The 52,030-nt window shown below is 62.1% G+C and carries 46 protein-coding genes and 1 pseudogene (1 of these 47 running past the window's edge); 15 read left to right on the top strand and 32 right to left on the bottom strand.

Features of this window, described 5'->3' with window-relative positions; translation table 11 throughout:
- Positions 1-175: 175 nt before the first annotated feature.
- Positions 176-1,366, bottom strand: coding sequence for an MFS transporter (locus AYK65_RS28620; protein ID WP_081162685.1), 1,191 nt, complete (start codon positions 1,364-1,366; stop codon positions 176-178).
- A gap of 98 nt (positions 1,367-1,464) precedes the next feature.
- Here AYK65_RS28620 and AYK65_RS28615 point away from each other — a divergent pair, with 98 nt between their 5' ends.
- On the top strand, positions 1,465-2,514 hold the full coding sequence (locus AYK65_RS28615; protein ID WP_081162682.1) for a GlxA family transcriptional regulator: 1,050 nt from the start codon (positions 1,465-1,467) through the stop codon (positions 2,512-2,514).
- Between the two features lie 261 nt (positions 2,515-2,775).
- Here AYK65_RS28615 and AYK65_RS28610 read toward each other — a convergent pair whose 3' ends face one another.
- The 5 genes from AYK65_RS28610 to AYK65_RS28595 form a co-directional block, all read right to left on the bottom strand.
- Entirely contained in the window at positions 2,776-3,135 is a 360-nt protein-coding gene (locus AYK65_RS28610) for a VOC family protein (RefSeq protein WP_081162679.1), read from the bottom strand.
- A 637-nt stretch (positions 3,136-3,772) separates the two neighbouring features.
- A complete protein-coding gene (locus tag AYK65_RS32830; RefSeq protein WP_210190428.1) occupies positions 3,773-4,027 on the bottom strand; it encodes a hypothetical protein in 255 nt (84 codons plus the stop codon).
- Positions 4,018-4,866 carry a class I SAM-dependent methyltransferase gene (locus tag AYK65_RS28605; protein ID WP_210190427.1) on the bottom strand — a complete coding sequence of 283 codons (849 nt, stop codon included), beginning with the start codon at positions 4,864-4,866 and terminating at the stop codon, positions 4,018-4,020. The genes AYK65_RS32830 and AYK65_RS28605 overlap by 10 nt, the downstream gene beginning before the upstream one ends.
- 109 nt (positions 4,867-4,975) lie before the next feature.
- Entirely contained in the window at positions 4,976-5,518 is a 543-nt protein-coding gene (locus tag AYK65_RS28600; protein ID WP_244560139.1) for a class I SAM-dependent methyltransferase, read from the bottom strand.
- 98 nt (positions 5,519-5,616) lie between these two features.
- Entirely contained in the window at positions 5,617-6,420 is an 804-nt protein-coding gene (locus AYK65_RS28595) for an alpha/beta fold hydrolase (RefSeq protein ID WP_172402081.1), read from the bottom strand.
- Between the two features lie 104 nt (positions 6,421-6,524).
- Here AYK65_RS28595 and AYK65_RS28590 point away from each other — a divergent pair, with 104 nt between their 5' ends.
- Complete coding sequence (locus tag AYK65_RS28590; protein ID WP_081162670.1) at positions 6,525-8,063, top strand: bifunctional AfsR/SARP family transcriptional regulator/alpha/beta hydrolase; 1,539 nt, start codon at positions 6,525-6,527, stop codon at positions 8,061-8,063.
- A gap of 192 nt (positions 8,064-8,255) precedes the next feature.
- On the opposite strand, the gene AYK65_RS28585 is transcribed toward AYK65_RS28590, so the two are convergent.
- From AYK65_RS28585 to AYK65_RS28575, 3 genes are all read right to left on the bottom strand, one after another.
- Positions 8,256-9,185, bottom strand: coding sequence for a cysteine peptidase family C39 domain-containing protein (locus AYK65_RS28585; protein ID WP_081162668.1), 930 nt, complete (start codon positions 9,183-9,185; stop codon positions 8,256-8,258).
- A gap of 380 nt (positions 9,186-9,565) precedes the next feature.
- Positions 9,566-9,994 (bottom strand): GFA family protein, encoded by a 429-nt coding sequence (locus tag AYK65_RS28580; protein ID WP_081162665.1) that lies wholly within the window; start codon positions 9,992-9,994, stop codon positions 9,566-9,568.
- Positions 9,995-10,069: 75 nt separating this feature from the next.
- Positions 10,070-10,933 carry a GNAT family N-acetyltransferase gene (locus tag AYK65_RS28575; RefSeq protein ID WP_081162662.1) on the bottom strand — a complete coding sequence of 288 codons (864 nt, stop codon included), beginning with the start codon at positions 10,931-10,933 and terminating at the stop codon, positions 10,070-10,072.
- A 228-nt stretch (positions 10,934-11,161) separates the two neighbouring features.
- Between AYK65_RS28575 and AYK65_RS32195 the strand changes: the two genes are divergently transcribed.
- Positions 11,162-12,106: a LysR family transcriptional regulator gene (locus tag AYK65_RS32195; RefSeq protein ID WP_172402080.1), complete on the top strand. Its 945-nt coding sequence runs from the start codon at positions 11,162-11,164 to the stop codon at positions 12,104-12,106.
- Between the two features lie 85 nt (positions 12,107-12,191).
- Here AYK65_RS32195 and AYK65_RS28560 read toward each other — a convergent pair whose 3' ends face one another.
- Entirely contained in the window at positions 12,192-13,160 is a 969-nt protein-coding gene (locus AYK65_RS28560; RefSeq protein ID WP_081162656.1) for an SDR family oxidoreductase, read from the bottom strand.
- A gap of 12 nt (positions 13,161-13,172) precedes the next feature.
- Positions 13,173-14,252 (bottom strand): alkene reductase, encoded by a 1,080-nt coding sequence (locus AYK65_RS28555; RefSeq protein WP_081162653.1) that lies wholly within the window; start codon positions 14,250-14,252, stop codon positions 13,173-13,175.
- A gap of 97 nt (positions 14,253-14,349) precedes the next feature.
- Between AYK65_RS28555 and AYK65_RS28550 the strand changes: the two genes are divergently transcribed.
- The gene (locus AYK65_RS28550) at positions 14,350-15,225 is read left to right on the top strand and encodes a LysR family transcriptional regulator (RefSeq protein ID WP_046116803.1); all 876 of its coding nucleotides are present in this window, start codon (positions 14,350-14,352) and stop codon (positions 15,223-15,225) included.
- Positions 15,226-15,561: 336 nt separating this feature from the next.
- On the opposite strand, the gene AYK65_RS28545 is transcribed toward AYK65_RS28550, so the two are convergent.
- The 4 genes from AYK65_RS28545 to AYK65_RS28530 are packed head-to-tail and all read right to left on the bottom strand — an operon-like array spanning position 15,562 to position 19,546.
- Positions 15,562-16,635, bottom strand: a complete 1,074-nt coding sequence (locus AYK65_RS28545; RefSeq protein ID WP_081162651.1) for an ABC transporter substrate-binding protein — start codon at positions 16,633-16,635, stop codon at positions 15,562-15,564.
- A 40-nt stretch (positions 16,636-16,675) separates the two neighbouring features.
- The gene (locus AYK65_RS28540) at positions 16,676-17,542 is read right to left on the bottom strand and encodes an ABC transporter permease (RefSeq protein ID WP_081162648.1); all 867 of its coding nucleotides are present in this window, start codon (positions 17,540-17,542) and stop codon (positions 16,676-16,678) included.
- Positions 17,532-18,431, bottom strand: coding sequence for an ABC transporter permease (locus tag AYK65_RS28535; protein ID WP_081162645.1), 900 nt, complete (start codon positions 18,429-18,431; stop codon positions 17,532-17,534). Before AYK65_RS28535 ends, AYK65_RS28540 begins: the two co-directional genes overlap by 11 nt.
- On the bottom strand, positions 18,428-19,546 hold the full coding sequence (locus AYK65_RS28530; RefSeq protein WP_081162642.1) for an ABC transporter ATP-binding protein: 1,119 nt from the start codon (positions 19,544-19,546) through the stop codon (positions 18,428-18,430). Before AYK65_RS28530 ends, AYK65_RS28535 begins: the two co-directional genes overlap by 4 nt.
- Before the next feature lie 284 nt (positions 19,547-19,830).
- Here AYK65_RS28530 and AYK65_RS28525 point away from each other — a divergent pair, with 284 nt between their 5' ends.
- From AYK65_RS28525 to AYK65_RS28505, 5 genes are all read left to right on the top strand, one after another.
- Positions 19,831-20,520, top strand: coding sequence for a GntR family transcriptional regulator (locus AYK65_RS28525; RefSeq protein ID WP_081162639.1), 690 nt, complete (start codon positions 19,831-19,833; stop codon positions 20,518-20,520).
- 112 nt (positions 20,521-20,632) lie between these two features.
- Entirely contained in the window at positions 20,633-21,994 is a 1,362-nt protein-coding gene (locus tag AYK65_RS28520) for an aspartate aminotransferase family protein (protein WP_081162636.1), read from the top strand.
- Positions 21,991-23,703, top strand: coding sequence for an acetolactate synthase catalytic subunit (locus AYK65_RS28515; protein ID WP_081162633.1), 1,713 nt, complete (start codon positions 21,991-21,993; stop codon positions 23,701-23,703). Before AYK65_RS28520 ends, AYK65_RS28515 begins: the two co-directional genes overlap by 4 nt.
- Positions 23,700-24,476, top strand: a complete 777-nt coding sequence (locus AYK65_RS28510) for an SDR family oxidoreductase (protein ID WP_081162630.1) — start codon at positions 23,700-23,702, stop codon at positions 24,474-24,476. The genes AYK65_RS28515 and AYK65_RS28510 overlap by 4 nt, the downstream gene beginning before the upstream one ends.
- 13 nt (positions 24,477-24,489) lie before the next feature.
- A complete protein-coding gene (locus AYK65_RS28505) occupies positions 24,490-25,191 on the top strand; it encodes a response regulator transcription factor (RefSeq protein ID WP_081162627.1) in 702 nt (233 codons plus the stop codon).
- Between the two features lie 165 nt (positions 25,192-25,356).
- On the opposite strand, the pseudogene AYK65_RS28500 reads toward AYK65_RS28505, so the two are convergent.
- Positions 25,357-25,852: pseudogene (locus tag AYK65_RS28500) on the bottom strand (nucleotidyltransferase domain-containing protein); the annotation flags it as partial.
- Positions 25,853-26,095: 243 nt separating this feature from the next.
- On the opposite strand from AYK65_RS28500, the gene AYK65_RS28495 reads away from it, so the two are divergent.
- From AYK65_RS28495 to rctB, 3 genes are all read left to right on the top strand, one after another.
- A complete protein-coding gene (locus AYK65_RS28495; RefSeq protein ID WP_081162624.1) occupies positions 26,096-26,839 on the top strand; it encodes a winged helix-turn-helix transcriptional regulator in 744 nt (247 codons plus the stop codon).
- Between the two features lie 177 nt (positions 26,840-27,016).
- A complete protein-coding gene (locus AYK65_RS28490) occupies positions 27,017-28,279 on the top strand; it encodes an 8-amino-7-oxononanoate synthase family protein (protein ID WP_046116795.1) in 1,263 nt (420 codons plus the stop codon).
- Between the two features lie 58 nt (positions 28,280-28,337).
- The gene (gene rctB, locus AYK65_RS28485; protein ID WP_244560138.1) at positions 28,338-28,751 is read left to right on the top strand and encodes an SMa0974 family conjugal transfer regulator; all 414 of its coding nucleotides are present in this window, start codon (positions 28,338-28,340) and stop codon (positions 28,749-28,751) included.
- Positions 28,752-28,906: 155 nt separating this feature from the next.
- Here the strand turns inward: rctB and AYK65_RS28480 are convergent, their stop codons facing one another.
- Genes AYK65_RS28480 through AYK65_RS28465 form a run of 4 tightly spaced genes read right to left on the bottom strand, consistent with a single transcriptional unit; the run spans position 28,907 to position 33,571 of the window.
- Positions 28,907-29,689: a sugar phosphate isomerase/epimerase family protein gene (locus AYK65_RS28480; RefSeq protein ID WP_081162621.1), complete on the bottom strand. Its 783-nt coding sequence runs from the start codon at positions 29,687-29,689 to the stop codon at positions 28,907-28,909.
- On the bottom strand, positions 29,686-30,696 hold the full coding sequence (locus tag AYK65_RS28475; protein ID WP_081162618.1) for a hydroxyacid dehydrogenase: 1,011 nt from the start codon (positions 30,694-30,696) through the stop codon (positions 29,686-29,688). The genes AYK65_RS28480 and AYK65_RS28475 overlap by 4 nt, the downstream gene beginning before the upstream one ends.
- Positions 30,693-32,546 (bottom strand): DUF2264 domain-containing protein, encoded by a 1,854-nt coding sequence (locus AYK65_RS28470; protein WP_081162615.1) that lies wholly within the window; start codon positions 32,544-32,546, stop codon positions 30,693-30,695. Before AYK65_RS28470 ends, AYK65_RS28475 begins: the two co-directional genes overlap by 4 nt.
- Positions 32,543-33,571, bottom strand: coding sequence for a LacI family DNA-binding transcriptional regulator (locus AYK65_RS28465; RefSeq protein WP_046116791.1), 1,029 nt, complete (start codon positions 33,569-33,571; stop codon positions 32,543-32,545). Before AYK65_RS28465 ends, AYK65_RS28470 begins: the two co-directional genes overlap by 4 nt.
- A 148-nt stretch (positions 33,572-33,719) precedes the next feature.
- Between AYK65_RS28465 and AYK65_RS28460 the strand changes: the two genes are divergently transcribed.
- Positions 33,720-35,006 (top strand): ABC transporter substrate-binding protein, encoded by a 1,287-nt coding sequence (locus tag AYK65_RS28460; protein WP_081162612.1) that lies wholly within the window; start codon positions 33,720-33,722, stop codon positions 35,004-35,006.
- 185 nt (positions 35,007-35,191) lie between these two features.
- On the opposite strand, the gene AYK65_RS28455 is transcribed toward AYK65_RS28460, so the two are convergent.
- From AYK65_RS28455 to AYK65_RS28405, 12 genes are all read right to left on the bottom strand, one after another.
- The gene (locus tag AYK65_RS28455) at positions 35,192-36,376 is read right to left on the bottom strand and encodes an SGNH/GDSL hydrolase family protein (protein WP_244560137.1); all 1,185 of its coding nucleotides are present in this window, start codon (positions 36,374-36,376) and stop codon (positions 35,192-35,194) included.
- Positions 36,373-36,525, bottom strand: coding sequence for a hypothetical protein (locus AYK65_RS32650; protein WP_172402079.1), 153 nt, complete (start codon positions 36,523-36,525; stop codon positions 36,373-36,375). Before AYK65_RS32650 ends, AYK65_RS28455 begins: the two co-directional genes overlap by 4 nt.
- 113 nt (positions 36,526-36,638) lie before the next feature.
- Positions 36,639-37,526, bottom strand: a complete 888-nt coding sequence (locus AYK65_RS28450) for a UTP--glucose-1-phosphate uridylyltransferase (protein WP_081162609.1) — start codon at positions 37,524-37,526, stop codon at positions 36,639-36,641.
- Between the two features lie 37 nt (positions 37,527-37,563).
- The gene (locus AYK65_RS28445) at positions 37,564-38,907 is read right to left on the bottom strand and encodes a glycosyltransferase family 4 protein (protein ID WP_081162606.1); all 1,344 of its coding nucleotides are present in this window, start codon (positions 38,905-38,907) and stop codon (positions 37,564-37,566) included.
- Positions 38,904-41,114 (bottom strand): hypothetical protein, encoded by a 2,211-nt coding sequence (locus AYK65_RS28440; protein WP_081162603.1) that lies wholly within the window; start codon positions 41,112-41,114, stop codon positions 38,904-38,906. The genes AYK65_RS28445 and AYK65_RS28440 overlap by 4 nt, the downstream gene beginning before the upstream one ends.
- Before the next feature lie 14 nt (positions 41,115-41,128).
- Positions 41,129-41,860, bottom strand: a complete 732-nt coding sequence (locus AYK65_RS28435; RefSeq protein ID WP_046116786.1) for a hypothetical protein — start codon at positions 41,858-41,860, stop codon at positions 41,129-41,131.
- 10 nt (positions 41,861-41,870) lie between these two features.
- Positions 41,871-43,133, bottom strand: a complete 1,263-nt coding sequence (locus tag AYK65_RS28430; protein WP_081162600.1) for a glycosyltransferase family 4 protein — start codon at positions 43,131-43,133, stop codon at positions 41,871-41,873.
- Positions 43,130-43,975, bottom strand: coding sequence for a class I SAM-dependent methyltransferase (locus AYK65_RS28425; protein WP_081162597.1), 846 nt, complete (start codon positions 43,973-43,975; stop codon positions 43,130-43,132). The genes AYK65_RS28430 and AYK65_RS28425 overlap by 4 nt, the downstream gene beginning before the upstream one ends.
- On the bottom strand, positions 43,972-46,227 hold the full coding sequence (locus AYK65_RS28420) for a glycosyltransferase family 2 protein (protein WP_081162594.1): 2,256 nt from the start codon (positions 46,225-46,227) through the stop codon (positions 43,972-43,974). The genes AYK65_RS28425 and AYK65_RS28420 overlap by 4 nt, the downstream gene beginning before the upstream one ends.
- Positions 46,228-46,353: 126 nt before the next feature.
- Positions 46,354-47,013 (bottom strand): calcium-binding protein, encoded by a 660-nt coding sequence (locus tag AYK65_RS28415; RefSeq protein ID WP_026615158.1) that lies wholly within the window; start codon positions 47,011-47,013, stop codon positions 46,354-46,356.
- Between the two features lie 377 nt (positions 47,014-47,390).
- Positions 47,391-48,806: an HlyD family type I secretion periplasmic adaptor subunit gene (locus AYK65_RS28410; RefSeq protein WP_081162710.1), complete on the bottom strand. Its 1,416-nt coding sequence runs from the start codon at positions 48,804-48,806 to the stop codon at positions 47,391-47,393.
- Positions 48,806-50,572 (bottom strand): type I secretion system permease/ATPase, encoded by a 1,767-nt coding sequence (locus tag AYK65_RS28405; RefSeq protein ID WP_081162591.1) that lies wholly within the window; start codon positions 50,570-50,572, stop codon positions 48,806-48,808. The genes AYK65_RS28410 and AYK65_RS28405 overlap by 1 nt, the downstream gene beginning before the upstream one ends.
- A 211-nt stretch (positions 50,573-50,783) precedes the next feature.
- On the opposite strand from AYK65_RS28405, the gene AYK65_RS28400 reads away from it, so the two are divergent.
- Positions 50,784-51,356 (top strand): MarR family transcriptional regulator, encoded by a 573-nt coding sequence (locus AYK65_RS28400; RefSeq protein ID WP_026615155.1) that lies wholly within the window; start codon positions 50,784-50,786, stop codon positions 51,354-51,356.
- A gap of 42 nt (positions 51,357-51,398) precedes the next feature.
- A protein-coding gene (locus tag AYK65_RS28395; RefSeq protein ID WP_081162587.1) for a glycosyltransferase family 4 protein crosses the window boundary here: on the top strand, positions 51,399-52,030 show its 5' portion. 619 nt of this gene lie beyond the right edge of the window; the window shows 632 of its 1,251 coding nt (coding positions 1-632); its start codon is at positions 51,399-51,401; its stop codon lies beyond the right edge, outside the window.

The raw sequence follows: 52,030 nt of genomic DNA, 5'->3' as shown, positions 1-52,030 counted from the left end.
TTTTTACACAGCCAGGGTCGATCCTTCCGGTTCCAATCTGTCCTGGCAGGCTGGGACGAGGGACGGCCGCTTTGCGGACGAAGCGGACATAAGGACGGGGGATCTGCTTCGACCTTTGCGGTCGTCTTTCAAATACGACCGAAAGACAGGAATCGCTTTGCAAGCGGTCACGACTTTAGCGGGCGTCTCGAATAGAAACGACGAGCGCCAACAGCGTGCCGACGAGTGTCACGCACGCGCCGACGAGAGGGAGTGAAGCGAGGCCTGGACCACTGTCGATGACCTGACCGCCGGTCCACGCCGCGAAGGCGGCGGCGATCTGGAACCCGGAGGCGTTCAGGGCGATGCCGAGTGTTGGCGCGGCCTTGGCGGTGACCAGAACCCTTGTTTGCATGCCGGGGATCACCGAGAAGGCAAGGGCGCCGACCACGAACATCATGACAGCAGCGGCAGGCTGCAGTTGCCCGGCGAACCAGAACAGCGCCAGCGCAGCGGCCAGGCTCGCGAGAAGGCCGATGATGGAGGGCATCAGCGCCCGGTCCGACAGCCATCCGCCGGCAAGGTTTCCGAAGGCGGCACCGACGCCGTAGATTAGAATCAGCACCGGCACGGTCTCGGCGGCGAAGCCACCAATCCCGGTCAAGAGCGGCGCGAGATAGACGAAGACCATCAGAACACCGGCATTGCCGACTGCGGTCATGGCGAGGGCAAGCAGCAAATCGCGGCTCTTCAGGACGCGGAGCTCTCCGGCTACCGAGCCTGTGGTAGGCACGCCGCGGACCGGGACGAGCTTCACCAGAAGGGCGAGCGCGACGGTGGCAAGAACGGCAATGGCCAAGAATGTAGCGCGCCACCCGAATTGCTGGCCGATCAAGGTGCCGAGCGGCGCGCCGAGGATCATCGCCAGATTGAAGCCGAGCGCCACCTTCGCCACGGCTGAAGCCTGCTTGCCGGGTGCGACGAGCGAAGCGGCGACAACCACGGCCATCGCGAAGAAAGTCGAGACGACGATTCCGCTGACGAATCGCGCCGCGAGCAGTGTAAAATAGTTCGTGGCCGCCGCCGCGACGAGATTTCCAATGATGAAGACAGCGAGGAGTGTCACGATCAGTGGCTTGCGCGCGATGCCGACGGTGAGCAACGTGAGCACCGGTCCGCCGACGATCATGCCCACTGCATAGGCTGTCACCAGATGGCCTGCCGAGGGGATCGAAACCGATAGGCCGGCCGCAACCTGCGGCAGGATGCCGGCGATGACGAATTCGGCCGTGGTAACCGCGAAGGCGCAAAGGGTAAGCGTCAGGGTTGACCGCAGTGTCGACGGCTCGCGCCGGTCATCGGCGGTTTCGACGGTGTGGGTATCCATTCTTGGCCTCTTTCGGGATGTCATCGTGGGAAACTAGCCAGCGGTGGTGTTGTCCGATATGACATTTGTCCCTCGTTTTCTGCCAAAGAGGTGCCTCCATGAGCGACCGTCGCACGATCGCTTTCATCCTGTTCGACCAAGCCTTGGCGCTGAACCTCAACGGCCCGGCCGAGGCCTTCAGTGTCGCAAGCCACCTGCTTGCCCGCGAAGGTGCCGGATATGATCTCCTGTTCCTGTCGGAAGCCGGAGGTCTGGTGCGGACGAGTTGTGGCCTTGCGGTCGAGACCAAAGCCCTGGATTCGGTTGATCTTGCCACGCTCGACACGCTGATCGTCGTCGGCGGTCTGGAGTCCTGGACCTTCACGCCCGACACGCCGCTTGTTCGATGGATCGAACAGGCCTCCAAGGCGGTGCGGCGGATATGCAGCATCTGCAACGGCGCCTTTCTGCTCGCGGCAGCAGGGCTGCTCGACGGGCGCCGTGCGGTGACGCACTGGTGCGAGGTCGAGCGCCTGAAAGCCATGTATCCGGAGGTGCGCATCGAGCTCGATCCGATCCATCTCAGGGACGGCACGATCTGGACCTCGGCGGGGATGAGCGCCGGAATCGATCTCGCGCTCGCCCTTATCGAAGACGACTACGGCCGGCATACCAGCCTATCGGTGGCGAAAGAACTGGTCGTCTTCCTTCGCAGGCCCGGCGGACAGGCGCAATTCAGCAGTGCGCTCGCCGCTCAGACGCGACTGGGCACCACGCCGCCGGCGGCAAAGCTGGCGGAACTTCCGGTCTGGATCGCGAACAATCTGAATGCCCATCTCACCGTCGAGGGACTGGCAAAGGCGGTTGGCATGAGCCCGCGGACCTTTGCCCGCAACTTCGCCCGGTGGTATGGGGGCACACCGGCAAAGCTGGTTCGGGAACTGCGCATAGAGGCGGCCTGCCAGCATCTTGAGGAGGCTTACAGCGAGATCAAGCGGATAGCCGATCTCTGTGGATTCGGCGACGAGGAGCGCATGCGCCGAGCCTTCGTGCGCCGCCTCGGCATTCCGCCCACGGTCTACCGTGAGCGGTTTGGGCGCGGCAGCCCCAAGCCCAGTTTGGATCGCCACCAGCCAAAGCGGCGCCCGCTTGTTTCTGAGCCTGTATGAAGTGCTCCCCGGTGGATCTCAAGCAACGGCCGGTCATTGGTGGCACGGTCACTTCCCGCCGGAGGAATTTATCGGCTGGATCCCACCCGGTATAGTCGCCGACAGATCTGATGGACGACGGCTAAGGACTCAATCGAGCCGCCCGTCGTTAGCGTCTCGATCGGCGATTACGCGGTACAAAGGGGCACATCTGTAAAAGCGGCCACATCGAAATTGGACCGCAACTCCGCCGTCCGAGTATCGATGGAGAGCCGTTCGCCATCACTCCTTCGTCGGCTCCCAGAGCTCGAGCGGATTGCCTTCGGGATCGTGAATGCGGGCAAAGCGACCGACTTCTGAGTTCCACTCGGCCCGAGTTTCCACCGCGATCCCGCTTGCTCTCAGCTCTGCCATGAGCCCATCAAGATCATCGACGCGGAAGTTGATCATCCACTGCTGTTCAGTTCGTCCAAAATAGTCGGTGTTCTCAGAGAACGGCCCAAAAATCGTTGCCCCTGCCTCTTGCTGCCATACGGACTTGTGCAGATCGTCAATCCCAAGATGCTTCTCGTACCATTGGGCGAGCCCAGCCGGGTCCGCCGCCCTGAAGAACACACCACCAATACCAACGACCTTCGGCATGGGTTTCTCCTTAGTAGTCTAGAAAGGACAATGCCGGTGCAGGCGCTCACATGCAACTCGAAGATCAAGCTTGAAGTGACGTTCGCTTAGGACTCAAACTTGCCGTTCATCGCGCGAACGGCAACGGCAGCAGTGTCGACAACGCCCGATCTCGCGCAATGTGCTCGCCCAAGACATCTTGCCACAAGCGGCGCGAGTAGATAGCGGGAGTAGATAGCGGGTGATTCTCCCGGAATGCGCGTGACATAGGCTCCGGGGACAGGAATGATCTTGCCTCGAGAGATAGGTCAATGATGCTGCCCTAAAGGCAACGTAGTGGCCAAAAAGGCAAAATAGCGTGGCAATCGACAATGTTGTCGATTGCCAAAGTATCTTGCCCTCGCGCTGGGGCTAACGCGTTCCAGATCGTCAGCAATCTTGCCCTTTTGCCAAGGTAAATTGTCCTTGAACGGAGCTGGGCGCTGTTCCAGAGCGTCTTAGATGGGTGGGGGCGGAAGTTGTAGTCGCAAAAACCAGCTAACGCTGTCACGAACTCAGCGGACATTCCGCGAAACAACGTAACGCAGACACTCGACGCCTTGTGGCCTGATCGCCTGGGGCGAATGGTGGTGTCCGGGAGTGCGCTCATTTCATCCTCCTAGGGACGCGCCACGAAGTAGGCGTTGAAGGCGTCGTGCGGCAGGCGGGAAACTTGAACGTCGCCGAAGCCCGCCAGCGCGAGCATCTCCGAAGCCAAATCGACGCCCCACATCGTGCCGAGGGCTTCGCCGCCCTGGCCGAGCGATACGGGCATGCAGTGCATGACCGACATCATGTAGAGGAACGGCGCGATCGGGTGGGAGAGGTTGTTTTCCAGCCGGCTCGATCCGCCGAACTCGACCATCAGGAACACGCCGTCCTCTCGCAATGACCGCCGGATCGTCCGCAGCATCGCCGGCGGACTCTTCTGGTCGTGGACGGCGTCGAAGGCGAGCGCGAGATCGTAGGTGCCAGGCACTCCCACCCGGAAACGTCCTGCTGTCGGAACGAAAGGTTGCGCAGGCCCTTCGCACGTGCCGTTTCCGCAGCGGCGGCAAAAGCGTCGGCGCAGAGGTCGATGCCGAGGAAGCGGCTTTCCGGGAATCTCTCCGCAAGCATCAGCAGCACGCGCCCGCCGCCGCAGCCCACATCGATAACGTCGATGCCCTGCTCTAGGCGCTCGCGGAGACCTGGCGCAAGCGGCAGCACTCGCGCCACGAGCGGTACCACGATCGACTGATAGCTTGCCTCGGCCATTACATCGTGGAACCGGCCGTAATGGTGGTAGCAGAGGCCTTTGCCGTCGCGGAAACGGGCAACGATCTCCTCCTCCACCGCGCCGACCACCCCTGGAAACTGGGCAATCACCGCCATGTTCTTGATCGACCCCGTCCGGGTGAGGAAGGCCGCATGCTCCCTAGGCAGGAAATAGGTAGCGGCCTCGGGGTCGTAATCGACGACGCGCGCGGTGGTCATCACCGCAAGCCATTCACGGACATAACGCTCCGAGAGATCGGCCTCTGTCGCGAGGTCCTGGGCGGTGCAGGGTGAGATCGCGGCAAGATGGTCGAAGAGCCCGGTGCGGTGGCCGATCAAGGCCATCAGCGCGAGTGCGGCGCCGTTGAGGGCGCTGAGCATCTGGCCTGCGAAGGCTTTTGCCTTATTCTCGTCAAAGGTGGCCGACTGCCGAAGCACCGTTGCTGGCGTGCACATGATAGGACTCCTAGTTGGCTGTATCACATTGCGCTGAGATGGCCGCGATTGAGCCGCACGCATCCCTCGTCGTTGCGGTCTCGCACATGCAGGTCTTGACAGCGCCCCCTCAGGCTGTTGGTCGTGTCGCTACACCGGCGTAGTGGGTTCCCAATTGCCAGAAGGATAGCGGGAACCGTTGGCGCTCCTCTTCGAGGAGCCAAAAGCCGGCCTGGCGAACCAGGCACAACGGATCGCGGTTGAGCTGGCAGCCCCCAGCGAACCACCCCCACGGCCGGTTGAGGCGCTCCTGCCACCTGCGGCGGCGCGGCTCCTCTGCCTGGCCGTGCTCGATGAAGATGAGCCGACCCGTAGGCTTCAGGATGCGTTGGATTTCCCTCAGCGCCGCCAGAGGTTGCGGAATGCTGCATAAGGCATAGGTGACGACGACCGTGTCGGCAAAATCATCGGTCAACGGCATGCTCTCGCCGCAAGCCCGAAGGGGTTCGACTTCGAACGGCAAGGAACTGCTTCGGCGTTTCGCCAGGGCGAGCATCGTGATGTCGGGATCGACACCGACCAGTCGCGCCACCTTGGCCGCGTCGTAATAGGGCAAATTCAGGCCGGATCCGAAGCCGACCTCGACTACAATGCCTTCGGCCAGCGGCAACATACGCTTTCGCATGGGCGTGAACGCGTTCGCCGAACAGCCGGCGTGGATGACGTAAGGGGCAATGCGGCGTCCATACCAGGAGAGACAGGACCGGCACATCACTCAGCCTCCTTGTTTTGCGCACCGGCACGGTCCAGGAAATCATTGACGGCGGACGCGACGGTGCCGACATCCAGAAAGGCCGTGACATGGTTCCTGTCCGCAAGGGGCAGAAACTCGCCACCCGCCAGTTCCGCGAAATTCCGGACAAGCTCGCAGCGGGGGTCCAACGTGCCGCTGATCGCCAGCACTGGTACTTGCAACCGCGCGAAGGCCGCCGAAAAATCAGACCTGTCCTTGGCGAGGGTTGCCTGAACAGCGGCTAGATCGTTGGCCCGGATCCGCCGGCATGTGGCCTGCGAAAGGTGGGGTGCCAGGTGTGTCAAGAAAGCGAGCCAGGCCTCGAAATCGTTTTTGAGCACGGCTCGGAAAGGGGCGAGTTCCTCCGCGAACGGATGCGCGCCATTGCAAACCAGCGCGCTAACGCGCTCGGGGTGGTAGAGAGCTGCGGCCAACGCGACTACGCCGCCCATCGAATGTCCCATCAGCGCGGCGTGCTGGAGACCGGCACGGTCAAGCACGGCAGCGACATCGGCTGCGAGCCGGCGACCGGAATAGGCGGCTGGATCGTGCGGCTTTCCGCTCCGGCCATGGCCACGGCAATCGATGAGGATCAGCCGGCGTCCGCGCCGCAGGAACTGCTCGACGTAGCCCGACTCGTGCCAGGACTCGCTGCTTTCGGTCAGGCCATGCAGTAGCACGAGCGGCATGCCGTGACCTAGGTCCTCGTAGGCGATAGGGATGCCGTCCTCGGCAACTGCCTCAAACGTGCGATGGTGGATGAGAGTATTGACCAGGGACATTTCCCGCTCCATGAGTGTTCTGACCGGGCCTGATTGGCCCGACGTCGTGGGGATCAGTACACGGCCAGCGTCCCCTCAACGTCCCCGCGGCCGCACAAGTATCGATGGAACGATTGGAGTTCCGACTTCTGGGCTTTCCGGAGTTCCGCCTGAGCGGACGGCCGGTGAAGCTCGAACTGCGCAAGGCGGCTGCGCTCCTCATCTATCTCGCCGAGGCCAGTAGGCCTGTCGCCCGCGAGGTCGCCGCTACACTTCTATGGCCCGAAGCCGACGAGGAAACTGCACGGGCACGCCTCCGGCGCACGCTGTACAAAATCCGTGTTGCGTTCGGCGAAGAGGTCATTGCTGCTAGTGGAACGTCACTCTGTCTGCAGCCGGCGCTTTCCGTCGAGGCCGACACCAAGGTCTTCGAGCATGCCTGCAATTTCGGCCGTCTTGATGAGGCAGGCGACATCTATGGAGGCGACTTTCTCGCCGGCCTCTCACTCCCGGATTGTCCCGAATTCGAGGAGTGGGCCTTCTTCAGGCGCGAGGGCTTGCGCAGCCTTTTAGTTCAGGCGCTGGAGCGACTCACTGAAGCAAAGATAGCCGACTGTGAACCGCGCGCCGCGATCGTGCATGCGAGGCGGCTCGTGGGACTGGACCCTTTGAGCGAAAACGCGCACCGTCACCTGATCCGTGCCTACCTTTTGGCAGGCGACCGGGCCGCCGCCGAGCGCCAATACGAGACATGCTGCAAGTTGCTTGCAGAAGAGCTGGGCGTTCCGGTGAACCGCGAGACCACGGAACTTCTCGAGGTTACGGAGAAGCTGGCGACCTCCGTCCAGACGCGATACGCGGCGCGCAATGGAATTCATCTCGCATATCAGACCGTCGGCGAAGGTGCACTCGACGTCGTATTCGTGCCCGGCTTTGTTTCTCACGTGGAGCGCGCTTGGGACGACCCTCGCGGTCGCGCGTTCCTGATGAAGCTCGCGGGACTTGGGCGGCTTGTCTTCTTCGACCGCCGGGGCGTCGGCCTCTCGGACCGAATTGGCGCGCCACCTACTGTGGAGGCGACGGCTGAAGACATTCTCACCGTCCTTGACGCGATTGGCAGCCGCCGCGCGCTTCTGATCGGTGCGTCGGAAGGTGGCCCGGGCTGCATCCGGTTTGCCGCAGGATGGCCGAAACGGCTTGCCGGCCTCGTGCTTTACGGATCACTCGCGCGGGGAAGCAGGTCCGAGGACTATCCCTTCGTTCTCACTCCCGCCCAGTACGACGCCTGGCTGGCGCGGCTGGTTGCCCAATGGGGCGGGCCGTCGGAGATCGAGACGTTTGCTCCCGGGCTGGCGGACGACCGGCAGGCGCGAAGCTGGTGGGCTGGCCTGCTGCGCGCCGCCTCAAGCCCGGGTGCCATTCGGGCCGTGCTGGCGGCGCTGCGCGACACCGACGTGAGATCTTTGCTGTCATCGATCCGCGTTCCGACACTTGTCCTGCACCGACGCGGTGACCGAGCTGTTCGCTTCGACGCAGGCCGTCATTTGGCTGAAGAAATCCCATCCGCACGTTTCGTCGAACTCGACGGGATAGACCACTGGGCATGGGCGGGCGATCAGGATGCGGTGATCGATCGGATTCGCACTTTCGCGGCCCAGCTTTAGCTATTGGCACGGCGCGAATAACTGATCTGGGTCAGAGCGGCGGGTTTACCGACTACTGTCGGAACCAAAATGAGATCGGGAGCGGCCGAAATCGGTCAACTTGCGACGTAGCGTGAGCGAGCCCAGATCACTGCTGTGGGTCGATTGTTGCGGTTCCTGTTGGTCTCAGTTTGGAACACTCACAGCACCGCATTACTGTGCTCGTTGTAAGGCTGACAGCAATCGGCCGTATGCAGGCGCGAGGGCCCTCAATATGGCGGCGGCCTCTCCATTGTCACCCGTCACCAGCGGGTGCTGTAGTGATCCGACCAACTGAGCCTGTTCGGATGCGATGCGGGTTGCTTCAGCATCGCCGATTCGTGCCAGGCACGTGGCTGCGTCTGCGAGCCGCCTAGCGCCGACGCGCACGGCAAAGTGGATCAGGTGTCCACGCAGATCGTCATTGCAACCGCCTTCGATCATGTCTGCCAAGAGCTTGGCCGCCTCCGCATTGCCGACCGTTCCCTTCGGTAAATGCGTCGCGTTCTCCATTGAAAGCCACCGTATCGCATTCGGCAGCGATGCTCGGATCACGTCATCCTCCCGGACCTCTCGATCGCGCTGGAAATTGATCCGCATCGTAAAGGGCGCGCCGTAGTCGATGGTTTCGGCACGCCACGCGGTCAGAAAGTTGTCTACCGGCAGTGACGCGAAAGGATACCCCTGCGGATCGTGCATCCGCACCCGCCCATCTTCGATGGCAAGCACAACCAGGTAATGATCCGATCCGATGGGACCGCGCACGCCTGGGCGATGCCTAAGATGCCCGATTTCGACGGGACCAACCCATACGGGGCCACCGGCGAGTGCCCTTCGAAGCTGGTCAAGCGCCTCATCCTCGCTCGTGCTCTTGATGACTGTTGAAGACCACCCCATCGCCTCAAGGGCTTTGTCAAAGCCAGCCTCCGGCGTCCATCCGTAGGGATCGAAGAACGGCAGACTTCCGCCGACGAGTTGCAACCCAAAGGGGCTGCCGGTAGCGAACTCAATGACCGCCGTCGATGGCGCATGCGCGCCGAACAGCATGGCGAAGGAATTTGTGTAGCAATATGGGCCGGAGCCAATATACGGCATATGCTCCATGGTAATGCCTCCAAATTTCAAACTGGGAGGCACGACAAGAGCGGCAAATTTCGAGATATTGTCAACACACAAAGGCAACGTACAATTGTGCCGCCGTTACTGTCCGGAGCTGTCTGAGATTTGGCAGGCCGCCCTGACAATCAAATTCATGCAGGCTGAATGCTGCTCACGGCTGAGGCGATCTTGGCGGGAGACCAGCGCGAGCGCCGTGCCAAAAACGCTGCCAACCGCGTGGGAATGGTCCCCTATTACACGCAGACCGGTCGTTCGCCGAAAGATAGCTGAACTACTGCAACGCGCCGAATGCTGCAATTTCGCGCGCTCCGCCACGGTGCCAATTTCAGGCGGCAACCTGCGCGATGCCCCTTCCGCGGACAAAGCTATTCGGGCATAGCCTCGCCGGATCCGCCGGCCTCGGCGGGGAAATCCCTCAATTTCGGAAGCCCGTCCTTCATCGGCAGCACTGCTTCGGCGTAGTTCAAGTGGACAGCCGGCTTGAAGGCCATGGTCGGGATCGCTGCGGCATAAACATCGGTCAAGCCGAAGGTCGGGTGGACCGTCATAAGATGACCGCCGCACTTAATGCAGAAGTGCCAATCACTAAATCCGATCTTGTTGAACCGGCCGAGGAACTCCGCTCCCCTGACGATTTTTACGCTTTCTGCCTTCCACAGGGTGAAGGCAGTCACCAGCGCCCCCGAATAGGATCGGCAGGAGCTGCAATGGCAGTACCCCATTTCTTCCGGTGCGCCAGAGACCTGGATCTCGACTGCCCCACAAAAGCAGGTACCCTTATGCGTGTCGGCCATGTCGCGCTCCCCTCCCTGGCAGTGCGGAACCCTGGTAACCAGTGGCGATCCAGCTTGTCTTTTGAGGTGCCGGGCTTAGTAGAAAACGGATGGCATGTAGGCACCCTCCGGCGCGTGATATTCCCCCATCGTCATGATGGTCATGGGCTTCACCGCCTGCATGCCGTGGCGTACGCACCAGCGGAAAAGAGTGGTCTGACGCGTCGGCAGCAGGAACGAGACAGGCGCGCCAGTGACGGCCACCGCCCCTGCGATCAGGGCCTGCATCTCGTCCGCGGATTCCGCGACTCCATGGTTGGGGATCCAGAAACTCGGCGCCGACATGTAGGCGGTTATGCGGCCCTCGCGCTCGGCGACCAGCGGAGCGAAAAAGCGCAGCGCGTCCGTAAGATCCCTGCGGCGGGAGATGCCGTGCACCTTTATGCAAAGCGCATCGCAGGCTTCGAGATCGTGTTCGCCCATGGGGCGTACCGCGGTGCCGGCAGGTAAGTTTCCGCGGGGCTGTCCCGCCATCACAAGCGCCGGCTCGCGGACCTCGAAGCCGAGCGAGGCATAGAGCGCGATCGAACGCATGTTGAAGGCGTCCTGAAGCAGGCGGACGCCTGGCGCGCCGTTCGACCGCACGAGCACTGCCTCCATCAGCCGCCGACCGATCCCGCTGCCCTGCAGCCGCGGATGCACGGTAATCGGGCCAACTCCCCGAATGGCGTCACCTTCGTTGAGGAAGTTCGAGCCCACGACCCGCCCGTCCTCTTCGGCGACGACACCGAAGACCGAGGGGTTCCCGGCCAAGCTTTGGGCTAGCGCAATCGCGGCATCGGTTCCTGGAAAATCGGGCGGGAAGCCATGGCGACGCGCGATTTCCTCGAACGCCTCATAGATGATGCGGCCGCAAGCCTCGGCATCCGCTGTCGTCGTCAGGCGTATGTGTACGGTCATGCTGTCCTCTCCTCCTCACATATGTCGCGTCCGTTAAGCGCGCACGAAGCCAGTCACTCACGTGCGCCTTCCGCGAGCGGGATGGCTCCACGGGAAAAACGCGGGGTATTCCGCGAAATGATCAAGTTGGGGGCTTGCCTCAGCGCCGCCCAGGAAATTACGCGCGCTCACCGATCTCGCCAATCATTGTTATTGCGCGGCCGTTCTGCGGAAATGCAGAATGTGCGCATGTACGACTGGAACGATCTGCGCTACTTCCTTGCCGTCGCGCGCACCGGCAGCACGCTGGCGGCATCTCGCACGCTCGGCGTGAACCAGAGCACCGTCGCCCGAAGGATCGCCGTGCTGGAGCGGGCGGTCGGGATGAAGCTATTTGACAGAAAGCAGGCCGGTTACGCCCTGACGGATTGCGGATCGGAGCTGCGGTCGGTCGCCGAACGCGTCGAGGTCGAGGCGCGCGCATTCGCGGATCAGGCCAGCGCCATAGGACGACGCGTGTCCGGCGTTATCCGCGTCACCACGAACGAGGGGCTCGCCAATGGGGTCATGGCCCCGGCACTCACTGCGTTCCGCAGGCTCCATCCCGAGGTGCGGGTGGATCTCGTTGTCGATGAGAGGCGCCTCGACCTCGCCCGCGGCGCGGCCGATGTGGCGCTGCGGACGGGAGCCCGCCCAACGGAGGCAGGTCTGGTCGGGAGGCGGCTAAACCCGGTAGCCTGGGCCGCCTATTGCAGCCGGGAATACGTCGAACGGCATGGTCGCCCCACGTCGGTCGAGGCACTCGGCCAACATGCGGTTGTCGGGGCCGACGGACCCATTGCAGTCCTGCCGGGCTGGACCTGGCTGCGGCGGGTGGCTCCCGACGCGGAGGTGGTGGCGACCTCCAGTTCGGTTACCAATCTGATCTCGGCTGTCAAGTCCGGGCTGGGAATAGCGGTCCTGCCGTGCTTTCTGGCCGATTCCGATCCTTCGCTGGTTCGCTGCTTCGGTCCAATCGAAGGAGCGCAATCCGATCTGTGGCTCCTGACCCGCGAGAATCTGCGAGACGTTCCACGCGTGCGTGCCTTCATCGATTTCCTGGCCAGTCACGTCGCTTCAATGCGGCACGTTCTCTCGGGCAAGGCGGCTTCGCGTCAGCGTGAAATCGATCGGATCCGACCGCCGCGGCGCTAAGGGCCGCCAATGACCGCAATGGATAATTCCGCTGAAAGACCGGCGCCCCCATCTCGCGACTCTTGAAACGCCGGTCCATTATGCATCACGAAATTAGCTGCTGACTTTTCGCCCATCGCGTGATCGCATCGCGGGATGTAGGGGCAGGTCCAAAGAAGTGCTCTTGCTTCGCAATGTTCGAAACATAGACGCCCTTCTTGAAGAACAGGAACATCTGGATCAGATCGTACCCAAGTTCGGAAAACAGCTTTACCGGGCGAGCGAGCAAGCGGAAAACCAGCCACGGCACAACCCGCACCTTGAGACGTTTCTTTATAACCTCGGAGACGAGATCGGCGATCTCCTGCTGGCTCTTGGGGCCATCGCGCCAGCCGGCATCGATCGTTTGGTTGTTGATTTCACTACCAGGAAACGTCGCGGCTTTGGCGAGATATGAGGCCAGATCATCCGTCAGCACATAGGACCATCTCGTGGTCTTATCGCCCATCGCCAGGAGCCGGCCAGCTTTCACACCCTTCGCAAAAAAGTCCGTACTCTGATCGAGAAATGTGGGCGCGCGGACAAATACGTATGGCACCCCGGAGGCCTTGATCAGATCCTCGGCCACTTTCTTGGCGTGGAAATGCGGCACTGCTGACGCCGCCTCGCAGCTAACGATGCTGAGAAAGACAAATCGGCCAATGTTGGCTCTTGCTGCGGCCTCTATGAGATTCTTGTTGCCCTGAAAGTCCGTGTCGAGGCTTCCCTTCATGTAACTGTTAGCCGAGCTGACTACGACGTCCACGCCCTGCAAAGCACGATCCAATGACCCTGGATCCATCATGTCGCCGCGCAGCCATTCGACATCGGCGCTTTCATTTGAGGGCGCGCCCTTACGCGACATCGCAACGACGGCCGCATTCGCATCATGCGTCAGGTTGCGGAGAATCTTGGCTCCGAGGAATCCTGTTGCGCCGACGACCAGAACTTTCTTTTTCGCCGTCGCGCTTGAGCTTTCGGTCTCGGCGAGTGCCCTCTTTTCCGAGGCAGCGGAGGGATATGGTGATTGAGTCAATCTGATCTCCTGTCATGAACTCGTATCGGTCCGGGCGCTCACGGCGGCGTAATCGATGTAGCCTCGCGCCGCGCCACCGAAGAAGGTGCTGTGGTCTGCCTCGTTCATCGCTGCATTGGCCTTCAGCCGCACGATGAAGTCCGGATTGGCAAGGACCATCTGCCCGTAAGCTTCGAGATCGGCCAAGCCCGAAGTCACGTCGGCGCCGATCTGGTGGCGCGGACGACCCGGCCGGTTGAGGATCAGCGATTGGTGCCAGAGCTTGCGGATATCGGCCAGCAGCGGCTCGTTGCCCTGGTGCATGATGTGCAGATAGGCGAGCCCGAGCTTGTCGAGTTCGGCGACGAGATAGCGATAGAGGTCCGGCCCTTCGGCGCCTTCGTCGATTCCCCACATCGTCGTGCCGGGGGACAGGCGGATTGCGGTGCGGTCCGCGCCGATCTCCTCGGCGATCACCGTGGCAACCTCGATGGCGAAGCGGGCGCGGTTCTCGATGGAGCCGCCATATTCGTCCGTGCGCGTGTTGGCACTTGGCGCGAAGAACTGCTGGACGAGGTAGGCATTTGCGCCGTGAATCTCGATGCCGTCGGCGCCGGCCCCGATCGCCGAGCGGGCCGCGTGGCGGAAATCGACGACGGTCTGGCGTACCTCTTCGGTCGTCAGCGCGCGCGGCGTGGGAATGTCCTGCATCCCCGTTGCCGTGAACATGCCCGTCCCCGGCGCGATCGCGGACGGTGCAACGCCCTGGCGATGATGCGGCGTATTGTCGGGGTGCGACATACGCCCGGCGTGCATGAGCTGGATGAAGATGTGGCCACCTTTGTCGTGCACGGCGGACGTGATCTTCCGCCAGCCGGTGACGTGTGCGGGAGTGTAGATCCCCGGGGTGGTGAGGTAGCCCTGCCCGTCATCCGAGGGCTGGGTACCCTCGGTGACGATCAGGCCGATGTCGGCGCGCTGCGCATAATATTCGGCAGCCAGTTCTCCCGGCGTACCGTCGAAGGCGGCGCGGCTGCGGGTCATGGGCGCCATCACCAGTCGGTTGGGAAGCATGTAGCGGCCAATGCGGGCCGGGGTGAACAGTGGATCCATTTGGGTTCTCCATTCGTTGGAGTCCCTTGTCCACCATTCCGATCTCGGGATAAATCCGGCGGAGTTGAAATCATCTTTCCATCCATGGAGCAATCAGTTGAGCCATTTGAACGACATGGCGCTGTTCGTGGAGGTGGCCAGAGCCAGGAGCTTTCGGAAGGCCGCGGAGGCTCTCGGCATGCCTAACTCCACTCTGTCGCGACGTATCAGCGAGTTGGAGAAGGCGATCGGTTTGAGGCTGCTGCATCGCACGACGCGCAAGATCGAGCTCACCGAGGCCGGCCAGCTCTATTATGAACGAAGCAAGCGCATCGTTGACGAGGCACGGCTCGCGCACGAACAGCTCGGCGCGATGGTTGAGCAGCCGACCGGTGTCCTGCGGGTTTCGCTTCCGGTCGACTTCGCTACTCTTTACCTCACGCCGATCATCGCCGAATTCGCGCGGCACTATCCTGGCATCACGTTCGAATTCGACCTGACCCCGCGCCGCGTCGATCTGGTCGCCGAGCCGTTCGACGCGGCGATCCGCATCGGCAAACTGGAAGATTCCAGTCTGATCGCCCGCCTGATCGGGCGGCATTCGCGCCACCTCTATGCGTCTCCTAACTATGTCGAAGCGTCGGGCGAGCCCGCGACACCGGCGGACCTGGCGGCGCATGAATGCATCTGCATGCCGCGGAGCCCGACCTGGACTTTGCACCGGGGCACCGACACCGTCGATGTCGGCGTTAGCGGCCGCTTCACGCTCAATAGCGTCGGGATGATCCGCGCCCTGGCGGTCAGCCACCAGGGCATCGGCCTGCTTCCCGGGAAGATCGTCGAGGAAGACTTGGCCTCTGGCCGGCTCCGACGCATCCTGCCCGAATGGCAGGGGTCGTCGGTCAGCATTTACGCCGTCACCGAAACTCGCCTTATTCCAGCCAAGACCCAGCGCTTCATCGAATTCCTGTCCTCCAGGCTGATGGAAGCTTGAAAATGCTGGAGGTTCTTCTGGAAGCACGCGGGATCGGCAGCTTTCGGATAGTTGCGGTTTGGATGGTCGAAGACCGGATGGCGGCGCAAACCTGCCGTCCCCGCGCAACGAATTGACAGTCTGAATCGGGTCGCTCCCGGCCGCTGATCAGAAACGGTCGAGCGACGTCTTCTGGAGCAATGAGGACGTACACAGTGCTTGCGTCAAACTCGGCTCACCATCCAAGGCGGGCATTTGGCTCAATTCGAGCATCAGATTTCGCCTCCAGCCCATCCCCAAGGACGAGGCGTAGCGACCCGCTGCGCCTCGCCACCATGCACCGGGCGGTGTACGCCATCAGCGAATCCACTCGTTCCACCGCTGCAACATCATCGCAGCATTGGCGTTGATCCATTCCGCATCGGGAACGATGACGTAATCCCGAACGTCATCACCCTGTGGCATTGTCTTGCGCGCCTCATCCGACATCATCGCGATCGCATCGCTGCTTGGCGGCGTGCAGGAAAGCGCTTCGCAGGCCTTGGCCTGGGCGGCCGGTGTGTTCAGCCAAAAGGCGATCAGCTTCAGTGCATTTTCGCGATGAGGCGCGTCTTTCAGGAGCGCTATCCGGTCGCCGACGAGGAAAGATGCCTTATACGACCATGCGATTGGCAGGCCCTCGTTCCGCATCGCCTTCGCACGCGTCAACCAGATCTGGCCAAGCGAATAGTCACCGTTGCGAAAACCCTGCACGCTCTGGTCACCCGTTTTCCACCACAGCGAAACCGAGGGCCTGATCTGCTCGAGCTTGGCGAGGGCGCGATCGATGTCGAGTGGAAACAATTCGTCGCGGCTGACGCCGTCGGCAAGGAGCGCGGCAGCCATCACGCGCCAAGGGTCGTCAAAGTTCGGAAAGGCCCGCTCCCCCGGGAACTTTTCCGTGTCCCACATGTCCGCCCAGGTCTCCGGAACGGGCCCGCCGGGCTCGCCCGTTCTGTAGGCCAGCAGGGTCGCGGTCGATTGCAGGAGCGCTCCGCCGGCGGCGCAGGCGTTTGCGCTGAGGTCCCGGCGGTCGGCAAACTGCCGGCAGAACGCCGTCAGATCTTCCGTGATTTCGCGATGCGCTTTCGACGCGGCTTGGATTTCTCCGTCGAGATAAAGGTCCCAAGTGATATTTCCCGTCTTCACCATGGCGGAAGCCTTGGCGCGCATTTCGGCGTTCGTCGCGGCGACGGTCACAACCTCGATGCCCGTTGCCTTGGTGAACGGATCGAACCAGGCCTCTTTCAAGGCCCGGTCATAGGCTCCGCCGGTGGACGCAATGATGACCTGCTCGGCAGCTAAGGTCGGTTGGGTAAGCGGGATCAAGGAGGGAAGTCCAACAACGACCGGAATGAGGACTTTTCCAAGACGCGGAAGCAGCGTGGGCATAGAAGTCTCCTTCGCAGATTGAGTGAGTGATGTTTCGCTCTCAGGGACGGGGCTTGCGGGCGTTCACTAGATGGACCGAGCCCATGAGCAGGAGGGATGTGGCGACCAGCACCGTCGAGACTGCCGCGATGACAGGTGTCAGGTTGAAGTCGATGTCCTCGAACATCTTGCGGCCGATCGATTTGCCGCCGACGTCCGATATGAAGAAGGCAACCGTCGCTTCGTCGAAAGAGGCGAGAAAGGCGAAGACCGCCGCGGCCGCCACGCCCGGCGCAATGTTCGGCAGTACGACAAGGAAAAATGCCTGCAGCCTATTCGCCCCGCAGTTCAACGCCGCCAGTTCCAGCGTCGGATCGAAGCGCTGCAGGGACGCCGTGACGGTGATGATCACATAAGGGATTGCGAGCACGGTGTGCGCGACGAGAAAACCGAGGAAGCTGCCGGTCAACTGAAGCGGTGAGAAGGTCAGGTAGAGCGCAACGCCAAGAACGATGTGGGGCACGATCAATGGGCCCAATGCGAGCGCCTGCAGGGCAGTTCTGAACGGAAGGCACCCGCGAACGATGGCAAGTGCCGCCATGGTGCCGGTGATCGTGGCAGTCGCGGTCGTCGCCAGGGCGATCCTGAGGCTGAACCACGTCGCCGCCATCCAATCGGGATCGCTGAGATAGGCGCTGTACCATTTCAGGGTCAGGCCACGGGGCGGGAACTCGATGTAGTTCGTTTCGCTGAGCGACATCGGTATGACGATCAGTGTCGGGAGCAACAGGAAGAAGAGGATGCCTCCAATTGCTGCGCCCCCGGCTATGATTCCAGCGGCAGCGGAATAGGAGCGGATGGCGGGAGAGGCGAAGACATCCAGGATCACGGGAAAACGGTCCGATAGCCGTGCTTGATCAATAGACACTGTTCAATCCCTTGCTGAGCGATAGCGTCCTGCGGAACAGCAGAACGAAAAGGAGCGTGACTGCGAGAAGGACGGTCGAAAGCGCCGCCGCGAAGGGCCAATCGAGCAGCACCGTCGTCTGCTGTCCGATGAGCGTCGCCATCAGCATCGAGCCGGGCCCGCCCACCAGGGCAGGGGTAATGTAGAAGCCTAGGGCCAGCACGAAGCACATCACGCTGCCGGCAAAGACGCCGGGAAGACTGAGCGGCAGCGTTACGGCTACGAAGGCCCGGAGGGGCCCGGCTCCAAGATTGCGGGCTGCCCGCACGTAGTCAGCCGGAAGCGCGCGCAACGCCGAATAGATAGGCAAGATCATGAACGGCATCAGCACATGCGTCATCGCGAGGATGACCGCGCCCTGAGTGTAGATCAGCTTCAACGGCCCGTCCGTCACACCCGTATCGATGAGCAGTTCGTTGATGATCCCGTTTCGCTGCAGAAGTGTGACCCAGGCGTAAGAGCGAATGAGAACGGAGGTCCACAACGGAATGAAGACGCAGGCCCCGACAACCGTGGCCGGGCCCTTGCTGAGACGCGCCATGAGATAGGCAACGGGGAAGCCGAGGAGCAGACTGGCAACCGTGACCACCAGCGCGACTTGAACGGTGCCTGTAAGAACAGCGAGATGAAGCGGCTCGGCGACAATGCGCCGATAATAAGCGAGCGTTCCTCCGGAAAAGCTCAACGCAAAAAGCTTCAGGACCGGATACAAAAAGCCGATTGCAAGCGCTGCAATGAGCGGCGTGGCCAGGACGATGGATGTGGGCAGCGAATAAAAGCGCGCCGAGTAGGAACTGAGTCGCCGGAAGGAGAGTCGATGTGAGCGTGACCGAGATATGAAATTCGTCATGCCGCGCACCTCTCCACCAAAGGAAAGACGTGCACGGCCTCTTCGTCGAGGAGGACGTCCACGTTGTCGTTTCTCTGGAACGGGATGAACCCGTCCGCGGCGATTTGCACATGCAGGCTCGCCTCTGGCCGATCCGCAAGTCGAACGACGACGATGTACGTGGAGCCAACGAATACCGAGGCATCGACTACGCCCGGAAATGCTTCCGCACCGCCTTGGCCCCGCCGCACGAGGCGGATGCGTTCCGGGCGGATTGCCACACGCAGAGCTTTGCCCGGTGCGCACCTGCAATCGCGGTCGTTCCCGACGGAGCGCAGGTTCAGCACGCTTCCTTCGGACAAGCGGACGATCGTCTTCCCGCCCTTGCTGTCGAGGCAATCACCGTCGATAAAATTCATCCGGCCAATGAAGTCCGCGACAAATTCGGAACTCGGCTGCCGGTAGAGCTCCGCCGGCGTGCCGCACTGCATCAGCCGGCCATTGCACATGATTGCCACCCGGTCCGACATCGTCAGAGCTTCGTCCTGGTCATGGGTCACGTAGACGACCGTCACGCCAAGCCGCTCCTGGAGACGCTTGATTTCGAACTGCATGACTTCTCTCAGCTTCTTGTCGAGCGCACCGAGCGGTTCGTCCATCAGGAGGACCGGGGGCTCGAACGCCAGAGCGCGCGCCACCGCGACGCGTTGCTGCTGGCCTCCGGAGAGCTGGTTGGGATAGCGCTCGGCGTAGCCGGAGAGTTGGATGAGCTCCAGCATCTCATCGACCCGCCGGGATGTCGCGGCTTTCTGCGATTTGCCTCGCATCTTCAGCGGGAAGGCAATGTTCTGGCGGATGGTGAGGTGAGGGAAAAGTGCGTATTTCTGGAAAACCATGCCGATGTTGCGGTGATTGGGCGCAAGTCGCGTTACGTCGCGCCCGCCGATAACGATCCTGCCGGCGCTTGGGGCATCGAATCCGGCTACCATGGTCAGGACGGTTGTCTTGCCGGAGCCGGACGGCCCCAGAAGGGAGACGAACTCCCCGGCGGCAATGTCGAGCGAGAGTTCACGAACAGCGAACATCTCTCCGTATCGTTTTTGCAGTCCCACAAGGGACAGGGATTGGCCGATCAATTCTGTGTTTCCTTTCAGCTCAGCGCTCGCGAGCGCCTTTCCCGTGAGTCCGGACCGTTAGCCGGCCGCGATGAGAGAGCCCTCTTAGAGTCCTGCGACCAAAGAGGGGCACATGTGTTTTGTTGAGATTGTTGGCGTCCCGCAGCTCGCCAAGCCTGCGGGCCCGCGTGACCATAATCGGGAAAGCTGCTAAAGCCTTTGACGCGACAAAAGCTTTGCAAAACCTTCACACTTCACTTTTGTTGCATCAAAAATTCGCAGTGTCAACAGATCAAGGAGGTGAAATGTCTGATGTCCCGAATGAAACCGCACAAGTGGAGCGGGCGATGGAAAGGTTGGGTGACGCTGCATATCGCGAGATGAAAGAGCGAATTATTCGCGGTGTTTACAAGCCGGGGCACAAGCTGACCGTGCGCGCCGTGGCGCAAGACCTGGATGTCAGTACAACGCCCGCGCGTGACGCGATCAATCGCCTGACGAACGAAGGGGCGCTCGTCTATGCCGGGCCAAAGACGGTTGTCGTTCCGGTTCTCGATGCGGCCGCTCTTCGAGAGATAACGCTCACGCGTCTGGCGCTAGAGGGGCTGGCGTCGGAACAGGCCGCGCTGCATGGAACGCCTGAGGATGTGAATAAACTCAGATCTTTGCAGGCACTCATCAATGTCGCCCTTGAGGAGAAGCGTTATGCCGAGGCGCTCTGGCACAACAAGGAATTCCACTTTTTGATCTATCGTCTCTCCGGTTTTCCGCACCTCGTCTCCATCATCGAAAGCCTTTGGCTGAGAATTGGCCCATCCTTGCACAATCTCTACCCAGAGTTTGCTAGGGAGAAATACGGCGTTCGCAACCACGAGGTCGCCATGGAGGCGCTCGAGGAGCGCGATGGGGCGGGCCTCAGGGCGGCTATGGAGAATGACATTCGTGACGGATATCGTCGGTTGAAGCGTGCGAACCAGGAAAGAGATGAAGGCTGAGCCGGCGCCAAGATTTTGTTACATGCACTTGACGAGCCCCATTTTTGTTGCAACAAAATTGTGAAGCTCGTGCAAAGCGAGCGATCCCCATCTTTTTCAGGAAGCCGGAATCATGCTCGTCCAAGCAACTAACAGTCCGCAGCAGGCGTCTGCGCGCAGTAAGTCCAGACATCTATTCAATCGCGCCAAGGCGGTCTTTCCCGGCGGAACGACCCGTGCCACCGTGGAGAGGAACCCCTTCCCGATTTATGTGGAACGCGGCGAGGGGGCCCATCTCGTCGACGTCGATGGAAACCGTTTCCTCGATCTGAACAACAACTTCACCACCCTCATTCATGGACACGGCTTCGCGCCGGTATCAGAGGCGGTCGTCGGGCTCTTGCGCTCGGGAACCTGTTTTGCCAACCCGACAGAACACGAGATAGGCCTTGCGGAATTGCTGACGGCCCGCATTCCTGCGATGGAGCGCGTCCGCTTCGTGAACAGCGGAACGGAAGCAATAATGTTCGCGATCAAGGCCGCGCGTGCCTTTACCGGCCGGCACGCAATCGCGCGGATCGAAGGCGCCTATCATGGCGCCTATGACTGGGCCGAGGCAGGACAGGGTATTGCACCGGGCAAAAATGGCTGGGATCTGGCCCCGGTCGCGACCCCGGCTTATAGGGGCGCGCCGGCGAGCGTGGCCGAAGAGGTGCACCTTCTTCGCTTCAACGACGTCGACGGGCTGGAAAGGTGCCTCGGTGCGGTCAGCGACCGTCTCGCATGCGTACTGATCGACCCGATGCCAAGCCGGGCGGGCCTCATCCATCCGGAGCCTGCCTTCATCGAAGCGCTGTCGGTGACCACCCGCAAATACGGGATCTTGATCCTTGCCGACGAGGTTCTCAATCTTCGGCAAGGCTATACCGGGGCCTCGGCGCGCTACGGACTGACGCCCGATCTGATCACCGCGGGAAAAATCATTGGAGGTGGCTTTCCGATCGGCGCCATTGGTGGCCGCGAGGAGGTGATGCGCGTGTTCGGCACCGACGAGGCCAAGCCATCGCTGCCGCAGGGCGGCACCTTTTCCGCCAATCCTGTTTCCATGGTTGCCGGTCGTGCGGCCATGGAAGCCATGACGCAAGCTGCCTTCGATCGCCTCGAGCAGATGGGCGATAGGCTGCGGGAAGGCCTCAGGGCCAGCGTTGCGAGTCACGATGCTGCCTTCTCGGTGACCGGCGCCGCCTCGCTGTTTCGCATCCATCCCAAACGTCTCGCGCCGACTGAGTTTCGCGATGCTTATCTGAGCACGGCGGAAGCTGAGTTGATGCGGAGAATGAGTACTCATTTCCTGGAGATGGGCGTTCTTCTTCCCTATGGCGCCGCGGCCAGCCTATCCACCGCCATGGACGACAGCGACATCGAGCTCGTCCTCAGAGCATTCGATCAGTTTCTTGCTACAGAGGCACAGTCCGGAGAGGAGCGCCCGCAATGACGAAACGCGATACTGTTGAGACCGTTGCACAGCGTATTGCCGCAAATCTGCGTCGCCACGGAGTGGAGTTCATCTTCGGCCAAAGCCTGCCGTCGGCGGTGATCCTCGCCGCCGAGGCGATCGGCATTCGCCAGATCGCCTATCGGCAAGAGAACATGGGTGGCGCGATGGCCGATGGCTATGCGCGCCTTTCTGGCAAGGTCGGTGTCGTCGCCGCACAGAACGGTCCCGCGGCCACATTGCTTGTGCCGCCACTTGCCGAGGCCTTGAAGGCGAGCGTGCCGATCGTGGCGCTTGTGCAGGACGTCGAGCGCGACCAAACGGACAAGAATGCGTTTCAGGATCTCGATCAGATCGCTCTCTTCCAATCCTGCACCAAATGGGTTCGGCGCGTCACGGTCCCGGAGCGAATCGACGACTACGTGGATGCTGCATTCACGGCTGCGGCGTCAGGCCGTGCCGGCCCGGCCGCGCTCCTGCTTCCCGCTGATCTCCTGCGCGAAGAGGCGCGGGCGCCAATAGCAGCGAGGTCCAGGAGTCTCGGTCATTGGCCTCTGGATCGGGTTCGCCCGTCGGATGCAGCACTGGCCGAGGCGGCATTTCTCATCGCGTCGGCGCAGGCGCCGATCGTCATTGCCGGCGGCGGGGTTCACTGCGGAGGTGCCGCGGTAGAGCTCACGCTACTGCAGGAATACGCGAGCCTGCCGGTGTTCACCACCAACATGGGAAAGGGCGCGGTTGACGAACATCATCCGCTTTCCGCCGGCGTCCTAGGATCCCTGGTCGGCCCACGTTCGCTCGGTCGTCACACGTCCGCGTTAGTCGATGATGCGGATCTCGTCATTCTGATCGGGACGCGCACCAATCAGAACGGAACGGACAGTTGGCGCCAGATTCCGACGAAAGCGACAATTGTCCACGTCGACGTCGACCCAGCCGAAATCGGGCGAAATTACGAGGCAATCCGGCTCGTGGGCGATGCCCGGGAAACGCTGGCGGCGCTACGCGAGGCGCTCCAGCGCATTGACCTGACGCGGCGGAAAACGGGTCGCGCAACGCTGGAGGAGACCATCGCCGCATGCTGGAAGCGCTTTGAACGGGACCGGCGGGATGTCGCGACCTCCCCGTCCAGCCCCATACGCCCGGAGCGACTTATGGCGGAGCTTCAGCATCTGCTGACCGGCGAGACGACGGTTGTCGCCGATGCCAGCTATTCTTCGATGTGGGTACTGGGCCAATTGCGGGCGCCGGTCGGCGGAATGCGGTTCATCACGCCACGCGGACTGGCTGGTCTCGGTTGGGGCCTGCCTCTCGCCATCGGCGCCAAGGTCGCCCGCCCAGATAAACCTGTCATTGCCATCGTCGGTGATGGCGGTTTCGCCCACAGTTGGGCAGAACTCGAGACCATGGTGAGGATGAAGCTCCCTGTTGCCATCGTCGTGCTTAACAATGGCATCCTTGGTTTCCAGCGCGATGCGGAGGCGGTGAAGTTCGGCAGCTATACGTCTGCCTGCCACTTTGCCGAGGTCCATCACGCAAGACTGGCGGAGGCCTGCGGCTGCCCGGCTGTCCGCGTCGATGACCCGAGTGAGCTCGCCTTCCAATTACGGCGTGGCCTGTCTGAAGGACCGCTTCTCATCGAGGTGATGACCGATCCCGCGGCGCATCCGCCTCTGTCGCTATTTGCCAACATGGATGACGCGGCATGACGGGTCGGGCGGCACCAAGAATTGCAGTGGTGACCGGCGGCACATCGGGGATCGGGCTGGCCACAGCCCGTCACCTGCTCGAACGCGGATATCGCGTCGCCGTCTTCGGCCAGAGCCCTACCAACGTCGATGGCGCCGCTCGCGAGCTTTCGACGTTATTCGACTTCGAACGCGTGTTCGTGCGCTGCGTCGATCTCATTGACCCGAAGCAGGTATTCGCTTTCTTTCGCGAAGTGGAAGAGCATTGGGGAAGAGCGGAGATTCTCGTTTGCAACGCCGGAATATCCCCAAAGGGGCGTGACGGCGCAACGCCCTTCCAGCAGATGACGCTCGATGAGTGGAACGCCGTTTTGTCCGTCAATCTGACGGGCGCAATGCTCTGCTGCCAGGCAGCCTTGCCTGGCATGGTCGCGCAAGGTTTTGGCCGCGTCGTATTCGTCGGCTCCATCGCCGGGCGCGCGCTGCCGAAGATTGCCGGCGCCGCCTATGTCACTTCGAAAGCGGCACTTGCGGGACTTGCCCGCTCGCTTGTCGTCCGATACGCGGCACACGGCATCACCATCAATTTGGTTGCGCCTGGCCGCATCGCCACCGCGTTGGCGGGACCGCGCGACAGCGCGGTCAATCGTGCGGCCGTGGCGCGCATTCCGGCTGGGCGGATGGGGGAGCCGGAAGAGGTCGCGGCAGTGATTGGCTTCCTGGCGTCCGACGAGGCCGCATACGTGAACGGAGCGACCCTGGACGTCAATGGCGGGGAGTATGCACCGCTTTGAGGTGGAGTGCGCTATGCATGCGGGCGTGTTGATTTATACCGGCAACGCGGAGCTCTTCCTTCTCCTGGCGTATATCCTCAAGGCTGAGGGTTTTCCTGTTCGGCTCTGCGCTCACGAGAGCGAGTTGCTCGGAGGAATCCAGACCGAAGGACCGCTTGCTGTCCTGGTCGACTGCTCGAACCCGGAGGGCTTCAGCCTTTGCCGTCGCATCAACGAGGAAAGCAGCGACCGCGTGCCGGTCGCAGCGTTTACAAATGAGTCGGGAACGAATCTCAGCTATGATCCGGGTGGTGCGGGTATCGACGCCGTCATAAGCAGCCCCTACGACCCGCGACGGCTGCTCGCATTCTTGCAGGGCATTCGAGCGAAACTGTCTGACTGCCCGGGCCTCGCGGCTGAGCAAACATACAGGCATGCGGACATCGAAATGAACGTCCCGAGAGTCCGAGTTACGCGAAACGGTCACATCGTGAACCTTTCCGCGCTTCAGTTCAGATTGCTTCTGCAACTCATGAAAATGCCCGATGTCGTGCATAGTCGCGACGACCTGATCGCTGCGGGCTGGTCGCCCGAGGCAGAAGTCGAGCCGCGCACCGTCGACATCCACATCGGTCACATCAGGCGTGCGCTGAATCGATATGGGCCCGATGTTATCCGCACAGTGCGATCTGTCGGCTATTCGCTCGACGCCCTCGTTCCGACATTGGGCAACTGACCCCCCTACAAGTCGCCCGGGCACCGCCGCGGCCAAGCCGCCCGGTAATCTCGCTGTCTGCCTTTCCGTCGTCCAGACACTGCATGATGAACCGCTGCAGGAGGCGGTCCCTCAGTCGAAGAAACACCCCGAACCAGAAGCTGTAATCTGCCTTTTGGCGCGAACGAAATGTCTCCTTGCGGTTTCATACTCGTGGGCCGGACTGAGTGGCTTTGGAGTCGCCAGAGGTTCGTCGTCCAACTCGTAAAGGAACAATCCCATCCCTGCGGACATCGACGAAGAAATATCGTCCCTCTCGCAGGCCTGTGTTCACTTCGCGGCGCGAGTGGACGATAAAAAATCACCGCCGTTTCCACGCCTTGGAGCCGAAGCAAACGTCCTGTGCCTTATGCCAGTAAGCGGCAAGGTCCGTAAGCTTCCTGTTGTTGACGACGATCAACAGGTCGTAGTCTGACTTGTATCCCTTGTTCATGTGTGGCTCGTCGACCCATGTCCCTCGAGCGTAAGAGCCGAAGGGAATGATCTTCAAAATTCGGCCACGCTTCTTGGAGTCGGCCGTTCCCTCCTTGAGGGCGTCTTCGAATTCCTCATTCAAAACCTCGACGATGCGCGCGAGCTCGCGCTGCTTTCGATGCGGAAGATGGTCGAGGCTGGTCTTCATCGATTCTGGCGCGTTCTCTGAAGCCATGGAGCATGAATAGCGAACCCGGTTCGCTTAATCCAAAGAGCGCCTATCTCACGGCGATTCACCAAAATGTTGCAACAAACGAAGAAGGAAATCCCATGATTTTTAACCTGTGATCGCAGTTTCGAACAAAACCACTAAAAATTCAAGGATTACGCAGGCAGTGCGAGCGTATTATTTCCAATTTTTGTGACATCAAATCTCAAGAAGAGAGCGGCGATGAGAGAGCTTGATCGCATGAAGGTTCAGCATACAAAACCCTCGGTTCTGATTTGTTCGGGTAATGCAAACTTCTATGTGCTGCTTGCACACATCCTGGCGTCGGAAGGCTTTCAGACAACGTTGGTGAGCGAGGAAGAAATAGTGGACCAGGCCGCGACAAGGCCGGTCACGGCAATTATCCTGGATTCGGCAGAGGATTCAGAGCTCACGTTGAGAACCTGTGCCGCTATTAAGGCTGGCGACGCAACCTCGCGCATCCCGACTATCGCACTCGTTTCGTCGGGGGATGAGCGATACTATCTAGCGTTGCTGAAAGCCGGGGTTGACGAAAACTTCGTGCGCCCGGTCTCGCCGGCAAGGCTGTTGGCGTACCTTGGTTCCCTGCCGAGAAACGGGGCGAATGATAAGCCACCGACAGTTGCGCAAGGGGAAAAGGGTGCTGGCACGTTTGGCGCGCTAAGAATAGAGCCCGGGCGCCGTCTCGTTAGATATGGCGATGAAGAAGTTCAATTCGGTCCCATCGAATTCAACCTGCTGCGATGCTTGCTGGAAGCACCAGGCCGGGTGCGCAGCCGTCTGGACCTGATCGCAGCGGCTTGGCCATCAAATCGGTACGTGCAGCCGCGTACCGTGGATGTGCATATCGGTCGCTTGCGTCGGTCGCTCGAGCGTCTGACCGGCCGTAATCTTATTCGCACGGTCAGGGCCACCGGCTATGCCATCGATATTGATGAAATTTAGTGGTAGAAGTTCACAATGTTAAGTTTTTCTCCGTACGGTATATAAGTGCCATTTTGTTACGAAAGTTCAAAGATTAATTTCAAAAAACGCTGTAAAAATTTCTCAAATACTTTGTTGAGTTTGGGAAATGTCGAATTAAATCTTCCGTAATATTCAAATGAATCGGGGGATTTTCGGATGGAAGGGAAAACGCCAGGACAGGGGACCATCGCGGGTAGTGGCGCTCAAAGGAACACCGGCAGCTTGATACGCTACGCCCAAAGCCATTTCGATGCCGCGCACTTTCACGGGCTTATGGCGATATACGGGCGTCCCCTCAAGGGCCGTGTCGTGGCGCTTTCCCACGACCGCGGGCGCAAGGTCGTTGACTTCGTGCGCTGTTCTTATCTCGGCTTGGATAATCATCCGAAGATAACTGCCGGCGCGGTCGAGGCTCTGAACAAATACGGTGCGCTCCATTGGTCATGTGCAAGAACGCGGCTCAATTTCTCGATCCTCGGCGATCTGGAGGCGGCGCTATCGGACTTGTTCGCCGCGCGGGTGATCACCTATACCACCGTTCTTGCCGCCAACATGAGTGCATTGCCGCTGATCGCCTCCGGACACCTGACCGGTGGCGTGAGGCCAGTGATGGTATTCGACCGCTTGGCCCACGCGACGCTCGCCTTTCACAAGGGAACCATCGCCGCCGAAACCAGGGTCGAGACGATAGCACACAATGACATAGACGCCTTAGAGACCCTCTGCCGCAGCAATGCCTGTGTGGCTTACGTTTGTGACGGCGTCTATTCGATGGGCGGAAGTGCTGACATCGAGGAACTGCGCCGACTTCAGAAGCGATATGGTCTCTTTCTCTACATCGACGACGCCCACGGGATCTCGATTTTCGGCGAGCATGGGGAGGGCTTCGCAAGATCGCAGATCCGTGGCTACTTGGGTGAACGGACGATCATTGCCGCGTCGCTCGGAAAGGGATTTGGAGCTTCGGGTGGCATGATTATGCTCGGCACGGCGCGACAGGAAGAGCTGTTTCGCAGGTTCGCCGTAGCGCACGCCTTCTCGGCGTCGCTCAACGTCGCAGCCATCGGCGCAGCATTTGCTTCGCAGGAACTCCATCGCACGAAAGAGCTTGCCGATCTTCAGCAGGCTCTCCGAATGAGGACCGCCCTTTTTGATAGCCTCGTTCCGACCGATCAGACGGGCTCGCCCTTGCCTATCCGAACCGTGGAGATCGGCGACGAACTGACAGCCATCGGGGCAGCGAAAGCCTTGCTCGATCGCGGTTTTTACACGTCGGCCATTTTCTTTCCTACAGTTGCGAGAGGCAGGGCAGGGCTGCGCCTCTGCCCGACAGCGGGCCACTCGGAGGACGACATCCGAGGGGTGGGCGGCGCGGTCAAAGAGGTCCTTGCGGAGATAGAAGACTCTCGGCAGCACTGAGGCGCCAACGACGGGCGTACCCGGATTCAGATCACCATTGAATGAACAAGGATTCTCTATGTACGAGCATCTGTCGGAGTGCTGTGTCTTGCTGCAAAATTCAACAGGCGTTGTTCATGATGTTTCACTTCGCATCGCCGAGCTGAGCGTGTCAACCGCCGACAACGGGATGGAAAAGACCTTCCTGTTCGTTGATGGCGAGGCCACAGTGCGGGCTGTCGATAGAGGGGTGCTGATGCGGGTCGTCGCGACAGACGTCATCTCTTACTATGGCATAAGAACGGCATTGGAGGGCAGCATTTTCGAAGCGGCGGCATTGGCGCGTGAGGGATTCGCCTGGCGCCCGGCCGGTCGGTCAAATGCCGTCTGCAGCCAGAGAACTTGTTCATCCGAACAAGAATTCATGAAAGGCGAAGAACTCGCCCCTGAGCAGGGAGTAACGGGCCAGGACAGGCGGGGGCAACCGTCATGAGATTTCACCCGCCGTATCCCTGGAAATAAGAAACTCCGTGGATGTTTCGTCGGCCGCACGAATTCGGATGCGACCGGTCTGGATACAGCTCACACAAAGTGGCTCTTGCGGAGTCATCCGGGTTCATAGGCCCCTGATGGCAAGCCTCTCGGTTCTCAGCCGCGACCGCTCTGTTCAAGAAGTCTCCGGAGCGTTGCAGCGTCTTCCAGAAATACCGTTGGATCGTCATTTGCGACGAATTCAAGCATGGCAAAGCGGCGCCCGGTCCAGCGTGAAGCGGGCATGGCGCCGAGAACCCTTCGCCAATAGTCGGCCGCGGACCTCAAGGGAAAGCGGTTGCGGTCGCGGTCCCAGGCGAAAACATGGACATGGGACACATGCTCGCCGATCTCGCCGATCTCCGTCAGCGCCTCTTCAAGAGGAAGTCCGGGCCGCGGCTGCCAGTAGAGGTAGACATTCTCATGGGCGATCTCATCGATCAGGCGGCGCGCCGAGTCCGTATCATCCGTCAGAGACTGCGGGTGATATTCGAGTGACACGGTCATCCCGTGCCGTGCGGCCTCTGCGCCCATGTCGCGGATTGCTTCGGCGACCGCGCGCCTTTCACCGGTGCTATAATCCCTCGAATCGCGCTGGCGTGTTCCCGGCCAGATGCGGATGTTGGAGGCGCCGAGTGTGATTGCACTCTCCAGTGCGCGCATGAGGTCGGAGAGGTCAGACGTCGGCGGCGCCACGTAGGAACCGTAGGACGCTGACAAGCCGGCCCTTTCGCACAGCCGCGCGACGGTCCGCGCGATGGCCAGGTCACCGGGAGGAACATGCGCGTCGCCGGCCCATTCGATCGCGGCGAGACGGGCTGCCACCGCCAGGTCCACTATTTTCTCTACGCCGATCTTGCGGAAGGTAACTGTGCAGAGCCCAGGTTCGAAACCGCTCATGCCATTTTCTCCAGATCGGCCTTGCGGATCTCGAAATGCAACGGCCTGCCTTTGACGAATCGGGCGATTTCATCGATTGCCATCTCGCCGAGGCGTGTGCGCTCGAGACCGATCGCGCCGGCGATATGCGGGGTCAGGAACACGTTCGGCAGGTCGTAGAAGGGCGAATTTTCATGCGGTATTTCAGGATCGGTCACGTCGATGATGGCGTTGATCGAACCCGTCTTCAACCTGTCGATCAGCGCCGCCTCGTCGACGAGTGCACCGCGCGCCGTGTTGATCAGCGTCGCGCCATCTTTCATCAGGGACAGGCGCCGCGCGTCGATCATGTGCCGGGTCTCCGGCAGCGAGGGCGCGTGTAGCGACACGATGTCCGAGCGCGCCATCAGCGTATCGAGATCGATCTTCTCGACATGAAGTGCGGTCGCGTCCTCTTCTCCAACCAATGGATCATAGAGCAGCACCTGATGATCGAAAGGGCGAAGCAATTCGATCACCCGTCGTCCGATCCGTGAGGCGCCGATGATTCCGACTGTGCGGCGATAGTTCCCGACCGGCTGGCCCTGGAGCAGATGGGTGCGGCTGCGACCCCGGTCGGCGGCATAGAGATCGCGGAAGCGGAAAACCTGCTTGCCGGCAAAGATGATCGCGGCAAGCGTGAACTCGGCGACGGGCACAGCATTTGCCGCGGCCGCATGGCTGACCGGCACTCCGGCGTCGAAGACGCAGTCGTTGACGACGCCTTTGACGGTTCCGGCCGCGTGAACGATGAGGCGGAGATGCGGCGTCAGCGCCAGTGCTGCTCTATCGAAGAGCGGCGCGCCCCATCCGGTGACCAGGATTTCCGCTTCCGCCAGCAGCCGCTTTGCCCGTTCGTCATCGAAGGACGTCATCGGCGCTTCATCGAGTATCCGGGCGACATCGCCGAGCCGCGAGAGGAGTTCCGGCGTCAGGACATGTCGCGTTCGTTCGGGCTGCATCGCAAAGGCTACCGCGGGGCGGCTCATGGCATTCGCCCCGGCACATTCATGGCGCTCACCGTCACGCCTTGCTTTGCAAGCGCGAGCAATTCGTCGCCGTCCGGGGCGGCCGGCGGCCTTGACCAGTCGGCGGAGAGCGCGGAGGTATCGCGGACCGCAAGCACCGCGCAGCGGAGAACGGTCTCCCCGGGCGGTATAGTGGCGCGCAAATGCGGCACCAGTGTCTTCGCGACGATGAGGTTGGTGTTGGGCGGAGCCTTCTGGACCAGACCTTCGCGCGAGACCGTCGAGCCGAGATCGCGGATTCCGCTGAAATCCTCCGCGCCGATGGCATGGGCGGCTCCTTGTCCTGCTGAAAGCGTGTCGGCTTCGAAGTCGCGTCTGGCGATCGCAAAGCCGCCCTCGATCGTTTGGAGCTCTCTTGGTGTGGTGATCCGGTGCACCCGCACATGCCAAGGCGAGGAGGGAATGAGCCAGGTCTCGGCGACGACGTCCGGCCAAGGGCACCATCTGCAAAAAAGGACGTTGCCGGCAAGGTGCGCCTCCTCATTGGTCTCCCGCACCCGGTAATGAATGCCGTCGTCGCTGAAGGCGAGCATCGAATCGAAGGCGCCGCCGGCAAAGGCCCGCTCGTCGCTCTCGACGCTGAAGGCGTAACGGCTCGAATAGGCGAATTTCGCGTATTTTTCCGCTCCGAACCGCATCTGCCGGTTTTCCTGGCCGGCAGAAAGCGCCACCACGTCACCCTTGCAGGGCATCATGACCATCCCCGGATGGCGGAAGGCGATCGGCTCGCGGGACGAGGTGAGCGGTTTTTCCGGGCTCGTCCAGAACGGATGGTCTTCTGCGACCGCGAGCGGCAGGAATGCCTTGAACGCCCAATAGGGCGAGCCCGCCGAATTGTAGTTCTCGGACATCAGAAGGTTCGGATAGCCGTACCCGATCGACAGCACGCCGTCGCGGTGGGTCATCGGCTTGTCCGCCCACCATCTGAGGTGGCGCATGCACAGACCCTTGATTTCGCCCCAAGGCAGCGCCTCGAAATCGGCGAAGGCAAGCGCGGACCAGAAGCCCGCACAGGCGAAACGATAGGTGAGACTGCGGCCGAAGGGGACGGTTGCCCCGTCCTCTCCGAACCAATGACGGAAATCCTGCGCGAAGGCGAGGGCACGCTCGCGGTAGCGCTTCGCATGATCGTCGTCGACGAGGCGTGAATAGATCAGGCCGTAGAAGTGCATCGCAAAGGGAATATAGTGGTCGATGCGGCGCACATTGCCGTCGCGATACCATCCATCCGCGATGTAGAAGCCGTCGAGTTCGGCGAGATAGGCCCTGGTGAGACTGCGGTCATACTCCACGCCGAGTCGGTCGAGCGCGATGTCGACGAAAATACGGAAGAACTTCCAGTTGTTGTCCGCATAGTCGAATTGCCGGGCGTGGAGCAAATAGGCGAGAAGATTTTCGCGCGCTCGGCCGCTCAAAGGGTCCCATAGTTTTTCCGGCACCAGGGCGAGCGCGAAACCGAGCGCCGCAAGCTCTACCATGCGCTGGTCGCGGCCGTTGACGGTGCCCCAATATTCCGGGTGGTTCGGATCGGTGCCGTTGGCGATGCCGTCCGCATAGCGCTCCCAATGGGCGAAGTGGCCGCCGCCGCCGGAAAAAGGCGCAAGACCCCAGAGAGGGCGCGCGAAACCTTCGAGATCGGCGGCGGCGCGGTCGAAGTGCCCGGCGGCGGCATCAAGGCGCACCCGCGCGTTGCCCTCGGAAAAATACGGCAGCAGCGGATCGAAGAGGTCGATCAGCGCGCGCTGCATGTCGCCGCGCGTTTCAAGCGGATTGCCGCGGAGCGGATTGGCACTGGCGGGGTCGTAGGTCATGCGCGCTGTCCTTCATCGAGCGTGCCGCCGGGCACCGGAGTTATCGCGTGAGAGACGTGCCGGGCGGGTGCCGCCGGGTGGCGGAAGCGGAACTGCATCATGCCGATCGCCTCGCGGCCGACCGCGACGCGATCGACACGCATGGTGGCGAGACGCGGATTTGCCATTTCGGCGCAGGGCAGGTCGTCGAAACCGACGATGGCGAAATCCTTAGGTACGCTCAGGCCAATCTCCGTGACCGCTTCGAGCACGCCGACCGCGACGAAGTCGTTCATGCAGAAAGCCGCCGTGAAACCCGCGTCTTCGGCAAGCGCAGCGAGTGTCGCCGCATGCGCTTCAAAACTGGCATTGGACTCAAAGGGCAAGTGGATGACGCGCGCTTCGCCACCCCCGACCGAGGCGATGGCCGCTTCGAAACCGCGGATGCGTTCGAGAATCGTCTGCCGGTGCGATCCCGTCAGGTGAAGGATGCGGCGATGGCCGGCATTAACGAGCCGCCGCGTTGCCGCATAGGCGCCGAAGAAGTTCGAAGGCGAGACGCCGTCGAAGCGCATTTCGTGATCGGTGCCATTGACGAGGATCACCGGCGTCCGGCTTTCCTCGAGCCACCCGCAGAGCGCATCGCCGGGATCGATGCCCACCAGGAAGAGACCCTCCGCCCCGAGGGACTCCATGTGCTCGCGAACGATCTCCGGCGTTGCCTTGGCCTCGCGGACAAGCCGGATGTCGAACGGCATCGCCTGCTGGGCCGCCTCGGAACGCAGGCCCTCGACAATGCCTTCGTAAAAGACGCTCAAGCCGCCGGTGACACCGTTGGTCGCAATCAGCGCCAGCGTTTGAGGCGCGCTTTTGGCGGGGACTTTCACCCGATAGCCGAGGTCTTCGGCGACCTTGAGGATCTGCCGCCGGACATCTTCGCTGATACCGGGCTCGTTCGCGAGAACGCGGGAGACGGTGGAAACCGAAACCCCGGCGCGGGCGGCGATGTCGGCTTGGCGGAACCGTTTGGGAGATGCTTCTGTCATGCCGCAAACATTACGCAAAGAACGCAAATTTGCAAGATGAAAACAAATTCTTGCACATTTCTGCTTTTTGCATAATTCTTTTGCCGAAACTTGATCCCGCGGGGCGCTGGAGGAGAGCGCGAGGCGGGCAGCGACAGGGAGGAACGGCATGCTCATCAATCGACGCACTTTCATGCTCGGCACGGCGGGCGCCGCCGCAGGTATTGCGCTTAGCCCCGCAGGCTCACGACAAGCCTTTGCTGCCGAGAGCGTGCAGTTGCGCGCGATGTGGTGGGGCTCCAACGATCGCTCGAAGCGGACATTGAGTGTTGCCCGGCTCTTCCAGGAGAAAAACCCGGATATTGCGATCGTCGGTGAGAGCCTGAGCGGGGAGGGGTACTGGACCAAGCTTGCGACGCAGATGGCCGGTCGCGCCATCGCCGACATTTTCCAGCTCGAGCCCAACACGATTTCCGATTACTCGAAGCGCGGAGCTTGCCTCGCGCTCGATCCTTTCACTAATTCAGTGCTCGATGTGAACGCTTTCGGCCAGGATATGCTGAAGCTGACAACCGTCGACGGCAAGCTTTGGGGAGTCGGGCTCGGCCTGAACTCCTTCGCGATGTTCTACGACGCTGATGCCTTCGCCAAGGCAGGCGTCACCCCTCCGGGGCTCGACACCACGTGGTCGGAATACGCGGATATCGCTATCGAGATGGCCAAGGCCACCGGCAAGGGCGGCGGGCCGTATGCGGCACGCTACGCCTATGTCTTCGATGCCTGGCTCAGGCAACGCGGCAGCAGTCTCTTCAACGAAAACGGCCTCGGCTTCGGCGTCGAAGAGGCCAAGGAGTGGTATGCCTACTGGGAGGATTTGCGCAAGCGCGGCGGCACCGTTGCGGCTGATGTCCAGACGCTCGACCAGAACACGATCGACACGAACTGCCTGGCGCTCGGCTATTCGGCGATCGGCATGGCCTATTCCAACCAACTGATCGGCTATCAGCTTATCATGAAGAGCAAACTTGCCATCGGCATGCTGCCCAGAGCCGAGAAGGGCGGCCCCTCCGGTCACTATTATCGCCCGGCCCTGATCTGGAGCATCGGCGCCACCTCAGAGCACGGCGAGGAAGCCGCCAGGTTCATCAGTTTTTTCGTCAACGACGTCGAAGCCGGCAAGATCCTCGGCGTCGAGCGCGGCGTGCCGATGTCACCGACCGTCCGCGAGGCAATACTGCCGCAGCTCAATCCCACGGAAGCGGAAACCGTTAAATACATCAACGCGCTCAAGGACCAGGTCGGCAGCTATCCGGCGCCGGCCCCGCTCGGAGCGACCGAGTTCGACCATCGCGTGTTCCGCCCGATTGCGGACGAGCTTGCCTTCGAACGCACATCGGTCGCGGATGCGGCGGAACGACTGGTCAGCGAAGGAAAGGCCACCATCCGCACGGGCTGACCGGGAGAGTTGGCGACGCCCGGAATATCAGACGCGGGATGCGGGAGGCTTTTCCTCATCCCGCTCTGACCGAGGACGTGCGACCGAGGCGCTTGTCGAGTTCTTCCAGGCGTCGGCGAATCCGAGATTGGCAGGCTGGAGCGCATGAATGGCGGATTAGTCCGGAACCGAAATGCCCCGGGCGATCAGGAGCCCGATGCCGCGAGCTCGGGCGAGATCTCGGCAAGTTGGTCTGCCGGTCGGGTCAGCGGCGCGGCGGATCTCTCGATGGCGCAGGCCTTGAGGTTTCCAGTGAAGAGAATGCCGGCGAGGGGTAGCACCGGCTCGGCCGGGAACGTCTCGTGCCGGATGCTGTCCCTCGGCACATGCAGTTTGTGTTCGGCGGAGACTGTCCCGCCCGACAGGACCAGCGCACGAGTCTGCTGCATGTCGAGGAGCGTCGGCCCGTACAGGAACTCGAAACTGAGCATTGAGACCAGGAACTTGTAGGTGCCGTCGCGGACGCCGCCCTTAAGCATCGCAGCGCGATGCATGTCCTCGCCCATCCGGACATCGAGCGGCGGGATGCGCGGCTCGCAGACATAGTTCAGCGCGAGCAGCATCCCCTTCTCGACCTCGAAACGCAGCCGGTCGCGCCCGAGATCGACTGCCGCGATCGAAAAGCGCCTGTTGCTGTATTCGACCACCGGCTGGCCGAGCCGCTTGGCGAGCCAGGCGCCGTCGAGGGCTCGGGCGCCGGCGAAATGCTCGGGGTCAATCGCTGGCGGCAGCGCCGCGGGCCGCAGCGGCGCGGCGAGCGCGAGTTCGAGTTCGTCGGCGATCAGGTTCGCGACCATGGTCGTCGCCACCGGACGGGCATAATGGCCCTGGTCGGAATAGAAGCTGGGATGGCCGACCACCTCGCGTCCGAGCTTCTGCATCAGAAGCCGAGAGACGTCGACGCAAATCGTCCCGTACCATTGCGAGATGTAGGTGATGCCGGCATCAATCGAGGGCACGGAGGTGAGGAACGAGCCGTTGCGGGACCCGAAGACGAGCGTGGCTATGCGCAGCTTCGGATTGCGCTCGCGGGCGAAGCGGATGATTCCCTCGTAGAAGCGGGCCCAGTGCCGGAACGGGCGGCGCTCATCGCCATAGACGAAGGCATCGTTGAGCGCATATTCGATCAGCAGCAGATCGCAATCGGCGAGTTCCTGCTCTCGGGTCTTGAGCTGGTAAAGGCCGAAGGCGCTGGTCGTGCCGCCCACCGCCAGATCCGCGACGATGTCGAGCTCGACGCCGCGCCGCGCCATGGTGGAAAGCAGCGAGGGCAAGTAGCCGGGCTGCATGACGGTGTTGGAACCGCCGATGATCAGGGTCTTCAGCTTCATGGCGTCACCGCCGCACGACCGGCCGGCGAAAGCTCGCGACAGCGCCAGACTCCATAGGTGGTTGCCTCCCAATTGACGGCGACGAGAACGTAGGGCGACGATCCGTCGCAATGGATCACCTCCGGGTCCCCGTCGGAATAGATGAGCATTTTAGAAACTCCGAGAAACGATGGGGCCGCAATCGGCGTGGATTTCGACTGCATTCAGCCATCACGGATGCGATCGGGCGGGCCCTTTATGGCGTTCCCGCCCGTGGCATTGTTCAGGCCACGGCGCGCTGCGCGGCGGAGAGGGTCTCGATCTCCAGGCCAACGTGGGGCGCGAGATCGCTTCGGGCGATTGCCATGTGCAGATTTGCGCTGACGAAGCCTGCAGGCGTGCCGCAGTCGAAGGTGCGGCCGCAAAACTCGAACGGGCGGACCTCCTGGGTCGACATCAGCGCGATCATGGAATCGGTAAGCTGGATTTCACCACCGGCGCCGGGCGCCTGGCGCTCGAGCAAGTCGAAGGTGTCAGGATGGAGGATATAGCGCCCGGAGATGAAGAGATTGCTGGGGGCCGTTCCCGGAGCTGGTTTTTCGACGAGACCTGTGACAACCGGGCCATCGGCCCTGCGATCGAGCGAAACGATGCCAAATTTGTGCGCGTTCTCGGGCGCGCACCGCTCCACGGCGATGACATTGCCGCCATGGCGTTGATAGAGCGACATCATGGATTTGAGGCAGGGTTCCTCGGAGACCATCAGCATGTCGGGTAGCAGGACGGCGAAGGGTTCGTCGCCGACGATGTGCCGCGCGGTCCACACTGCGTGGCCGAGGCCGCGCGCCTGCTGTTGGCGCACGAAGGAAATGGTGCCTGCACGAGGGGTGTTTTCGACGATCCTGTCGGCCAGCGGATGCTTGCCGGCGTTGCGCAAGCTGACATCGAGCTCGAACGCATGATCGAAATGGTCCTCGATCGCACCCTTCATGCGTCCGGTGACGATGATCACGTGTTCGATGCCCGAGGCGAAGGCCTCCTCCACGATATAGTCGAGCACCGGTCTGTCGACGATCGTCAGCAGTTCCTTCGGGACGCTTTTTGTAGCGGGAAGCATGCGCGTGCCGAGGCCGGCGGCGGGAATGATGGCTTTGCGGATTCTCTTTTGCATGGTGGCTATCTCCGATTCATGGGACCTGGGGGGCGGGTCATGACGCTCTTGCCCGAATGGTCGAGCCGGCCGGCGCAGGCGGAGCGGAGTGCTCGGGACCGAGTCGCCCTTGCTTTTCTTCATGGAGCCGGCGGTAGAGCTCGGAATGTTCGCGGGCGGAGTCGATATGACTCATGGGCGTTCGCATGGTTGTGTGCAGCCGTTCCCAGGCCGCAGGTTCGTTCAGGACCTCTATGAGCCGGTCGGCGAGATCCTGGGCGCTACCGGCGCGGAAATGCAGCCCATCTCTTCCGTCACGCACCTTTTCGGCCATGCCGCCGATATCGGAGCAGATGATCGGCCTGCGGTGGTGCAAGGCTTCCTGGATCACGACCGGCGAGTTTTCCCACCAGATGGACGGCAGCACGACCCAATCGACGGAGCGCATCAGCCGCGGCATGTCCGCGTTTTGATAGGCGCCATAGAAACGCACGCGCCGGCCGGCATCGTCGATGAGCTTCTTCACCCGCTCCTGGAAGTCGGCCGGCTGCCGCTCGAGATTGCCGCCGTAGATCATCAAGCAGGAGTCCTCGCCCCAGATTTCCTGCGGAACGCGCGACACCGCATCGATCAGGACGTCGACGCCCTTGAACGGCGTCATCTGCCCGAAATAAGCGAAGCGGTTGCGGCGTGCGACGCCCGCGGGCAGGTCGCGCACGGGCGCGGGTTCCTTGACGACAATGCCGTTCTCGATAACGGCAAGCTTCTCCGCCTCTAATCCCCATTCGACATACCGGGTCGCGAGAAACATGCTCGGGGAGACGAAGGCGTCGGCAAGGTCGAGCATTCCGCGCAGGAATTGTTCGCGCTTCAGGAAGCGTGAGACCGGGATGTCGGGGAAGCAGCCGTGACAGCTGATAGGCGAAGCCTTGTTGCAGAGCTGGCCCGACGGCCTCTTCACCATTTGTCCGTGGTTGTGGCAGATCGCTAGATATTCATGGAGCGTGACGACGATTAACGATCGGGGCAGGGCCTCGCGAATAGCATAGAGGGCCTCGAGCCCCATGCCTATCACGTGATGGAAGTGGACCACGTGAGGGGAGAGGTCGCCGACGAAACGCAGAAGGTCGCGCCGGATCGCCTCGGTATCGCCGTTGGACAGGAAGAAGTGGTCGTAGTCGTCGGCATGGAAGAGAACCTCGTCCACCGCCAGGCGCATGCTCATGAGCGCCGATGCACCATGGCGCGGAACGGGATGGCCGACGCGAGCAAGATAGATCGACTCGACGCCCGGCAGCGTGTTCAGGCCTTTGTGGAGGTTATGGGATGCAACCTCCGCTCCGCCCAGCGACATCGTCGGGTGGCCATGGGAGACGACAAGGACTCGAAGTCGCTCGCTCATGCGGAAACCCTTTCGAGGATGTTCTCTCGGTCCGCCAATGTCTCAGCCCACCGGGCGTCGAAGACGCCCTGATCGATCCGCGCCATCAGCGCGACCGTGCCCACGCTCGAGGCCTCGTCGGACCCCAGCATCTGGACCGATGGCAACCAATAGGATTCAATGCCGGAGCGGCCGAGTCTGAGGCCGAGATCCAGGCCCTTCTGTTGAGAGCCGAGATAACCGGCCGAAAAGCCTCCGGCCGCGAGAAGAGCCTCGCGGGGCATGATGCAGCATTCAAAGGAGGCCGCCGCGACCCGCGTCAGCTTCAGGCCGGTCAGGGCGCTCAGCGGATACCCTGCGTAGCGGCCTGAAAACGGGCGCTCGGACTCCGAGGCTGCCCAGCTTCCGGCCCAGCGAACGGAATGGTCCTCATAGGCAAGCGTTGGGGAGATGATGCTGCCCTTCAATCCCTCATGCGCCGCAACGAGCTTGCCGTACCAGCCGGCCCTGTGCGGCAGCAGCGAGCCGGCAAGCAGGACCACCGTATCGCTCGTCAGCGCCCGAGCACCGGCTTCCAGGAGGTCGTAGACGTCACCCGGCTCTTGCGCCGACGTCAATCTCAGCGACAGGCGGTAGAACTGCGCAAGTTGCTTGATCCGCCCGGACTGGCGGCGAAAACGCTCAGGAGGCAAGACGAGGGCGATGGGCGCGTGCCGGGTCTCGGGGTCGAGAGCGAGGAGCCCGAGGAAGGGAGCAATGTCTTCTTCTTCTTCGCTTTCCCCGGCGGCGATGACGATCGGCGGGCCGCCAGCCTGGTCGAACGGACCAGCATCGACGAGGATCCCGATGGCCGGCGAGGGGCGCTCGCAGGCGCACAGCAACGGCACGATCTGACCATCGATGACCTCCGGCAGCGCCCAGTCATCAGGGTCTACGGACCGGATCTGGCGAAGGGCCGCCGTACGGGCGGCAACCCGGACTGGCGAAAGCGGCATGAAGGCGCGACGGGAATCCTTGAGCGTCACCTCCAGATGGAGCGCTGCCGTGGCACCCAAGGCCTTGGTGGAGACGATGAAGCCGTGGCCATTGCTTTCGCGGCCGAACGCGTTTCGGAACACCGGGTCCTCGTTGAAAGCACCCGTCACATCGGACCGGTCGAGCCTGGTCCAACGATCGTCGAGCCGCGTCTCGGCGCGCCCGCCGCATAGCTTGACGCTTTGAACGTGGCCGTCCGGATCGAGCAACCAGCCCGAGATCAAGAGACCGCCGCCATCGACCTGGAAGGCATTGTCTATCCCCATCCGCACGGGCAGAGTAAGCGTGGAGACCGTCTCGCTGCCGTCGAAGCTGTTCGCGGCCGAGCGCAGGCGCAGGAGAACCTGGGGCGAGCTGTGCGTCTGGAGCAGCACGGCGCGGATATGGCCCGGCGTTTCCGTGGGACCGGCGAAGACCCTCTGCTCATGAACCCTCGCGTAGCGCCAGCCGGCGCGTCCGCGATAGACAAGCCCCTCTATGTCGCGCGCCCGAATCCTTTCGTTCGACGGCAGCAGACCGATGAAGCCCGCCGCTCCCTCCGGCGTGTCCGGACGGGAAAAGGTGGCCATTGCGCAGTCGGTGAGGAGGGACTGTTCTCCGCTCACGACCGTCCGGCACACGCCGGGCACGACATGGCGTCCCCATCCTTTGAGGAAAACCGCTCCATCGTGGCTCTCCCCAAGAAGCTCGATGAATCCGTCGCTGCCGTTTCGGGATTGCAACAGGGCGATGATCGCCGAGAGCCTTTGGCGCCCGATAGGCCCTTGCATGATGGCGTCCACGAGCGCATCCAGGGTGCCGGCCAATCGGGCCTCGGCGAGCTCCGCGAGGATCGCGACCGCATCGCCCAGCGAGACGGATCGAGGCGTGAAGACGTAGCGCCGGCCGCTTCCTTCGCCACCGAAGCGGACGGTCGTGAGCGGACGGCTGGTGCCATCCAACGGCAGCAGCGCCGCGAAACCGTGCGTCGCCGGCGCCAGGGGCGTCGGCAACTGCCAGCCGATGATCGAGGCGACCCAAGTGACGGCCGCATCGTCGTTGATTTCCGCCGGCAGTTCACCGGCCATGGGGCCGCCCGTGCCGATCACAAGCAGAAGCGCCTCATCGACGGGGCAGGCGACGACCCTGCCAGACCTCAGGAGCCTGGCGGCGGGCTGCGATGACAGGGGGAGCGTCTGTTCTGCACCGAGCATGTGCGTCGGCCCCCTCACGCACCGGTCAAGAGCGAGAGGAGAGCGCCCGCGGCAAATCCCACGAGAACGAAAAGCAAAAGCAGCACCGGCTTCAGCTCTCCGCTCGACTGCTTCTGCAAGGCGCTCAGGTTCTTTTCCATCGCCGCCACTACACCGTCGAGCCGCATCAGGTGGACGTCGAGATCGCTCAGCCGCTGGGTGATTTCCGTCCTGAGATTTGCGACGGCGTCGCCTATGGCGGCGACCCCGACCGCCCCAGCCTCGCTGCTCTCGTCATTCTGCGCCCGCAACATCGAACGCTGCGACACCTGCAATTGCCGCTGCGCCGCCATCAGCACGTCGAGCTTGTCGAGCACCTTTGCGAGCGGCGCGGCGATCAGGGCTTCGGCCGCCTGCTCGTCGGGGCGCGGGACACGAAGCTTCTGCTCGGTGCCGCGTCCGTCCAGCGCCATCACGACGAGATCGCCGGTGCGCGAGGCCGCCGCCTCCGGCAGCGCGATCTCGAAGGCGTGGCTGCCGTCGCCGATGCCGTTGCGCTTGAGATCGGGACGGCTGCGATCGGCGATCGCCTCTGCGATCACGTTGCCGTCGAGAAGCACGCGAATGGCCAGCCGCTGGTCCGGGGCCTGGGGGTCGTAGGCCCAGCCGAAGAGCCGGCCCTGGTCGATCGCATCGACGCGGCCATTCACGGGCTTTGTATTGTCCTGTTCCGGTGCGGCATTTGATTTCTCGGCGATTGAAGACATCGATTTCCCCCTATGCCGCCTCGATGCGCGTCGGCTCGATTGCATCGATCAGATCGAGATAGCGCCGGGCGGTCGTGTTGATGTCGTCGGGCGTGCGGGCGTTTGCTGAAAGCTGGCGCGCCAGCATCGGATCCTCCGCCATGCGGCGCATGGCGGAGGCCAGCGCGCGCGGATCGCCGGGTGCGACGGTCAGGCCGTTCACGCCGTCCTCTATCATCTCCGCCATGCCGCCAATGTTGCTGGCGATGACCGGCCGTCCTTGCGCCTGCGCCTCGCCAATGACGAGCGGCGCGTTTTCCCACCAGATCGAGGGTACAATCGTGAAATCGACCGCGGCGACATGTCCCGCGACGTCCTCGCGCCGGTAAGGACCTCGCTGCTGCACGAAGGGCGCCGTCTCTTTGAACAGACGTGCAATCTCGTCTGTAAAGCTCTCGCTCTGGAAAGGCGCGCCGCCATGGACGCGCAACTCGAATTCGAACTCCTCGGCAATGAGCTGTCGCGCCGCCTCGAGCAACACGGGCACGCCCTTCCAGGGATTGAGATTGCCGAAATAGCCGAAGACGGGGAGGTCTTTTCCATTGCGAGTTGTGCCCGCGGGCGCATCCCTGGGTGGCAGTCCGTTGGGGATGACGCTGATTGAATCTTCGGCGAGCCCCCACTCGATGAAGCGCTGCCTGAGGAACTGGCTTGGCGAGACGAAACGGTCCACAGAGTTCAGGAGCGATTTCAGGTGCCGCTCGCGAAGCACAAAGCGATCGAGTGCGACGTCCTTGAAGCAGGCGTGGCAGCGGTCGGGACTTGCTTTGTAGCAGAGCTCCTTTCCGCTCGTTCGCACCATCAGGCCGTCGTGATGGCAGATCGGATAATAATCGTGCAGCGTCATGACGATCCGGCAATCGGGCAATGTCCGACGCACGATGTGCGGGAACTCGGCGCCGATGAGGAGCAGATGATGGACATGGACCACATCCGGCCTGAAGTCGCGCAGCAGCTCCACGAGGTCCGGAACGACCCCATAGAGATCGATCTGGCTCATGAAAAAGCGATCGAAATGGCCGGACCACAGCAGCACTTCGTCTCCCGCCGGACCGATACCCTGGAAGCTCGTCCCGGGCCGCGCCTGGCGATGGATCTGGTTCGTGGCGCCGAGAAAGAGCGCCTCGCAACCGGCGCGCTGATAAGCCCGGAACAGGTCATGCGCGAAGATCTCGGTGCCTCCGGGGTGGAGGCTGGGATGGTTATGCGCCGCAACGAGGACACGCGGACTCACCGGCCGCCTCCGCGGTACTCGGCCACGAAGACATCCTGATAATGATCCGCATGTTGTCCGCGCCACGAGCCGAACGACTTCAAGGCGGTCGTGAGGCCGGCGCGGCGGAGTGCATTGTCGAGAAAGCCGTCATCGAAGCCCACCGCGGCAAGCGGCGGCAGTTCGGGGACGAACCAGCAGGGACCGTCGCCATCCCGTTGGAAGGCCAGACGCGTGTCGCGCCGGCCCGTCTCGTTCGTCGCGGCAACCGGGTCGACGACGAAGGCGGTCATGAACAGACGCCCGCCGGATTTGAGGAGCCTTCCGACCTCGCTCAGGTAAATGAGCACCTCATCCGGCGGCAGGTGGGTAACGACCGACGTCATGATGACGAAGTCGAAGTGCCGATCGGCATAGGGCAGCTTCAGCGCTTTGCCGCTGATCTTTCCCTTCGGATTATAGAGGTCATGCGCGATGTCGACCCTCTGGAAGGCGAAGTTGGGATAGGCCGGAGTGATGAAGCGACGGCACCAGGCAATGCCCCCTTCGACGGGGTCGATCCCGCTGTAGCGTCCTTTTTCGAGGTCGAGATATTGGGTGAGGGGGACAGCCATCCGGCCGATGCCGCAGCCGATGTCGAGCACGCGGCTTTCCGGCTGCAAGCCTCCCATCCGGATGAAGTGGCCGAGAAACTCGGCGCCGACCGCTTTGAAGTCGCCGTCGCCGACGAAGACGCTGTCGGGGGCTGGCTGCGGCAGAAAACGGTTGCGCTGGATGCTTTCGAGCAGCCACTGGACGCGATCCTCTTTAGCGGGCAGCGCCGTGGCGGTTGCGCTCTCGTTGCGAAGGGCCGTCTCGCTCATGCGGCGCTCCTGGCTGTGGCTTCGTCGCCGAACGAAACGATGGTTTCACTGCCAGTGCCGAGATAGGTCGTCATCAGCTTGTCGATGTCGTCGTTCCAGCGCTCCGTGTGCAGCCAGGCATTGTATTGGCTGGCGACGCCGCGCATGTAGTCCTGGCTGCGGCGGATCGACCGGCGCTCGAAATGGTAGAGGCAGGCCGAGGGCTCGTAAGCTATCTCGAGCCCGCTCCTGCGGATCTTCAGACAAAGATCGCTGTCCTCGTAATCGCCTATGACGTAATCCTCCGTGTATCCGCCGACGCGCTCATAAGTCTCCCTCCGCGTGACAAGGCAGGCACCCGTGACGCCTGGAACGCTCCGGGCAACCTGAGCCGGCGCGTAATCGCCGGGCATGCCCTTGTGGAAATGGTGGTTGAGCCAGACGTCGCGTCGGTCGCGGGCAAAGTAGAGCCCGGCATGCTGGAGCGAGCCGTCCTCGAAGATCAGCTTCGGCCCGATGGCGCCGACCTTCTTTCGTTGCAGCAGTGGCACCGTGAGCGCCTGAAGCCAGCCGGGTGCTGTGGGCACGACATCGGAATTGAGCATGACGAGGATCGAGCCGCGCGCGAAGCGGGCACCGGCGTTGCAGGCCCGCGCATAGCCGCCATTGCGGTTCATCACCACGAGCTTCATCGGCAGCCCGTGAAGGAGGTGCAGCCCTCCGAGCAGGTGCTCCGTCTCGTCCTGGATTTCTCGCGAATCGAGGACGTAAATGATCTCCGCGTTGCCGACGACCCAAGGGTCCGTCGCCATGCCGGAGAGTTGGAAGCGCAGGAAGTCGAGCACCCGGTAAAGCGGCACGACGATCGAGACCATGGGAGCCTTCTGCGGCAGACCGTAGTCCTTCGTGCGCTCGACCTTTATGGTCCTGCCCAATCTTTGCTCCACGTCCTCGATGGCTGGGGCAAGGATCGTGCGGAAGGCCTCGTCGACTGCGTGCTGCGGCGGGACGGCGCGTAGAATGCGGTTGCGCTGCGCTGTGGCCTCGAACGGTTGCGGCTTCGGCACGAGAGGCTTCACCGCGCCCGAAGCGAGCCGCATCTGGAAACGCGGCTGAAGGAGAGCGCCGAGCGGCTCGTTCAGCGGTAGCCAGGCCACGAAGCCGGTCACGTCGGTTTTGGCGCCCTCGTCTGCGCCGCGGGCCCAGGCGGGAAACTCGTACCAGTTCCCGTCGAGCGGCACTGCCGTGCCGTCCTCTTTCAGATAGTCGATTCCGGCGAGGATGGATGTGGGATCATGTAGCCAGCCGCCGGCAAGCAGGCCGCCTGAAAGCGCCAGCGCCAGATCGACCTCAGCGCTCGGGCGCATCGCGGACTTGCCGATCTGCCGCGCCGGCAGCGGCTGTCGAAGCTGTAGGTCGATCGCTGTCGCCGTGCCGCCCTCCGGCATTCCAGAGAGCCAGCGGACGACGAACTCGCGAAGCGTCGGTGCGACGCCGCGTTCGCCCCACCACTTCTGCAATGTCTGGTAGCGTGGATTAAGGGCGGACAGTTCGCGCAGCGCGATCCCCTTCTTTCCAAGGAAGACGAAGAGGAAAGGTTCACGCGTGCGGGGCGCTTCGATGATGAAATGACAGGGGCGCAGGTTCTGCTGCCGATCGGCGCCGACGAGAAATTGCGAAGCCAGTGGCAGAATGGAGCTCGCGCCGAGCGCGTAGACGGCGCTGATCTCGCCGAAATCGGGACTGATGGCGGTCTCGATCAGATGCCGGCCCTCGGCGATCGGGCACACGATATTGGCGGGTCGCGGCCGCGCTGTAAGCGCGTGAAGCGCATCCTCGACGGCACTGATGAAAAGCTGGTCCCTGGAAAGCCGGAAGGCGCTTCGCCAGGCAGTCAGCAGATTGTTCAGGAACTTGATGCAGCCCTGGGGTGAAAGATCGGCAAGCAGGGCGTCCACATCGAGAGGCCGGAGTGCACTTATGGGCGGCAGGACGAATGTTTGAAGGCGGGCGCCTTCAAGAGCGATCTGCGCTCGCTGCGGCTCCGTGCCCGGCCGCATGGCCCAAAGGATGCGCTGGCCGCCATCTGCAAGCGGAACCGTCGTACTGACAAGCGGAACCGGTTGCTCGCGCAAGACGAGCGTGTACTTGGCCGTGCCCGGCAGCTCGGCAGGAACATCCCAGATCAGGACGGCCACCTCGGAACTGAGCCGGAAGGCCTTTGCATTCTCGAAAATACCGTTGGCGCCCCTCGTGCGGTCGTCGAAACTCACACGCCACTCCTCTGGACTGCTGAAGGTGAAGGCACGCCCCGCGGGAGGAGGGCGGGGCGTACCGTTTCCGGCCAAGAGCGGGATGAGGAAGGGCGGTTTTCCGCGCGCATCCCGCGCCTCAGCCTATTAGTGAACCGTGAAATAGTTCTCGGGATGCGCCTGGATATCGTCGGCGTCGGCGTTCACCAGCGTCAGCGTGTCGCCATGGCCGAGGTCGATGACGACATTGCCGCCAACCTGGGTAATGCGCGAAGCGAGGTCCTCGGGCGAGGTGATGTCGAGACCATTGATGCCCTTGGAGATCTGCAGGACGTCTTCGCCGGGAGTAAAGTCGAGGATGACATCATTGCCGCCACCGCCGTCGAATACAAAGACGTCGCTGCCCTGACCACCGATCATGAGATCGTTGCCGGAGCCTGCATTGATAGTGTCGTTGCCGGCTCCACCCAGGAGCAGGTCGCTGCCCTGGCCGCCGACCAGGAAATCGTTGCCGTCGCCGCCGAGCAGGATGTCGTTGCCCCTGTCACCGTACAGGAGATCCGCACCGTCGCCGCCGAGCAGGATGTCGTTTCCGTTTTCGCCGTACAGAATGTCCGAGCCCTCGCCGCCAAGCAGCGTGTCGTTTCCGTTGCCGCCGAACAGCAAATCATCACCTTCGTCTCCGAAGACGATGTCGTTCCCGTTGCCTCCGTTGACGAAATCATCACCGCCATGGGCGCGGATGAAATCGTCGAAACGAGAGCCAAACAGGGCGTCGTCGTATGCGCCGCCTTCCAAAGTGGCCATCTGCTTCTCCTCTTCGTCGTTTGATGCATGCGTCATCGGCACGGAGCCGAGGATTGCGAGCTGGAGTGTGCACTGCAAAAAAACAGAAGGCAACAGAGGAGTCAAAAATAAATCTGCTTGTTTTTGCTATTATCTGCGTATTTCTGATACTGACTGCTAGATGTGATAATACTGGCACAATATATTTTTAGGAGTTATTGCTGTTGTAATGCGGGTAAATCATTTCAAAATTAAAAGTAAATTGTACGCCAGGTCGAATGCCGCTGTGCGGTTCCCCAAATTCGAATTGGTCTTAGGAAAATCAAGAAGAGCTAAAAAGACTGCGTACTCACTGCACACGTTCGATCTGACGCGCGGAGCTCTCGGGAGGACCGTTTTCAGTCCTCCCTGAAGGCGCGGTTGAAGCTCTCGGTGACCGGAGAGACCAGGTAGTCGATCGCCGAACGTGGCTTGTGCACGATCAGCACCTCGGCGGGCATGCCGGGATAGAGACGTATATCGGGGTTCGCGGCGAGGGACTTGGGGGCGATCTCGGCTCGCGCTACGAAATAGGCGACGTTGGACTTCTCGTCCACCGATTGGTCGGCCGCGATATAGGTGATCTTGCCGTCGAGCGGCAGGTGCGAGCGCTGGTTGTACGCGGTCAGGCGAATCTGCGTGTTGGAGCCGATGGTTATGCTGTCGATGTCGCGCGTGCTAACATGCATTTCCACGAGCAGCGGCTCATCTTCGGGCACGATGTCGAGCAGCGGCTGGCCGGGGGTCACGGCGCTGCCTGCTGTACGCAGCTGGATATTGGCGACGATGCCCGCCTGGGGGGAGCGGATCTCGAGGCGGCGAAGCACGTCCTTCGCAGCGATGATTCGCTCCTCGGCATCGGCAAGCTCGAGGCGGGCGGTGGTGATCTCGCCTGCGATCTCCGACTGGAAATCGCTGTCGATTCCCGTCAGCGCGAGCTCTGCGCCGGCCATGGCCTTCTGCGCCTGGGCCCTGTCGCCGGCAATTTCTCCACGCGTGGCGGCCAGTTCGCTGAGCCTTGCGTCAATCTCGATCAGCTTCGAGCGCTGGGCAAAGGCCTTGTCTACGAGGGTTGCGATTGCCGTCCGCTGCTCGTTCATGAGGTCGATCTGCCGATCGGTGGCCTGGAGCTGCGCGGCGAGCGATTTGGCTTTCTCCGAATATTCCTCGATGGTCTTGCGCTGGATCTCTACGCGGCCATTCTTCGCTTCGCGGCGCTTCTCGAAGAAGGACGTTTCCGCTGTAATCGCGTCGGCGGCGGCCTCGCCGGCGAAATCGGCAGGAAAACTGATATCCTGTGCTCCCGCCTGTTCGGCTCTGAGGCGTGCCAATTTGGCGATCAGGCCGACGCGCCGGCTTTCGAGCGCCTGCAGGTCGGAGCGGGCACGCGTGTCCTCTAGCTTGATCAGGAGCTGACCGGCGGCGACATGGTCGCCCTCCTGGACCAGAAGGCGGCTAAGGACGCCACCCTCGAAATGGCTGACCGTCTTGCGCTTGGAATCGACGACGACGGTGCCACTGGTGACCGAGGCGCTGCTGAGTTCCGTCGAAAACGCCCAGCCGAAAAATCCGCCGAAAGCAACGAGGATCGTTGCCAAGCCGGCTATGACGAGGCGCCGGATGGGCGAATGCATGCCCGTCTCCGAGAAGTCGAGCTCCGTGGGGCCCGTGCTCGGCGGCGGTGCCGCGCTCACCGGCAGGCGCTGCTCTCGGTCTTCGGTCGTGACGAGGGGCTGCACATCGACGCGTGCCGGAAGGATCGTTTCGGTCGTCATCATGCGGTTCCTTCGCGACGCGTTTCGCCGGGGATCATAGAGGCCACCACGTCCGTGCGCGGGCCGAACTGGGTGATGCGGCCGCCTTCCAGCACCAGCAATTTGTCGGCGACCTGCATGATGGCCGGTCGATGCGCGATGAGGATGACGATGGAGCCATCCCGGCGCGCCTCTTCGACCGCGCGGATGAGGGCGCGTTCGCCGATCGCATCGAGATTGGCATTGGGTTCGTCGAGCACGAGCAGGCGCGGCCGGCCGTAAAGGCAGCGGGCCAGCGCGATCCGCTGTCGCTGACCGCCGGACAGGGTCAGTTGACCCTCGCCGACCGGCGTATCGTAACCGAGCGGCAGGCGTCCGATCATGTCATGGACATCGGCGCGGCGCGAAGCCTCGAGCACCTTGTAGGGATCGCTTTCCTCCATGCGGGCGATGTTTTCGCGGATCGTTCCCTCAAGAAGAGAAACCGACTGCGGCAGATAGCCCGCGACCCGGCCGAAGGAACTGCGCTCCCACAGATAGACGTTGTTGCCGTCCAGGAAGACGCCGCCCGCCGTGGGCTTGAGAATGCCGACGAGGAGCCGCGCCAAGGTGGATTTGCCGGCGGCGGAAGGACCGACGACGCCCAGCACCTCGCCGGGCGCGAGCGAGAAGGAGATGCCTTTGATGATCGGCACGTCCAGGCCGGGTGCGGCGTAAACCAATTTGTCGACGACCAGATCTCCTTGCGAGTGCGGCGTCGGCATCGTCTGGCGGACTGCGAGATCCTCTTTCAGAGCCGCCTCGATCCGCCGCCAGCCAGCGATCGCGAGCACCCATTGCCGCCAGTTCTCGATAACGGAATCGAACGGCAGCAGAAGGCGGCCGACCAGGATAGTCGTCGCCATCATCGCGCCGGGCGAGATTTCCTGTTTCATCACGAGGTAAGCGCCGGCGCCGAGCGACGCGACCTGTATGGCAAAGCGCAGGCAACGGGTGATGGAGGCCATCGCCCTCGCCCGGGTGCCGCTGGCCTCAAGCACGCCCAATGCGTGTAGCTGCGCGTCGCGCCACTTATTGGCGAGCGCCGGCAGCATGCCCATCGCTTCGATGGCCTCGGCGTGACGTAATGTCGCACCTATTTTCGACACTGCCTCAATATTCGCCTGGCTTGCCTCTTTCATGAGCTGGCGCGTCAAGAGGTCGTTCATGAGGCCGCAGCACAGGAGCACCACCACGGAGACCGCGCCAATCAACCCGAAGACGGGATGCAGCAGAAAGAGAACGCCCAGAAAAATCGGCGACCAGGCGGCGTCGAGAGGGGCGCTGACGGCCGACGAGGTAAGAAAACCGCGCAGCTCGGTCAGGTCCCGCAGCGACTGCGTCGCCCTGGTCAGCCCCTGGTCGGCCGAGGCCTGCACCGCGGCGGTGAGGACCGGCAGGTTCAGCCAGCGCACGATTGCACTGCCCATAGCCTGGAAAGTGAGGGCGCGGATGAAATCGAGCACGCCCAGAATGGCCAGCGCGCCGAGTGCAAGGATCGTCAGCATGACGAGCGAGTCCATGCTCTGGCTGTTCAAGACTCTGTCATGCACCTGCATCATATAGAGCGGCATGGTGAGCTGAAGGAGGTTGATACAGGCGCTGAGCAGAGCTGCATAAAGAAGCGTCACGACGAACACCCGCCGCGCCCGCAAAACGAGCAGACCCGGGTCCATTGTTCCATTTTGCGTCGGTGTTGGCCGGATTGGGCCCTTGCCATTCATGTTGTTTCGAACAGTATCACGCATGGGTGGCTTTTCTGGCTATAACGCGTTGGCGGGTGGGCTGAGCGATTTTGGTTCAGATTCACTCAAATCACAGTATTGCTGGGATGAGTGTGACACAATAAAGGTCTGTTGCTCAAGACCGGGCAATTCGGGGGTGGGGCGCCAAGAAATTTACTTCAAGTTTTGAAGTAAATTCCCGAATTTGAAAGTAAATTCCCCAATGGAGAGAGGGATGAATCATAGGATTCTCTATCCGTTCGCAGATTTCGGAGACGCTGTAGTAGTCCAGCCCGGGCGTGAGGCGGTCAGGAATGCCCCTAGGCACCCTGAGAGCGATCGGGACGGAGACGACGCGCTGGTGACGTATTTCGAACTCGCCCGCGTGATGGAGCGTGCAAGCCGACGCTTCTCCGGGCTGTTGCGCACGGAGCTGACGAAGCTCGGCGTGGACGACATCGGGTCCGCCCAAGCGATGGTGCTTCTCGCAATCGGCGACGCGGAGCTTTCGGTAGGCGAGCTTTTGGACCGCGGTCACTATGTGGGTTCCAATGTCTCCTATTACCTGAAGCAGCTCGCCGACGGGGACTATATCGATCGAATCGCTTCGCAGCGCGACAAGCGCTCAGCTCGCATCAGGCTCTCGGAGAAGGGAAAGCAGCTCTGCAAGAGCCTGCGGGAAGCGGCGAAATCCTATGAACGCGCCCTCAGCCATGGCGAGCAGGACCGGCGCAATCTCGAAACCGCCTTCCAGACCCTGCACCGGCTCGAAATGGTTTGGGGCAGTGCCGCCCGCTACGGCATTTGATACCCCAGAAGTGATTCCTCAGGTTGGCGATCGGCTAGGAACATGCATGTAGCGTTTGTACACCGTCGCGGTTTCGGTCAGTTCGCCGCCCTGGCTTCCCATTTGGCTGTTGCCGGAAACGAGGTGACCCTCGTGACGGAGACAGTGGATCAGAAGATCCCTTCCGTGAGGGTCGTTCGGCATCGTGCCGAGCCCGGCCCCAGGGCGCATCCGCAAATGGCGCGGCATCTCGGCGTTCCCGATCATCATGTGCGGATCGGCCATCGGGTTGCGGAGACCTTCGACGCCATGGCGCGCCTTGGCCAGGTCCCGGACATCGTTCTCGGCCATATCGGCTGGGGCAGCATGATGTTCATCAAGGACGTGCTGCCGCGCGTGCCCACACTCGGCTATTGCGAGTTCTTCTATCGGGCAGAAGGGGCGGATATCGGTTTCGCCCCCGACAACCAGCCCGATTCGGAGACCCGCAAGAGATTGCGTCTTCGCAACATCGCGCAGCTCCTGTCGCTCGAGGCGATGGACGGAGGCATCAGCCCGACCAATTGGCAGCGAAGCCTCTATCCGGCCGATGTGCGGGAGCGCATCGCCGTCTGCCACGAGGGCGTGGACACGCGGCGCTTCCGCCCCGATCCGGCCGCTTCGCTGAAGCTTCCGGATGGGCGCGTGCTCAAGGC

The organism is Ensifer aridi, assembly GCF_002078505.1.
Lineage (GTDB): Bacteria > Pseudomonadota > Alphaproteobacteria > Rhizobiales > Rhizobiaceae > Sinorhizobium > Sinorhizobium aridi.
Note: the sequence above shows the minus strand (reverse complement) of the source record. Positions and strands in the feature narration are given on the sequence as shown.

Bases quoted from the DNA above. Each gene is read 5' to 3' on its own strand.
- AYK65_RS28495 (WP_081162624.1), top strand. From the start codon at position 26,096: ATGAGAGAGCTTGATCGCATGAAGGTTCAGCATACAAAACCCTCGGTT.
- AYK65_RS28415 (WP_026615158.1), bottom strand. From the start codon at position 47,013: ATGGCCACTTTGGAAGGCGGCGCATACGACGACGCCCTGTTTGGCTCT.
- AYK65_RS28410 (WP_081162710.1), bottom strand. From the start codon at position 48,806: ATGACGACCGAAACGATCCTTCCGGCACGCGTCGATGTGCAGCCCCTC.
- AYK65_RS28445 (WP_081162606.1), bottom strand. From the start codon at position 38,907: ATGAGCGAGCGACTTCGAGTCCTTGTCGTCTCCCATGGCCACCCGACG.
- AYK65_RS28465 (WP_046116791.1), bottom strand. From the start codon at position 33,571: ATGACAGAAGCATCTCCCAAACGGTTCCGCCAAGCCGACATCGCCGCC.
- AYK65_RS28490 (WP_046116795.1), top strand. From the start codon at position 27,017: ATGGAAGGGAAAACGCCAGGACAGGGGACCATCGCGGGTAGTGGCGCT.
- AYK65_RS28435 (WP_046116786.1), bottom strand. From the start codon at position 41,860: ATGTCTTCAATCGCCGAGAAATCAAATGCCGCACCGGAACAGGACAAT.
- AYK65_RS28575 (WP_081162662.1), bottom strand. From the start codon at position 10,933: ATGACCGTACACATACGCCTGACGACGACAGCGGATGCCGAGGCTTGC.
- AYK65_RS28450 (WP_081162609.1), bottom strand. From the start codon at position 37,526: ATGCAAAAGAGAATCCGCAAAGCCATCATTCCCGCCGCCGGCCTCGGC.
- AYK65_RS28595 (WP_172402081.1), bottom strand. From the start codon at position 6,420: ATGTCCCTGGTCAATACTCTCATCCACCATCGCACGTTTGAGGCAGTT.
- AYK65_RS28455 (WP_244560137.1), bottom strand. From the start codon at position 36,376: ATGAAGCTGAAGACCCTGATCATCGGCGGTTCCAACACCGTCATGCAG.
- AYK65_RS28600 (WP_244560139.1), bottom strand. From the start codon at position 5,518: ATGTTGCCGCTGGCCGAAGGCATTGTAGTCGAGGTCGGCTTCGGATCC.
- AYK65_RS28605 (WP_210190427.1), bottom strand. From the start codon at position 4,866: ATGTGCACGCCAGCAACGGTGCTTCGGCAGTCGGCCACCTTTGACGAG.
- AYK65_RS28590 (WP_081162670.1), top strand. From the start codon at position 6,525: ATGGAACGATTGGAGTTCCGACTTCTGGGCTTTCCGGAGTTCCGCCTG.
- AYK65_RS28510 (WP_081162630.1), top strand. From the start codon at position 23,700: ATGACGGGTCGGGCGGCACCAAGAATTGCAGTGGTGACCGGCGGCACA.
- AYK65_RS28525 (WP_081162639.1), top strand. From the start codon at position 19,831: ATGTCTGATGTCCCGAATGAAACCGCACAAGTGGAGCGGGCGATGGAA.
- AYK65_RS28545 (WP_081162651.1), bottom strand. From the start codon at position 16,635: ATGCCCACGCTGCTTCCGCGTCTTGGAAAAGTCCTCATTCCGGTCGTT.
- AYK65_RS28620 (WP_081162685.1), bottom strand. From the start codon at position 1,366: ATGGATACCCACACCGTCGAAACCGCCGATGACCGGCGCGAGCCGTCG.
- AYK65_RS32650 (WP_172402079.1), bottom strand. From the start codon at position 36,525: ATGCTCATCTATTCCGACGGGGACCCGGAGGTGATCCATTGCGACGGA.
- AYK65_RS28470 (WP_081162615.1), bottom strand. From the start codon at position 32,546: ATGACCTACGACCCCGCCAGTGCCAATCCGCTCCGCGGCAATCCGCTT.
- AYK65_RS28405 (WP_081162591.1), bottom strand. From the start codon at position 50,572: ATGCGTGATACTGTTCGAAACAACATGAATGGCAAGGGCCCAATCCGG.
- AYK65_RS28425 (WP_081162597.1), bottom strand. From the start codon at position 43,975: ATGAGCGAGACGGCCCTTCGCAACGAGAGCGCAACCGCCACGGCGCTG.
- AYK65_RS28585 (WP_081162668.1), bottom strand. From the start codon at position 9,185: ATGGAGCATATGCCGTATATTGGCTCCGGCCCATATTGCTACACAAAT.
- AYK65_RS28505 (WP_081162627.1), top strand. From the start codon at position 24,490: ATGCATGCGGGCGTGTTGATTTATACCGGCAACGCGGAGCTCTTCCTT.
- AYK65_RS28535 (WP_081162645.1), bottom strand. From the start codon at position 18,431: ATGACGAATTTCATATCTCGGTCACGCTCACATCGACTCTCCTTCCGG.
- AYK65_RS28440 (WP_081162603.1), bottom strand. From the start codon at position 41,114: ATGCTCGGTGCAGAACAGACGCTCCCCCTGTCATCGCAGCCCGCCGCC.
- AYK65_RS28615 (WP_081162682.1), top strand. From the start codon at position 1,465: ATGAGCGACCGTCGCACGATCGCTTTCATCCTGTTCGACCAAGCCTTG.
- rctB (WP_244560138.1), top strand. From the start codon at position 28,338: ATGTACGAGCATCTGTCGGAGTGCTGTGTCTTGCTGCAAAATTCAACA.
- AYK65_RS28460 (WP_081162612.1), top strand. From the start codon at position 33,720: ATGCTCATCAATCGACGCACTTTCATGCTCGGCACGGCGGGCGCCGCC.
- AYK65_RS28475 (WP_081162618.1), bottom strand. From the start codon at position 30,696: ATGAGCCGCCCCGCGGTAGCCTTTGCGATGCAGCCCGAACGAACGCGA.
- AYK65_RS28520 (WP_081162636.1), top strand. From the start codon at position 20,633: ATGCTCGTCCAAGCAACTAACAGTCCGCAGCAGGCGTCTGCGCGCAGT.
- AYK65_RS28480 (WP_081162621.1), bottom strand. From the start codon at position 29,689: ATGAGCGGTTTCGAACCTGGGCTCTGCACAGTTACCTTCCGCAAGATC.
- AYK65_RS28515 (WP_081162633.1), top strand. From the start codon at position 21,991: ATGACGAAACGCGATACTGTTGAGACCGTTGCACAGCGTATTGCCGCA.
- AYK65_RS28580 (WP_081162665.1), bottom strand. From the start codon at position 9,994: ATGGCCGACACGCATAAGGGTACCTGCTTTTGTGGGGCAGTCGAGATC.
- AYK65_RS32195 (WP_172402080.1), top strand. From the start codon at position 11,162: ATGTACGACTGGAACGATCTGCGCTACTTCCTTGCCGTCGCGCGCACC.
- AYK65_RS28400 (WP_026615155.1), top strand. From the start codon at position 50,784: ATGAATCATAGGATTCTCTATCCGTTCGCAGATTTCGGAGACGCTGTA.
- AYK65_RS28555 (WP_081162653.1), bottom strand. From the start codon at position 14,252: ATGGATCCACTGTTCACCCCGGCCCGCATTGGCCGCTACATGCTTCCC.
- AYK65_RS28610 (WP_081162679.1), bottom strand. From the start codon at position 3,135: ATGCCGAAGGTCGTTGGTATTGGTGGTGTGTTCTTCAGGGCGGCGGAC.